The 57,671-nt window shown below is 44.3% G+C and carries 53 protein-coding genes and 1 tRNA gene (1 of these 54 only partly in view); 27 read left to right on the top strand and 27 right to left on the bottom strand.

Going from position 1 to position 57,671, the window contains the following annotated elements; all coding sequences use genetic code 11:
* A protein-coding gene (locus R8O70_RS14420) for an SDR family oxidoreductase (protein WP_005380732.1) crosses the window boundary here: on the top strand, positions 1–610 show its 3' portion. Its footprint begins 134 nt before the window's first position; the window shows 610 of its 744 coding nt (coding positions 135–744); its start codon lies off the left edge, out of view; its stop codon occupies positions 608–610.
* A 143-nt stretch (positions 611–753) separates the two neighbouring features.
* Here the strand turns inward: R8O70_RS14420 and adhE are convergent, their stop codons facing one another.
* Complete coding sequence (gene adhE, locus R8O70_RS14415; protein WP_005380731.1) at positions 754–3,456, bottom strand: bifunctional acetaldehyde-CoA/alcohol dehydrogenase; 2,703 nt, start codon at positions 3,454–3,456, stop codon at positions 754–756.
* 650 nt (positions 3,457–4,106) lie between these two features.
* Here adhE and R8O70_RS14410 point away from each other — a divergent pair.
* Together R8O70_RS14410 and R8O70_RS14405 are read left to right on the top strand one after the other, a co-directional pair.
* Positions 4,107–4,745 carry a YchE family NAAT transporter gene (locus R8O70_RS14410; RefSeq protein ID WP_005380729.1) on the top strand — a complete coding sequence of 213 codons (639 nt, stop codon included), beginning with the start codon at positions 4,107–4,109 and terminating at the stop codon, positions 4,743–4,745.
* A 35-nt stretch (positions 4,746–4,780) separates the two neighbouring features.
* Positions 4,781–5,644 (top strand): ion transporter, encoded by an 864-nt coding sequence (locus tag R8O70_RS14405; protein WP_005380728.1) that lies wholly within the window; start codon positions 4,781–4,783, stop codon positions 5,642–5,644.
* A gap of 57 nt (positions 5,645–5,701) precedes the next feature.
* Here the strand turns inward: R8O70_RS14405 and asd are convergent, their stop codons facing one another.
* Positions 5,702–6,817, bottom strand: coding sequence for an aspartate-semialdehyde dehydrogenase (gene asd, locus R8O70_RS14400; protein WP_005380727.1), 1,116 nt, complete (start codon positions 6,815–6,817; stop codon positions 5,702–5,704).
* 431 nt (positions 6,818–7,248) lie between these two features.
* Here asd and nhaC point away from each other — a divergent pair, with 431 nt between their 5' ends.
* Complete coding sequence (gene nhaC, locus R8O70_RS14395) at positions 7,249–8,682, top strand: Na+/H+ antiporter NhaC (RefSeq protein WP_005380726.1); 1,434 nt, start codon at positions 7,249–7,251, stop codon at positions 8,680–8,682.
* Positions 8,683–8,772: 90 nt separating this feature from the next.
* On the opposite strand, the gene R8O70_RS14390 is transcribed toward nhaC, so the two are convergent.
* The 3 genes from R8O70_RS14390 to yejK form a co-directional block, all read right to left on the bottom strand.
* Positions 8,773–9,936: a chemotaxis protein gene (locus tag R8O70_RS14390; RefSeq protein WP_104975507.1), complete on the bottom strand. Its 1,164-nt coding sequence runs from the start codon at positions 9,934–9,936 to the stop codon at positions 8,773–8,775.
* A gap of 104 nt (positions 9,937–10,040) precedes the next feature.
* The gene (locus R8O70_RS14385; protein ID WP_081008332.1) at positions 10,041–11,369 is read right to left on the bottom strand and encodes an Hpt domain-containing protein; all 1,329 of its coding nucleotides are present in this window, start codon (positions 11,367–11,369) and stop codon (positions 10,041–10,043) included.
* A gap of 82 nt (positions 11,370–11,451) precedes the next feature.
* Positions 11,452–12,450, bottom strand: coding sequence for a nucleoid-associated protein YejK (yejK, locus tag R8O70_RS14380; protein ID WP_005380723.1), 999 nt, complete (start codon positions 12,448–12,450; stop codon positions 11,452–11,454).
* Positions 12,451–12,535: 85 nt separating this feature from the next.
* Between yejK and R8O70_RS14375 the strand changes: the two genes are divergently transcribed.
* From R8O70_RS14375 to R8O70_RS14365, 3 genes are all read left to right on the top strand, one after another.
* Complete coding sequence (locus tag R8O70_RS14375; RefSeq protein ID WP_005380722.1) at positions 12,536–12,763, top strand: YejL family protein; 228 nt, start codon at positions 12,536–12,538, stop codon at positions 12,761–12,763.
* 22 nt (positions 12,764–12,785) lie between these two features.
* A complete protein-coding gene (locus R8O70_RS14370; RefSeq protein WP_005380721.1) occupies positions 12,786–14,594 on the top strand; it encodes a DUF3413 domain-containing protein in 1,809 nt (602 codons plus the stop codon).
* 155 nt (positions 14,595–14,749) lie between these two features.
* Positions 14,750–14,840 (top strand) — tRNA-Ser (locus R8O70_RS14365).
* A 193-nt stretch (positions 14,841–15,033) separates the two neighbouring features.
* Here the strand turns inward: R8O70_RS14365 and R8O70_RS14360 are convergent.
* Positions 15,034–15,957 carry a histone deacetylase gene (locus R8O70_RS14360; RefSeq protein ID WP_005384909.1) on the bottom strand — a complete coding sequence of 308 codons (924 nt, stop codon included), beginning with the start codon at positions 15,955–15,957 and terminating at the stop codon, positions 15,034–15,036.
* A 271-nt stretch (positions 15,958–16,228) separates the two neighbouring features.
* Between R8O70_RS14360 and R8O70_RS14355 the strand changes: the two genes are divergently transcribed.
* Positions 16,229–16,918: an SDR family oxidoreductase gene (locus R8O70_RS14355; RefSeq protein ID WP_017635826.1), complete on the top strand. Its 690-nt coding sequence runs from the start codon at positions 16,229–16,231 to the stop codon at positions 16,916–16,918.
* Between the two features lie 183 nt (positions 16,919–17,101).
* Entirely contained in the window at positions 17,102–17,308 is a 207-nt protein-coding gene (locus R8O70_RS14350) for a hypothetical protein (protein ID WP_005380717.1), read from the top strand.
* Between the two features lie 44 nt (positions 17,309–17,352).
* On the opposite strand, the gene R8O70_RS14345 is transcribed toward R8O70_RS14350, so the two are convergent.
* Together R8O70_RS14345 and R8O70_RS14340 are read right to left on the bottom strand one after the other, a co-directional pair.
* On the bottom strand, positions 17,353–19,320 hold the full coding sequence (locus R8O70_RS14345) for a DNA topoisomerase III (RefSeq protein WP_017821143.1): 1,968 nt from the start codon (positions 19,318–19,320) through the stop codon (positions 17,353–17,355).
* Between the two features lie 103 nt (positions 19,321–19,423).
* On the bottom strand, positions 19,424–19,972 hold the full coding sequence (locus R8O70_RS14340) for an NAD(P)H nitroreductase (protein WP_005380711.1): 549 nt from the start codon (positions 19,970–19,972) through the stop codon (positions 19,424–19,426).
* Positions 19,973–20,145: 173 nt separating this feature from the next.
* Here R8O70_RS14340 and R8O70_RS14335 point away from each other — a divergent pair, with 173 nt between their 5' ends.
* Positions 20,146–21,462, top strand: coding sequence for an MFS transporter (locus R8O70_RS14335; RefSeq protein ID WP_064376890.1), 1,317 nt, complete (start codon positions 20,146–20,148; stop codon positions 21,460–21,462).
* Positions 21,463–21,522: 60 nt separating this feature from the next.
* Here R8O70_RS14335 and R8O70_RS14330 read toward each other — a convergent pair whose 3' ends face one another.
* Positions 21,523–23,535: an NADPH-dependent 2,4-dienoyl-CoA reductase gene (locus R8O70_RS14330; RefSeq protein WP_258623364.1), complete on the bottom strand. Its 2,013-nt coding sequence runs from the start codon at positions 23,533–23,535 to the stop codon at positions 21,523–21,525.
* Between the two features lie 224 nt (positions 23,536–23,759).
* Between R8O70_RS14330 and sppA the strand changes: the two genes are divergently transcribed.
* Both sppA and ansA read left to right on the top strand, forming a co-directional pair.
* A complete protein-coding gene (gene sppA, locus R8O70_RS14325) occupies positions 23,760–25,610 on the top strand; it encodes a signal peptide peptidase SppA (RefSeq protein WP_005380705.1) in 1,851 nt (616 codons plus the stop codon).
* Between the two features lie 165 nt (positions 25,611–25,775).
* A complete protein-coding gene (gene ansA, locus R8O70_RS14320; protein ID WP_258623366.1) occupies positions 25,776–26,789 on the top strand; it encodes an asparaginase in 1,014 nt (337 codons plus the stop codon).
* Between the two features lie 95 nt (positions 26,790–26,884).
* On the opposite strand, the gene R8O70_RS14315 is transcribed toward ansA, so the two are convergent.
* Positions 26,885–27,169 carry a YeaC family protein gene (locus R8O70_RS14315; protein WP_258623367.1) on the bottom strand — a complete coding sequence of 95 codons (285 nt, stop codon included), beginning with the start codon at positions 27,167–27,169 and terminating at the stop codon, positions 26,885–26,887.
* Positions 27,170–27,270: 101 nt separating this feature from the next.
* On the opposite strand from R8O70_RS14315, the gene R8O70_RS14310 reads away from it, so the two are divergent.
* Complete coding sequence (locus R8O70_RS14310) at positions 27,271–28,092, top strand: DUF2989 domain-containing protein (RefSeq protein WP_213907166.1); 822 nt, start codon at positions 27,271–27,273, stop codon at positions 28,090–28,092.
* Between the two features lie 118 nt (positions 28,093–28,210).
* Here the strand turns inward: R8O70_RS14310 and msrB are convergent, their stop codons facing one another.
* Entirely contained in the window at positions 28,211–28,618 is a 408-nt protein-coding gene (gene msrB / locus R8O70_RS14305; protein ID WP_005380698.1) for a peptide-methionine (R)-S-oxide reductase MsrB, read from the bottom strand.
* A 337-nt stretch (positions 28,619–28,955) separates the two neighbouring features.
* Between msrB and gap the strand changes: the two genes are divergently transcribed.
* From gap to R8O70_RS14255, 10 genes are all read left to right on the top strand, one after another.
* Entirely contained in the window at positions 28,956–29,951 is a 996-nt protein-coding gene (gene gap, locus R8O70_RS14300; protein ID WP_005380697.1) for a type I glyceraldehyde-3-phosphate dehydrogenase, read from the top strand.
* 156 nt (positions 29,952–30,107) lie between these two features.
* Positions 30,108–30,992, top strand: a complete 885-nt coding sequence (locus R8O70_RS14295; RefSeq protein WP_258623368.1) for a D-hexose-6-phosphate mutarotase — start codon at positions 30,108–30,110, stop codon at positions 30,990–30,992.
* A gap of 198 nt (positions 30,993–31,190) precedes the next feature.
* Positions 31,191–33,227 carry a methyl-accepting chemotaxis protein gene (locus R8O70_RS14290; protein ID WP_206949292.1) on the top strand — a complete coding sequence of 679 codons (2,037 nt, stop codon included), beginning with the start codon at positions 31,191–31,193 and terminating at the stop codon, positions 33,225–33,227.
* Between the two features lie 96 nt (positions 33,228–33,323).
* Positions 33,324–34,151 (top strand): 23S rRNA (guanine(745)-N(1))-methyltransferase, encoded by an 828-nt coding sequence (gene rlmA, locus R8O70_RS14285; RefSeq protein ID WP_318184222.1) that lies wholly within the window; start codon positions 33,324–33,326, stop codon positions 34,149–34,151.
* A 98-nt stretch (positions 34,152–34,249) separates the two neighbouring features.
* Entirely contained in the window at positions 34,250–35,197 is a 948-nt protein-coding gene (locus R8O70_RS14280) for a ChaN family lipoprotein (RefSeq protein ID WP_047104404.1), read from the top strand.
* A gap of 251 nt (positions 35,198–35,448) precedes the next feature.
* Positions 35,449–35,808 (top strand): hypothetical protein, encoded by a 360-nt coding sequence (locus R8O70_RS14275; RefSeq protein ID WP_005380688.1) that lies wholly within the window; start codon positions 35,449–35,451, stop codon positions 35,806–35,808.
* 398 nt (positions 35,809–36,206) lie between these two features.
* Entirely contained in the window at positions 36,207–37,784 is a 1,578-nt protein-coding gene (locus tag R8O70_RS14270; protein WP_258623377.1) for an alkaline phosphatase, read from the top strand.
* A gap of 136 nt (positions 37,785–37,920) precedes the next feature.
* Positions 37,921–38,220, top strand: coding sequence for a ribbon-helix-helix domain-containing protein (locus R8O70_RS14265; protein WP_005384938.1), 300 nt, complete (start codon positions 37,921–37,923; stop codon positions 38,218–38,220).
* 140 nt (positions 38,221–38,360) lie between these two features.
* On the top strand, positions 38,361–38,756 hold the full coding sequence (locus R8O70_RS14260; RefSeq protein ID WP_005380685.1) for a VOC family protein: 396 nt from the start codon (positions 38,361–38,363) through the stop codon (positions 38,754–38,756).
* Between the two features lie 17 nt (positions 38,757–38,773).
* On the top strand, positions 38,774–39,058 hold the full coding sequence (locus tag R8O70_RS14255) for a putative quinol monooxygenase (protein ID WP_005384942.1): 285 nt from the start codon (positions 38,774–38,776) through the stop codon (positions 39,056–39,058).
* Positions 39,059–39,127: 69 nt separating this feature from the next.
* Here R8O70_RS14255 and R8O70_RS14250 read toward each other — a convergent pair whose 3' ends face one another.
* Both R8O70_RS14250 and R8O70_RS14245 read right to left on the bottom strand, forming a co-directional pair.
* Entirely contained in the window at positions 39,128–40,807 is a 1,680-nt protein-coding gene (locus R8O70_RS14250) for a mechanosensitive ion channel family protein (protein WP_005380681.1), read from the bottom strand.
* A gap of 191 nt (positions 40,808–40,998) precedes the next feature.
* The gene (locus tag R8O70_RS14245; protein ID WP_005384948.1) at positions 40,999–41,439 is read right to left on the bottom strand and encodes a YcgN family cysteine cluster protein; all 441 of its coding nucleotides are present in this window, start codon (positions 41,437–41,439) and stop codon (positions 40,999–41,001) included.
* Between the two features lie 188 nt (positions 41,440–41,627).
* Between R8O70_RS14245 and R8O70_RS14240 the strand changes: the two genes are divergently transcribed.
* From R8O70_RS14240 to aqpZ, 3 genes are all read left to right on the top strand, one after another.
* Positions 41,628–41,876 carry a GlsB/YeaQ/YmgE family stress response membrane protein gene (locus R8O70_RS14240; RefSeq protein ID WP_005380625.1) on the top strand — a complete coding sequence of 83 codons (249 nt, stop codon included), beginning with the start codon at positions 41,628–41,630 and terminating at the stop codon, positions 41,874–41,876.
* 138 nt (positions 41,877–42,014) lie between these two features.
* On the top strand, positions 42,015–42,263 hold the full coding sequence (locus R8O70_RS14235) for a YkgJ family cysteine cluster protein (RefSeq protein ID WP_017820793.1): 249 nt from the start codon (positions 42,015–42,017) through the stop codon (positions 42,261–42,263).
* A 229-nt stretch (positions 42,264–42,492) separates the two neighbouring features.
* Complete coding sequence (gene aqpZ / locus R8O70_RS14230; RefSeq protein WP_005384951.1) at positions 42,493–43,191, top strand: aquaporin Z; 699 nt, start codon at positions 42,493–42,495, stop codon at positions 43,189–43,191.
* Positions 43,192–43,242: 51 nt separating this feature from the next.
* Here aqpZ and recR read toward each other — a convergent pair whose 3' ends face one another.
* The 7 genes from recR to R8O70_RS14195 all read right to left on the bottom strand — a co-directional run bounded on the left by recR (position 43,243) and on the right by R8O70_RS14195 (position 48,988).
* Positions 43,243–43,842 (bottom strand): recombination mediator RecR, encoded by a 600-nt coding sequence (gene recR, locus R8O70_RS14225; RefSeq protein ID WP_005380619.1) that lies wholly within the window; start codon positions 43,840–43,842, stop codon positions 43,243–43,245.
* A gap of 30 nt (positions 43,843–43,872) precedes the next feature.
* Positions 43,873–44,202 (bottom strand): YbaB/EbfC family nucleoid-associated protein, encoded by a 330-nt coding sequence (locus R8O70_RS14220; RefSeq protein WP_005380618.1) that lies wholly within the window; start codon positions 44,200–44,202, stop codon positions 43,873–43,875.
* An 82-nt stretch (positions 44,203–44,284) separates the two neighbouring features.
* Positions 44,285–46,390 (bottom strand): DNA polymerase III subunit gamma/tau, encoded by a 2,106-nt coding sequence (gene dnaX, locus R8O70_RS14215; RefSeq protein ID WP_318184221.1) that lies wholly within the window; start codon positions 46,388–46,390, stop codon positions 44,285–44,287.
* A gap of 8 nt (positions 46,391–46,398) precedes the next feature.
* Positions 46,399–46,944 (bottom strand): adenine phosphoribosyltransferase, encoded by a 546-nt coding sequence (gene apt, locus R8O70_RS14210; RefSeq protein ID WP_005380615.1) that lies wholly within the window; start codon positions 46,942–46,944, stop codon positions 46,399–46,401.
* A gap of 162 nt (positions 46,945–47,106) precedes the next feature.
* Positions 47,107–47,493 carry a YbaN family protein gene (locus R8O70_RS14205; protein ID WP_195723121.1) on the bottom strand — a complete coding sequence of 129 codons (387 nt, stop codon included), beginning with the start codon at positions 47,491–47,493 and terminating at the stop codon, positions 47,107–47,109.
* A gap of 33 nt (positions 47,494–47,526) precedes the next feature.
* Entirely contained in the window at positions 47,527–47,658 is a 132-nt protein-coding gene (locus tag R8O70_RS14200) for a hypothetical protein (RefSeq protein ID WP_005380608.1), read from the bottom strand.
* Between the two features lie 223 nt (positions 47,659–47,881).
* Positions 47,882–48,988 (bottom strand): response regulator, encoded by a 1,107-nt coding sequence (locus tag R8O70_RS14195; RefSeq protein ID WP_005380606.1) that lies wholly within the window; start codon positions 48,986–48,988, stop codon positions 47,882–47,884.
* Between the two features lie 289 nt (positions 48,989–49,277).
* Here R8O70_RS14195 and R8O70_RS14190 point away from each other — a divergent pair, with 289 nt between their 5' ends.
* Entirely contained in the window at positions 49,278–50,153 is an 876-nt protein-coding gene (locus R8O70_RS14190; protein WP_005384959.1) for a LysR family transcriptional regulator, read from the top strand.
* A gap of 66 nt (positions 50,154–50,219) precedes the next feature.
* Here the strand turns inward: R8O70_RS14190 and purF are convergent, their stop codons facing one another.
* The 7 genes from purF to R8O70_RS14155 form a co-directional block, all read right to left on the bottom strand.
* Positions 50,220–51,734 (bottom strand): amidophosphoribosyltransferase, encoded by a 1,515-nt coding sequence (purF, locus tag R8O70_RS14185; protein WP_005380592.1) that lies wholly within the window; start codon positions 51,732–51,734, stop codon positions 50,220–50,222.
* A 36-nt stretch (positions 51,735–51,770) separates the two neighbouring features.
* The gene (locus tag R8O70_RS14180; protein ID WP_005380590.1) at positions 51,771–52,262 is read right to left on the bottom strand and encodes a CvpA family protein; all 492 of its coding nucleotides are present in this window, start codon (positions 52,260–52,262) and stop codon (positions 51,771–51,773) included.
* Between the two features lie 61 nt (positions 52,263–52,323).
* Positions 52,324–52,917, bottom strand: coding sequence for an SPOR domain-containing protein (locus R8O70_RS14175; protein ID WP_017820797.1), 594 nt, complete (start codon positions 52,915–52,917; stop codon positions 52,324–52,326).
* Between the two features lie 14 nt (positions 52,918–52,931).
* Positions 52,932–54,194 carry a bifunctional tetrahydrofolate synthase/dihydrofolate synthase gene (gene folC / locus R8O70_RS14170; protein WP_017820798.1) on the bottom strand — a complete coding sequence of 421 codons (1,263 nt, stop codon included), beginning with the start codon at positions 54,192–54,194 and terminating at the stop codon, positions 52,932–52,934.
* A gap of 46 nt (positions 54,195–54,240) precedes the next feature.
* Positions 54,241–55,167, bottom strand: a complete 927-nt coding sequence (gene accD, locus R8O70_RS14165) for an acetyl-CoA carboxylase, carboxyltransferase subunit beta (RefSeq protein WP_005380583.1) — start codon at positions 55,165–55,167, stop codon at positions 54,241–54,243.
* Between the two features lie 197 nt (positions 55,168–55,364).
* On the bottom strand, positions 55,365–56,159 hold the full coding sequence (gene truA, locus R8O70_RS14160; RefSeq protein ID WP_033907367.1) for a tRNA pseudouridine(38-40) synthase TruA: 795 nt from the start codon (positions 56,157–56,159) through the stop codon (positions 55,365–55,367).
* A gap of 142 nt (positions 56,160–56,301) precedes the next feature.
* The coding region (locus R8O70_RS14155; protein WP_318184220.1) for a FimV/HubP family polar landmark protein at positions 56,302–57,671 on the bottom strand (1,370 nt) is incomplete at its 5' end.

Below are 57,671 nucleotides of genomic sequence, written 5' to 3'. Positions count from 1 at the left end.
TGCTCACCTTGGAGCAACGTTGATTCTTTGTGACCAAAATTCTAGCGCTTTGAGAGCGAGCTATGAGCAAATCAGCGCTTTCACTGACAAAGTGTATGCGATGAATGTGTGTAGTGATAACACAACGTCCATTAACTTATTGTTTGACCAGATAGAATCACAGCTACGTGCGACACCAGATGTGATTGTTAATTGCTGGACCAGCTCTCCTATGCCTGGCTTAATGGCGCCAGAACCAATGAGTACTTACATTGATCACTTGTCGTCTGCGGCACGCTTCCTTTATACCTACGGCCAAGTAGGAGCAGAGCGCTTTCGAGCCAGAAACAAGAAAGGCGTCATTGTTAACGTCATTTCTCATGACAACCATGAAGACTTTACGGGAGTTGAAAGCATGGCGGCGTTGGTGTCAGGTTTTACTCACAGCTGGGCAAAAGAACTCACACCATTCAACATTCGAGTGGGCGGCGTTATTCCCTCGGTAAATCATACAAAAGAAGAGCTCAACGAGAGACACTGGGCTGAGATCCAAGACGAACTAGTCCGCAACACAGCATACATCGTCGCGAATGAATACTTCAGTGGCCGAGTAGTTGCGACCGAAGTGTAAGCATACACAGCAACTCTGTTTTCCCAAGCCAGATGTAACTCCTGCACCAAAATAAAAAAAGCCCCAGTCATTTGACTGGGGCTTTAACCTTTTCCCGATTAAGGTTCCGTGCTAGCGAAAACCTTGCTCACTCGATTTTTTAATTACGCGTCAGCTTTTTCTTTCTTTGCTTTAGGTGCTGCTTTTGCTGCTTCTTGGTCTGCTTTCTTCTTGATAACAGTTGTACCTTCGAAAGTTTCGCCTTCAACAAATGCTTTACCGTAGTAAGAAGCCATCAACACATCTTTAAGTTCGCTGATTAGAGGGTAACGTGGGTTCGCACCAGTACATTGGTCATCGAACGCTTCTACCGCTAGCTCATCCAGTTTCGCTACGAAATCTGATTCAGCAACACCTGCCGCTTGGATAGACATTGGGATGTCTAGGTTAACTTTTAGTTCATCCAACCATGCTAGTAGACGTTCAATCTTCTGAGCAGTACGGTCACCTTCTTGGCTTAGGCCTAGGTGGTCAGCAACTTCAGCGTAACGACGACGTGCTTGTGGACGGTCGTATTGAGAGAACGCAGTTTGTTTAGTTGGATTGTCGTTCGCGTTGTAACGTACCACGTTAGAGATAAGTAGTGCGTTAGCTAGGCCGTGTGGCAAGTGGAACTCAGCACCCAGTTTGTGAGCCATTGAGTGACAAACACCTAGGAATGCGTTCGCAAATGCAACACCAGCGATAGTAGCTGCGTTGTGTACTTTCTCACGAGCGATTGGGTCATTTGCACCGTTCGCATAGCTTGATGGTAGGTACTCTTTTAGCATCTTAAGTGCTTGAAGAGCTTGGCCATCTGAGTATTCGTTAGCAAGAACTGATACGTAAGCTTCTAGAGCGTGAGTTACTGCATCGTAACCACCAAATGCTGTTAGAGACTTAGGCATGTTCATTACTAGGTTCGCATCAACGATTGCCATGTTTGGCGTGATTTCGTAGTCAGCTAGTGGGTATTTCGCACCAGTCTTGTCGTCAGTAACAACCGCGAATGGCGTAACTTCTGAGCCAGTACCTGAAGTTGTAGTGATACATACAAGCTCAGCTTTTTTACCCATTTTAGGGAACTTGTAGATACGTTTACGGATGTCCATAAAGCGCATTGCTAGTTCTTCAAAGTGAGTTTCTGGGTGTTCGTACATTACCCACATGATTTTCGCTGCATCCATTGGTGAACCACCGCCTAGCGCTAGGATAACGTCAGGTTGGTAGCTAGCCATTTGAGCCGCACCTTTTTCTACTACAGACAGTGTTGGGTCAGCTTCAACATCGAAGAATGTTTGAACTTCCATGCCTTGAGCTTTCAGTAGGCTTACTACGTCATCTGCGTAACCGTTGTTGAATAGGAAACGGTCAGTTACTAGGAATGCACGTTTCTTACCTTCTAGGTCGCCAAGCGCGATTGGAAGGCTACCACGACGGAAGTAGATTGACTTAGGTAGTTTATGCCACAACATGTTTTCAGCTCGCTTCGCTACAGTTTTCTTGTTGATTAGGTGTTTAGGACCTACGTTCTCAGAGATAGAGTTACCACCCCAAGAACCACAACCTAGCGTTAGAGATGGCGCAACGTTGAAGTTGTACAAGTCACCGATACCACCGTGAGTAGTCGGGATGTTGATTAGGATACGAGCTGTCTTCATCTTGTCACCGAAGTAACGGATACGATCAGCGTTAGTATCTTGGTTAGTGTAAAGACCAGATGTGTGGCCGATACCACCAATCTCAACCATAGTTACCGCTTGAGCAACCGCGTCTTCGAAGTTGTCAGCACGGAATAGACCTAGAGTTGGAGATAGTTTCTCGTGAGCGAATGCGTCATCGTGAGATACTTTACCCAGACCTTCACCAACAAGAACTTTAGTGTCTGCTGGAACTTTAACGCCTGCCATTTCAGCGATTGCTGCTGCTGGCTGACCTACGATTTTCGCGTTTAGCGCGCCATCGATAAGAAGAACTTTACGAACTTTATCAGCTTCTGCTTTGCTTAGGACATACGCTTTGTGAGAAGCAAAACGCTCTTTCACTTCGTCGTATACTTCGTCAACTACGATTGCAGCCTGCTCAGAAGCACATACTACACCGTTGTCGAAAGTCTTAGACATAAGGATAGAAGCAACAGCACGTTTGATGTCTGCTGTTTCATCGATAACAACAGGAACGTTACCTGCACCTACACCGATTGCTGGCTTACCAGAAGAGTAAGCGGCTTTAACCATGCCTGGACCACCAGTTGCAAGGATAAGAGCGATGTCATCGTGTTTCATTAGAGCGTTTGAAAGCTCAACAGAAGGCTGGTCGATCCAACCGATGATGTCTTTTGGTGCGCCTGCTGCTACTGCTGCATCTAGAACGAGTTTAGCTGCATCGTTAGTTGAGTTTTTCGCACGTGGGTGTGGTGAGAAGATGATACCGTTACGAGTCTTCAAAGAGATTAGAGATTTGAAGATCGCTGTAGAAGTTGGGTTAGTCGTTGGTACGATACCGCAGATGATGCCTACAGGCTCAGCGATAGTCATAGTACCTAGGTTGTCATCCTCTTCTAAGATGCCACACGTTTGTTCGTCTTTGTATTTGTTGTAGATAAACTCAGAAGCAAAGTGGTTCTTGATTACTTTATCTTCAACAATACCCATACCAGATTCTTCTACCGCTTGTTGAGCTAGCGGGATACGGGCCTGGTTAGCTGCAAGCGATGCTGCACGAAAGATTTTATCTACTTGCTCTTGAGAGTAAGTAGCGAACTCTTCTTGCGCTTTCTTAACGCGAGCAACCATTGCATCTAGTTCAGCCATATTAGTTACAGGCATAGGGAATCTCCTAAAATTAACAAATATTAAAAACTTTTTACTAAGGCTATTACTTATCGTTTTTACTGTTTATCAGTCACTTAGAAAACAAACGTCTTAGTAAATTGCTTTCAGGACTGAGTATAATATTTCAGAGTGTGAAAAAAATTGACTTGGATCAGTTCTCACCACCTAAATACTACCAAAGTGGTGCCTCATCACACCAAAATGACATAAATCACTGATAAACAAATAAATTAACTTTCATTTTTTATTGAGTAAAAAAGAAGCAAATGGACAAATAAATAAAAGAAACTACAACAACCTGTAAAAAAGTTTCATTTTTGACCAACAAAATTACATGTAGGCCCAATTCTTTGTGCTACTGAGAGTATATCGAACCGAATACATCTCTCTACAAACCACCTTGGTTTTTATCAAAAATGTGCGAATGTTAACGTTTATGTAAAACAGTGCAATTTATCAGCAACTTTATACGTAACATTTCCTTTCCAGATTAGATACAGTTTATTAAAGAATTAGTTTTTCTCACTTAAATGGCAGGGAATGCGTTAGTTTTTTTCATTTCTTACAACCTAACTTTTGCCTTACATTACGCCCAAATTACCCCTTCTCCTTTTCACTAATGTGAACTTTGATGAGTACGCAACATGCAAACTTTTGAACTTGCTATCTTCTTGCAGTTTTTTCTCGGTTTGGTCGCCGCAGTAAACCCTGTTGGTATCATGCCTGTGTTTGTGTCACTAACCGGGCATATGACTCCAGACGAAAAGCGCAATACGGCAACAACAGCAAATGTGGCTGTTGCGATCATCCTGATCATTTCGCTTTTTGCTGGTCAGTTACTGTTAGACATGTTCAGTATTTCTCTGGATTCGTTTCGTGTCGCTGGCGGGTTGCTATTACTTAGCATCGCATTCTCGATGATGAGCGGTAAACTGGGGGAAGATAAGCAGAACAAACAAGAGAAAACGGAATACGTCAGTCGTGAACAGATTGGTGTGGTCCCTCTTGCCATGCCTTTAATGGCAGGTCCTGGTGCAATCAGTTCGACTATTGTTTATGGTGCACGCTACCCAAGCATGTTCGATACCGTGGGCATTAGTATTACGATTGGTTTGTTCTGCCTTTGTTCATGGCTATTATTCCGTTCTGCCCCATTGATCGTACGATTTTTAGGTCAAACTGGAATCAACGTCATTACTCGTATCATGGGTTTGATATTGGGCGCGCTTGGCATAGAGTTTATTGCGAATGGCTTACGCAACTTATTTCCAGGATTAGCCTGAGTTTCTATAAAATTGTATGATAGAGCGATTCAACAATGGATCGCTTTGTCATGACGACTGACTCTCTTAAACATACTCTATATGTCACCATTTTTGGTACTCATACCAAAGCTGGTAAAACGTTCGATATTGCTCTCATTATCGCGATCATCAGTTCGTTAATCGTACTGGTGTTAGATTCGATACCCTCCGTTCGGGCCGAGTGGGAAAAAGAGCTGAAGTTTATTGAATACACATTTACTGGCCTATTCACGATTGAATACCTTCTAAGGCTTTATTGCTCCCCCAAACCTGCCGCCTACGCAAAGAGTTTTTATGGTGTCGTCGATTTACTTGCGATTTTGCCCACTTATTTAGCACTCTTCTTCCCATCCGCTTCGTTTATGGGTGTGATCAGGGCGCTGCGAGTGATGCGAATATTCCGCATACTCAAGTTAGTCCGATACCTCCAAGAGTCCAATATCCTCTTACGTTCACTGCTTATGGCGCGCAGAAAGATTTTTATCTTCTTTAGTTCCGTCGCCATTATGGTAACGATTTTCGGCTCGTTGATTTTTATCATTGAAGGACCTGAAAACGGATTTACTAGCATTCCTAAAAGTATTTATTGGGCGATCGTGACCATCACAACGGTTGGGTATGGTGACTTGGTCCCGCAAACAGACCTAGGTAAAGGGCTTGCATCACTCACTATGTTACTGGGTTATTCCATTTTGGCGGTACCTACAGGTATTTTCACTGCCGAACTGCACCAAGAGATGCAATCGCACAAAGTATTGGTGAAATGCCCAAACTGCTCCCACGCAGGGCACGACTCTGACGCAATTTACTGTAAACATTGTGGTAGTGAACTAGCCGATCCAGACAAAAGAGTCGTTCGAACGGAAGACGACGCATGAAAAAAGAGCTCCCTACGGAGCTCTTTTATTTTGTCATCAAATAAAGGATTGATGTGATTATGCTTTCTCAGACAGAATAATTCTCAGAGTACGACGCAATGGCTCCGCAGCACCCCAAAGCAGTTGGTCACCAACAGTGAAAGCATTTAGGAAATCATCACCCATTGCCATCTTACGTAGACGACCCACTGGTACAGACATTGTGCCCGTAACTTTTGCCGGTGTTAGCTCTTGAGCAGTGATGTCACGGTCGTTAGGAATCACTTTCACCCAATCGTTATGAGTGGCGATGATTTCTTCGATTTCGTCCATTGGTACATTTTGTTTAAGCTTGATAGTAAGTGCTTGAGAGTGACAACGCATCGCGCCAATACGCACACAGGTACCGTCAATTGGGACAGGTGAACTTTGAGAACCCAAAATTTTATTCGCCTCGGCGCCCGCTTTCCACTCTTCTTTACTCTGACCATTATCGCGCTTCACATCGATCCATGGGATCAACGAACCAGCTAGTGGCACACCGAATTTATCGGTAGGGAAAGAGCCGCTGCGCATTGTATCCGCAACTTTCTTATCAATATCTAGGATAGAGCTTGATGGGTTTGCAAGTTCAGAGCTCACAGAGTCATTGATAACGCCCATTTGCGAGATCAACTCACGCATATTTTGCGCACCAGCACCAGATGCGGCTTGATAAGTCATTGCGCTTGTCCACTCAACAAGGCCTTTCTCAAATAGACCACCTAGCCCCATTAGCATTAAACTAACCGTACAGTTACCACCGACAAATGTGTTCGTGCCACCGTGGATGCCTTGTTGGATTTGCTTTAAGTTCACTGGATCAAGTGTGATGATCGAATCTTCAGCCATACGTAGCGTAGAGGCCGCGTCAATCCAGTAGCCTTTCCAACCAGCCTGACGAAGTGCAGGGAAAACTTTTTCTGTGTAGCTACCACCTTGACAGGTGATTACCGCATCAAGCTGTTTTAAGCTTTCAATATCATACGCGTCTTGCAGTAAGCCTGCGTCTTTTCCTAAGTTAGGAGCAGGAATACCAACTTGAGAAGTACTGTAGAATACTGGTTCGATTAGGTCGAAGTCTTTCTCTTCAACCATACGCTGCATAAGGACTGAACCAACCATACCGCGCCAACCAACTAAACCAACTCTCATCGTATTAACTCTCCATGTATTAAAAAACCTACCCCATAGTTAATTTTTCACAGCAAAATCTCAACCCCTATTTTGTAAATAAGCGCGTTTTTTAACCTTTTCCTCTGAAAAACCGGGTTACACGAGATTTTTTAGTGTTTGGTTTGCGGTTTTAACCATTTTTCAAGTAGGGAAAGCACTTTAGCCCCCTAATTGGTCTTACCACTCAATGAGAAAATAACACATGAGGCACAATAATTTCACATTACACAACATTTAAAACCAAAAAAGTTAAAACAAACTAACAGTTAATTTCACAAGCAAACGTTTTTACCGACGAACATCAAGATAAAACACCAAATGTTCGAAATATAATTTTTGTTAATGTATGTTATGCGCGATTACAACAAGGAGCGCCTTCCTCTATTGCTCCAAGATTGACAGAGGCACATATGAAGCAAGTTACACCACGCCTACCAAGCTTGATACAGGTATTTATCTCGCTCGGTTTATTTCTCCTGCTGGCATTTTCGTTCACAGCCAAGCTAGACCTACCGATTCAGCTAGCGCTATACATCGGTTGGTTCATTGTCATGATATTGGGCATAAAGCTTGGCCATCAGTATAAAGATCTGGAAAAAGCAGCACTAAATGGCATTTCCAATGGACTTGGAGCCGTTTTAATCCTTTTGGCCGTTGGCGCGCTTGTAGGTACTTGGATCTCTGGTGGTATTGTTCCAACCATTATTTACTACGGCCTTAAAGCAATCCACCCTTCCATCTTTTTGCTCGCGACCATGATCATCTGTTCATTGACTGCGCTAGCGACTGGCACATCTTGGGGTGCGGCTGGCACGGCAGGTATTGCAATGATGGGTATCGGTCAAGGTCTTGGTGTTCCTGCGCCAATCACTGCAGGTGCCGTACTTTCAGGCTGTTACTTTGGTGACAAAATGTCGCCTCTATCGGATTCAGTAATCCTTGCTTCATCTATGTCTAACGTTGAAGTGATGGAACATATTAAAGGCATGTTGCCGATAGCACTCATTAGCTACATTATTACAGGCATTATGTTTACTGCATTTGGCTTCCACTACGCAGGTCAAGTTGACATGAGCCAGGTAGACTCTGTCATTAAAGCGATGGAACAGCAGTTCTACATCACCCCTTACTCATTTGTTCCTGTGATCATCGTATTGTCACTTCTAGCGATGCGTATGCCTTCATTCCCAGTGATCAGTTTTGGTTCTCTGCTAGGTATTATTTGGGCAGTGATGATCCAAGATGTCGATTTCCTAACCGCGTTCAACACGGCTTGGGCTCCGTTTGCAATCTCATCTGGCGTAGATTTCATTGACTCAATCCTTAACCGTGGCGGCATGTCTTCAATGCTTGGATCGGTAGCGGTTATCGTATTCGGCCTTGGTTTTGGCGGTCTACTAGATAAAGTAGGCGTGCTAGAGACTATCGCGAAGCTGTTTGAAAAACGCGTTCAAAGTGCAGGTTCATTGGCAACAAGCACAATTGGTACGGCCTTTATGGGCAACGTATTTGGTTCAGCGATGTACGTTTCACTTATTCTGACCCCAAAAATCTGTGCGAAGAACTATGACCGTCTAGGCTACAAACGTAAGAATTTGTCTCGTAACGCAGAATTTGGCGGCACGCTAACCTCAGGTATGGTCCCTTGGAGTGACAACGGTATCTACATGGCCAGTATTTTGGGTGTTGCTACACTGTCTTATGCCCCGTTCATGTGGCTGAGTTTTGTATGTATCATCGTAACGATCTTCACTTCTTACATGGGTTGGTTTGTTGATAAGTGCGAACCAACAGCAGAAGCAGTTGAAGAAGCTGAAGGCGAATTAAAGCAGCAAACCGCTTAACTTCGTAGAGATAGGAAGAACCTCCCTTCCGAATTCAATACTAAAAAAGAGCGCTTTAAAGCGCTCTTTTTTTATTTCCAAAACAAATCGTTAGCTTTGTTTTACTGGCGTTTTTACGGCTGCACGCTTCCCAAACCAATAGCCCAAGCCAAGCGGTGCAAAGAATATAACGGCAATGAACAGAATAAAGTAGATGATGGTACTTTTGACAAGTTCAATCAGCTTAGTCATGGCGAGATTCACAACCTCTTGCGACACTCGATCCATATCTTGAGCAAACTTCTCGCGCTCATGGGTAATGATCTGTGCGATTTCTTGACGTTCTCTGGCAACCATCAGCTCTATAGCTTGGCGTTCTTCACCCAACTGAGATAAACGCGCCTCCGTCCTTTGATCGATATCGTCAACCAAAGGTTGTAACTCCAGCGCCATTTGTTCTGCCAAATAACGCATGTACTCTGGGTTGTTATCGATAAAATCCCTCATCGAATCAGCGGTAACTTGCAAACTATTGAGCGCCGCATTGACTTTTTCGATACTGGCAGAGCTATTCAAGGCCAACAACTGCGCTTTCCACGTCATAATTTTTGGTGTCTGTTCTGATACCAGACTTAGACGATCAGAGACATCCCCAAGTGCTTCTGGCATCGTGCCTAGCGTTGTAACGGCTTCCTCTTCGCTAATTTGGTTTGCATCTAACCACCCACGGTAAGCCGGAGTCCTAATCATGCTTAAATCAGCGAATGGATGCTGCTTGGCGAACTCTGCAACAAACGTTTGTGTCTTGATGTATGCTTCTTTCTTCAATAAAGATTGAGCCAGTTTATCTACCTCTTTCGCTAAATAAACGGAAACTAACTTGGCCTCACCGGACGCAAAGAGCTCATTACCAGAAGCGGTAGTAAAGAACTGTTCCATTTGTAGCGTGAAAGTCCATGTATCAATCAGTGCAGCCATTGGGGACACTTGATACGCAGAAGCTTGGATGCCCTCTTCAGCATTTATCTTCCAAAGTAAAATATAAGATTGATGAACTTTATCATGAGGATCATATTGTTCGTGTAGTGCATCTGCTGCTTGCTCAACCTGAGCAAAAAACTGCTGCGCATACTCACGAGTCAAAAGACGCATATTGAGCTCTTGTTTGGTAAGAGGGACGGTTTGACTCTCGATCTTGACTTCGAGCAGGGAGCACCCTGAAAGCATCATAACCAGCCCTATCAACATCATTGAAGACATTCGGCGAACGGACATGAAAACACCTTTAACAAATTGTATAGAACAGGAATAAAGCGAACTAAGTCATATAGTTCGAGCCTTTATTACCTCAACTCTTATGACATTAAGTCAGAGCAATATCAATCTGTTAGCGCTTCTGTTATCTTTTCACTATTGAGAACATTATTAGCAAAAAGTATGGTTTGTTTTAGGACATCATCTAAACATGCCAACTTCTCTTCCGGCACTTTTTGCCCTTGTTTAATCAACAGTTCAATATCACCCGAAATACAGTGCAATGGCATTGCACCTAAACTCCCTGAGACCCCTTTAAGACTGTGTGCGGCTCTTTGCGCTTGCTCTTTATCCTCTTCTAACAGCTGATACATTTTAGTGCCATCGCCAGAGTGATCCTGAATAAAGACCTCCAGTAACATCCGCACAGCGCCCTCGTCACCAGACAGAGAATCTAACATTTTATTGATATCTATGTACGGCTCACGTTCCACTACTTCCACTTGTGATGAATTCACCTCATTACAACTTTCTTCGTTCATTTGGACGTTTTGAAAATTTTCTGACTGAGCTGAGGGAACAGCGTTAGCTCCATTTTTATCATCGCCAACTTGCTCTGACTTTTTATCATCGGTTCTGGGTAGTGGTATCGGTTGAATCGTTTTTGGGGAGAAGGCTCCCCATGAAATGAGGAAAAGGAGCAAACCACTGATTACAGACAACCAAACAATAAAAGTCATTAGCTTCTGTTCCAACTGATCATTTATCGAAGTTAACTGGTTCGGGAAATCTGGATTAAGCAGGTGATTGGATAAATAACTGCCCTGTGCCTGAGCAGATAGTGCGCTTGAGGTTTGAGCAAGCTGGCGCTGAAGAGCGCTTCGCTCTTCGGGAGAGAGCGTCTCTGATTCAATAAAAAGTCGGTCTAAGTCACGGTAAGTATCGCTATTCGTTGCAGAGTCACTAAAGACAGACTCAAAAACAAGCGCACCTAAGCGATAGTACATTGCCTGAATTTGCTCAGAGTTTTCTGTTCGAGCACGGCTGCTTCGTAACTGTTCTGCTAACGAAACCAATTCACTGTCACTTCTCACAAAAGCTCGAGCACTTTCTAAAAATCGGTCGGTCGTATAAAGCAATTGAGTGATATCTGGTGTGATTTTCCCTTCAGAAAACTCACTTTCAAGCTGTAAGCGAACTGCATAAGCCAACTGAAGTTTCAGTGAAATTTGGTCGACGTGTTTAACACGGTAAGGCAGATCGAAGTTAAAAAAGTGCCTGACTTCTTCAACTTTACTTCCTAACTCATTTACAGTCGAAATCGTTTGAATCGTTTGTTTGGCTTGCAGCCAAATGCCAAGTGCTAAAACACACCACAAAACGAACCAGAACCAAACAAACCGCCGTATTCCTTCTTTTAGCTTCAGCAACACTTGCCCCTCGCATATCTCCATTAATTACAAGCATATACTATGGATGTTTCTTATTCACATAAAAAAAGAGAGCCGTTTGCTCTCTTTATTTAACGATATGATTTTAGTTGCGACTTAACTGATCTTTTAGATTTGGAGGCGTCCCTTTAATCGTTAAGGTATCCGTCTCTGGATCATAAAAAATACGCTCGCCAAGTAAGAGACTATCGAAGCTAATATTCAAACCACCACCAGCTCCAACAAATTTAGTCAGTTTGCGAACCGTCGCACGATCACCTGGGAAAGACTCTTCAAGTTCGTACCCTTGCTCTTTGGTGAAATCCATAAAGCTCGTGCCATCTTGGCTTTGAGGAAGCTCTCCGGAAAGCTCTGAGATTTGAACTTCATCACCGGATTTAATTTGCTCATTGCAGTAGTCGTAAACTTGTTTCTTGTACTCGTTCACTTCTTGCTTTTCTAGCTTCGAGTCAGCACAAAAATCATCCACCGCCTGCATCAACACTAAGTTTTGTTGTTTAGTATCTAAGCCAATATCCGCTTGCAGAAAATCTAGGAAGAAGTCCGCCACTTTACGGCCAACGCGTCCTTTAATGTATTGCAGATAACGATTGGATTCCTTGTCGGTCTCGTAGCTCGACAGGTCGATGCGTGCGGCAATATCCATTTTGGTGATATCTAAGTAATCTGTCGCACTGATGTCCAAACCTTCGGTCACTTTTAAACTCTGATTCATTGGTAAGATACCGATGAACAAGTAGTCCGTTGCTAAACTCTGATACTCTGCGAAAACCAAGATACCTTCATCCGCAAATGGGTACTTAATCAACTCTTCTTTCAAGCGATTTGCACTAATTTGTGAGAAGTCGTAAAAATCTCGCTCTCCTTTGCGCATTTCTTGAAGCCAAAATTGAAATTCGCTGTCTGACTGGAAAGCGCCAAAACCTTTACCAGCTTTAGAATGGAATACTCGGTGAAGCTCAGCGACTAAGTTTTCTGTAGATGCATCGTTCTCTAATGATGCTGGACGAAAGTTTACAACCAGCTCGTCCTGATCGTTTTTGCACAGTTGATGCAGAATAACGTTTGAAAGATGAAGACTCATAGTGATTTTATCTTGCTACAAGGTTTTAGTTGATGGGCATTGTAGGTTATCATAAGCCGCTTTTACTATCATTATTAGAGTCTTTATGCCGATTACATCTAAATATACTGACGAGCAAGTAGAAAAAATTCTTGCTGAAGTAGCAACAGTTCTTGAAAAACACGCTGCTTCTCCTGAGTTGACGCTAATGATTGCCGGAAATATCGCAACCAATGTCTTAAATCAACGTGTTGCTGCTTCACAACGCAAAGCGATTGCTGAAAAATTTGCTCAGGCGCTGATGTCTTCTTTAGAAACACCAAAAACACACTAATCACGGACAATAGAACACATACATGGTAGACAGCGGAAACTCATACGGCGAACGTGTATCTCGACTAGTTGGTTGGGGTCACTGGTTTGCATTCTTCAATATCGTTGCGTCGATGTTGATAGGCACACGCTACATTGTTCAGTCTCCTTGGCCCGAGACGTTACTTGGTCAGTTTTATCTGGCGGTTTCTTGGGTTGGTCACTTTGGCTTTCTAGTTTTCGCACTTTACTTGCTTGTTCTATTCCCGTTGACGTTTATCCTGCCATCGCGGAAGTTGTTCCGTTTGGTGGCAGTGATTTTCGCAACCGTTGGGCAAACCATATTATTAATTGATACCCAAGCGTATCAGTCGATCAATTTGCACTTAACTCCCGTTGTCTGGGAGTTACTATTCAGCGAAGACAAAAGTGCGCTCAGCACTGACCTACAACATTTATTTGTTGTGATGCCGCTGATCTTCCTTATTCAACTCGCACTATCCGAATGGGTATGGCGAAAACAGCGCAAACTATCTCATAAGCACGTAGGACGCCCTCTCGCGGCCGTCTTTTTCCTCAGCTTTATGACCAGCCATTTGGTTTACATTTGGGCAGATGCGTATTTTTACAACCCAATTACTAGCCAGCGTTCAAACTTCCCTTTGTCTTACCCGATGACGGCGAAGAGTTTTATGGAAAAACATGGTCTACTTGACCGTGAGGAATACCTAAAACGTTTGGCAGAAAACGAAGGCAACGTAGAGTTAGTCAACTACCCTCTTGAAAAGCTTGAGTTTAACCGCCGAGTTAATAAGCTCAATGTGTTGATGATCAGCATAAACAATTTACGAGCGGATGCGCTGAACCAAGAAGAGATGCCTAACCTCTATGAGTTTGCTGAAAACAATCAGAACTTCCGTAATCATTACAGCTCAAGTAATGATACATACGGGGCCTTTGGTTTGTTCTATGGCTTACCGACTAGTTATGCATCAAGCATCAAGGCGCAAGGTGCTTCCCCAGTATTGCTCGATGTACTGAAAGATCAGGGCTACAACTTTGGTTTATTCAGTGGCAGTGGGTTTGAAGATGATCTCTACTCAGAAATTATTTTCCGCGACTTGAACTTAGCGGAAGACCTAGATGGCACGCAAGCTCATACCGATAAACAATCTATCGCAAACTGGAATACATGGTTAGCAGAGAAAGCAAGTCAGCCATGGTTTAGTTACATCGAAGTCACCACCGTTGATAATTTTGAATCGATTCCTTCAAATAATGACGAAGAAATGCCTGCAAGTGAGCGATTCAAAAAAGCTTATGAATATGCAGTGAAGTCGGCGGATAGAACTATCGCCGGTATTATTGATGAACTGGAAACGACGGGACAACTGACAAACACCATCGTAATCATCACTTCTAATCACGGTAGTGAATTTAACGAAACCAATACGAACAGCTGGGGAGCAAACAGCAACTACAGCCGTTATCAATTACAAGTTCCGATGGTGATCCATTGGCCTGGAATGCTGGCTGGCGAGTTTAATCACAGCACAAGCCACTTGGACCTCTCGGTTACACTGTTGCAAGATATGCTCGGCGTATCTTCCAACCCATATGATTACAGTAGTGGTCGCAACCTATTCGATGAAAGCCGTCGTCGCTGGATCTTGGCGGGCGATACTCGCGAGCTTGCCTTAATTACTAGCTCACAAACCACAGTGATCGATAAGTTTGGCAACTACAAGCTGTATGACAAAAACTACAAACGACTTCGAGATGATGCACCGAAGTTGCCAGTTTTGATGCAAGGTTTAACTGAGTTACAGCGTTTTTATTCTAAAAACGATTAATACCTAGCAATCCATATACTATTCAAACTCCCCTTTTTGGGGGAGTTTTTGTTTATTTAAACAACACAAACCACAAATTTGCGCAGTAAACATCCAATCAGTTCAACTAGGGGTTTACAACATTTTCAAAGCCTTATATTATGCGCCTCAACAACGGAGAGATGGCTGAGTGGTTGAAAGCACCGGTCTTGAAAACCGGCATACGTTAATAGCGTATCTAGGGTTCAAATCCCTATCTCTCCGCCACTTTTAGAAAAATCCCGCTAAGAAATTAGCGGGATTTTTCGCATCTCCAGACTTAAAAGATTTGTACAAATCACTTATCACTTCTTGAACGCAACTAAGCACTCCGCCACACTCCGAAAGAACCCACAAAAAATTAATGCCCTTTTCGTTCGTTCCAGTGTTGAATCAATTTGATATTTACATCTAGTTGTATCTACTCATCAATAAAGACTTCTTTAGCGGCATTGATAAGCTGCAAATGGATTGGGACGAGGTCAGCATGATTCGTTCGATATCCACCTCCAACGACAGCTGCGACAGGGATACCTCGAGATTTCACTGTTTGCATTAAAAATCTATCACGTTCTAAAATCCCTTGCGTCGACACATCAAAATATCCAAGCTCATCGTCTTGATGTATATCGACACCAGCATCGTAGATAACTAAATCAGGGCGATGAAGATTAAGTGCCATATCGACCACTTCTTTAAACGCCATTAAAAAATCCTCATCACCTGTCCCTCGCACCAAAGGCACATCGAGGTCAGACTGAGGCTTCCTCGCTGGGAAGTTTTTATCACAGTGGAAAGAAAGCGTGATGATATCTGGCTCATCGTCACATAAAGTTGCTGTTCCATCCCCATGGTGAACATCACTATCAATGATCAATACTTTATCGACATGCTCGACTTCGAGCGCTTGCCTGGCCGCGATCACTAAGTCATTAAATAAACAAAAACCACTGCCAAACTCTTTGTGTGCGTGGTGATACCCACCACTCAAATGAATGGCCACACCGTACTCAAGTGCCTTTTTTGCGGTCAGAGCCGTGCCCGCTGCTGAAGTTAGCGTTCTGGTAATGAGAGACTCACTCCAAGGAAAACCTATTCGGCGCATCTTCGCAGCTGGCATGTTTCCACTAACAAGTAACTCGACGTATTCCTCGTCATGAACACGTTTTACTTCCCCAACAGTTAATGCTTCGGGCTGGAAAAACTGCGTGTGCTCTTTCCAGTTATCTTTCTCCATATGCACCAATACCGATTCATAGAGGTACTGGTATTTCATAATTGGGTAACGATGCCCCTCTGGCAACTCAAGTTGAGAATAAATCGGGTGGTAGATAAATGGCAGCATGAGAAATTCTTAATAACAATGGTAACGAAATAGTATCAACTTAAAGGGTTGAATAAAACGCAATTTAATTGATAATGATTTTCAATATCAATTAAATTTAATATACATATGAATTCTACTTTCTTTGCTATTCTCGGCGCACTGTTTGGCTCTCTTTGTGCCCTGTCCCTATTTTCATCTCTTGTTGTTGGTGCGTGGTGGTTGGTTGATTTTATTGTGCTTAACTAACACAATGACTTTCAACTGAAATCAAAAAAACATAGGTGTTTGTATGAGTCAAACCGTCTTTATTACCGGAGCAAATCGCGGCATTGGCCTTAGCTTAACTGAGCTGTACCTGAAGCAAGGCCACCAAGTACATGCTACTAGCCGTTCCTTAGAGAACAGTTCAGAACTACAAACTCTAGCCTCACAATTCAGTAATTTGGTTTTGCACGAACTGGATGTCACTCACTACGAACAAGTCGCTAAGCTTGCCGATAAACTCCCTGCCATCGACTTACTCATCAATAATGCAGGATATTACGGCCCCAAGGGATATGGCTTTGGAAACACTGACGTAGAAGAATGGCGTAAAGCCTTCGAAGTAAACACCATTGCACCGTTAAAACTGGTTGAGCACTGTTACCCTCGCTTACAACAAGGCAAGATAAAAAAGATTGCTTGTATCTCATCAAAAGTGGGGAGCATGACCGAAAATACGTCCGGTGGCGGTTATATTTATCGCTCATCGAAAGCGGCGCTTAACTCGGTTGTGAAAAGCTTAAGTAATGATTTAACACCTGAAGGATTTACCGTTTTAGCGCTTCACCCTGGTTGGGTAAAAACGGCGATGGGCGGGCCAAATGCTTTGATAGATACGCAAACCTCCGCGCAAGGCCTAGCGAACGTGATAGAGCTGAGCACACCGCAGCTTTCAGGTCGATTTATTAACTACGATGGTACTGAGTTACCTTGGTAGCAGCATTAAGACACAACCATCACTAAACCAAATACCATCAAAGCCAGGCTTCATAATCGTGACTTGGTTGGCAAACATAATGTTCATCAGTGATCCACCAGCATAATTCACGCAATCTAACTTGAATTTATCTACATCCAATCCAGACTTAGGAAAAAGTAGAACAAATAAGGAGAAAGCACGATGGCAGCAGATAGGGATTTGGTTAATTTTAGCGAAGAGCACGAACTAAATTACTGCTTGAGAAGTGCTGGTAAACGCCAAACTCAAGCGAATCGAGATACATTAGTTGACTTGGGCAACCAGGTGAAAGAGGTACTGGACAAACGCGTGTTAACTCAAGGTGAAGTAAGAGGCGCGATCCAAAACCACGGTGACCTGTTCGAGTAATCTATTTTCAAGCATGCGCGGTGTTTAATTACACCGCGCTTGTCCTATGCCTGCTTACCTTTGGTTGCACGAGATTTAGTCGCGCCACCATTCTTTGAATAACTGCGCTTTTTACGTTTAAACGCAGGACGTTCCACCTTGGGTAAATGACGTAATGAATCAGGGATAGGGCCTGCTTTTACTTGTGCCATCAAGCTATCAATGCGTTGTTCCAGTGCTTGCATGAACGGCTGATATGCTTGATTTCTCTCTGCCATACCTTGTAACTGGTGCTCCCAATGAGCCGTCATATCAGGGTATGTTGAATCTTCTGGCAAGGCATGAATGAGACCTCTTCCCGCAGGAGAACTGAGAATTGACTTACCTTGACGCGTAAGCAGTTGGCGTTTGAACAGCGTGTCCAAAATACCAGCGCGAGTCGCTTCCGTGCCTAGCCCATCAGTGTCACGAAGGATTTTTTTCAGTTCTTTATCCGCAACGTAACGGGCGATCCCGGTCATCGCTTGCAACAGCGATGCTTCGGTAAAATGCTTTGGTGGCTCGGTTTTTCGGTCTTTTATTTCCCCTTCACGACAAGTTAACACGGTGCCTTCGGGTAGCGGTGGCACGGCATCAATACCTTCATCTTCCTTGTCAGTTTTGCCCATTAGCGCTTTCCAACCCGGCGAAACTAACTGACGACCTTTCGCGACAAACGTACCACCAGCGATATCGAAAACCAATTTCGCTTCTGCGTAAACCGCCGCCGGATAGAACTGCATGAGGTACTGGCGCGCAATCAATTGATACACTTTCATCTCATTGCCGGAAAGCGCATTCACATTAGCTTGCTTCGGTGTAGGGATAATCGCATGGTGCGCATCCACTTTTTTATCGTTCCAGGCTTTGGACTTTAATGTTAAGTCTGCTCCCTGAACGGCAACTTGCAACTCTTTTGCGTTATTCGCAATAGCAGTTGTCACCGTCCCTGCTTGTGAGTAGTGTTCCATCGGTAAATAGCGACAATCTGAACGCGGGTAAGTGATCAGCTTGTGCTTTTCATACAATGCCTGACAAGTATCTAGTACTTGTTGCGCACTCATACCATAGCGCTTCGCGGCATCGATCTGTAAAGCAGATAACGAATAAGGTAATGGTGCTGATTGCTTGGTTTGCTTTTGTTCCGACTCTGTCACTTTTGCGGGTTGATTTGCAATACGGTTTGCAACATTTTCTACCAACTTACGGTTTAATACTCGACCTTCTTCGTCCTGCCAAGGCTTACATGCCTCACTTGGCTTCCAACGAGCACGAATATCAAAAGTACCATTGGCATCTTGATATGGGATCAGAGCATGTAGGGTAAAATAGTCCTTCGGGACAAAGTTTTCGATTTCTTCATCACGACGCACCACTAAGCCAAGAACTGGCGTTTGCACTCGCCCTACCGAGAGAACACCTTGATACCCTGCTTTTTGACCAAGCAAGGTATAAGCACGAGACATGTTCATACCATACAGCCAATCAGCCCGAGAGCGGGCCAATGCTGAAACTGAAAGTGGGATAAACTCGCGATTACTGCGCATAGAACTGAGAGCACGTTTAACCGCAGGTAAGTTCAAGTCGGAAATCAACAAACGCTGTGTAGATTCCTTCTTGGTTTTAGATAACTTGCAATAGTCCAGAACTTCATCAACTAACAGCTGACCCTCTCGATCTGGGTCTCCTGCATGAATGACTTCGTTAGCTTCTTTGAGCAATTTACGAATCACTGTTAATTGCTTACTTGCACTTTTCCTCGGTCTGAGCTGCCATTGCTGCGGAACAATTGGTAAATCTGCCATATTCCACTTTTTATAACGCTCATCGTAAGCGTCGGGTTCGACTTGTTCGAGTAAGTGGCCGATACACCAAGTAACGATATCCCCGTTCCCACAGCGGATGAATCCTTGATCTTTCTTTTGAGGGTTTGGCAGTGCAGCGGCAATCGCACGGCCTAAACTTGGTTTTTCAGCAATAAACAGACGAGACATAACGTTTTGGAAATAAATATAATTAGGGCCACATTATCGAATGTAGCCCTAATAAATCAAGAAAAACTGTATAAATAAACAGTCAGTTTATTTAAGTTTTTAGTTATAGGAATTCAACAAACTGAGAAAGGTCACGCTCAGGAACTTTCATCGGTGTACAACCAGGCGTGCCTAAGTACAAGAAACCAACAATCTCATCGTCACCCTCTAAACCAAATGCTTGATGAACTTCTGGATGGAACATCCACTTACCTGAGCGCCAAAACCCTTGAAAGCCTTGCGCTACGGCTGCCATTTGCATCGCTTGTACAGCGCATCCCGCAGATAAGTGTTGCTCTAGTGCTGGTACTTTCTCATGTTCTGTTACTTTAGCAATCACCGTGATCACCATTGGTGCGCGAAATGGGGCATTCTTTACCTTTTCGACCACCGCTTCATCACTATTTTCAGCTTCTGCCGCTTTTACCAATATATCTGACAGTTTTTTCAAACCATCGCCCTGTGCGATAACGAAACGCCAAGGGGTTAATCCCGCATGGTCAGGCGCACGAAGGCCAGCACGAATGATGTTCTCAAGTGCTTTACCTTCTGGAGCAGGCGCGGATAACTTCGCGATAGATCGGCGATTGAGCAAAAGATCGAGAGCGTCCATGAAAGAATCCTTATTGAATATCGTTGTTATTTTGTTTACGCCACTTTAGCACAATCTGCTCCTGCGAATAACAACCGGTTTTCTGTGGGCTTGATAACGTGCTTCACTTAACATCAATCTGGGTTTAATGTTAATTTATTCGCGAAATGAATAAGTTGAACATAGGCAGGTTGATGAACAAGGACAAACAAAACAGCATTTACGAAAAGATCGTTAATGACGAAGATGCCCGTGCCTGTAAGGCGATTCCTGAATCAGCTTGTCATCAAGTTCCCGGCAACTTTCTTAAAATAATTCTCGCTCAGTTTTTAACGAAAGTTGGCGATGCGTTAATCAATCCTAAAGTCACGTTGCCGTGGATACTACAAAGTCTCGGGGCACCGGTTTACTTAATTGGTTGGCTCGTTCCTATTCGTGAATCAGGTTCCCTTATCCCACAACTTAGCATCGCGCACTACATCCGACGCATTCCAGTAAGAAAATGGGTCTGGGTAATTGGCAGCATCTTGCAGGCTCTTTCCATATTTGCAATCGGAGTGGTCGCATTAACTCTGACAGGAGCTGCTGCGGGTTATGGTGTAATTGCATGTCTTGTGATCTTCAGCCTCTCACGCGGTTTAAATTCCGTCGCATCAAAAGATGTATTGGGCAAAACCATCCCTAAAAACCAACGAGGTCAAGTCAACGGCTGGTCTTCAAGTGCTGCTGGCCTGGTTACGCTGCTTTTCGCGAGCCTTCTGGCACTAGCCTGGTTATGGGACGTAGAGCCGACAGAGCGCTTTTACGGTCTGAGTTTAGGCTTAGCGGGCGTCATATGGCTCATCGCGGCATTCGTCTATGCGCGAATTAATGAGTATGCCGGTGAGGTAGACGGTGGTCGAAATGGCGTCCTCGAAGCATTTAAACAACTCGCGTTACTTAAGACAGACGTGACCTTTCGTCGATTCGTTATCACGCGGACACTATTTTTATGTTCTGCGCTGAGTGCACCGTACTACGTTGTGCTGGCACAGCAATCTCTGGGTGGACAGCTCTGGGTGCTAGCTCTCTTTATGTTTGCGAGTGGCTTAGCCTCCTTTGTGTCAGGTCCTTTCTGGGGAAGAATGTCCGATCGCTCCAGCCGCAGTGTGATGGTCATAGGCGCAATGATGAGCGCGCTACTTGGTGTTGTGTTATTTGTTTACGATACATGGGTCACCGCTAGCCAAAGCTTCCTATTCGTGATTCCTCTGCTTTACTTTTGTGTTTGTATTGCCCACGACGGAATACGAGTCGGACGAAAAACCTATTTAGTTGATATCGCAGAAGGTGACAAACGGACGAGCTATGTAGCCGTGAGTAACACAGTGGTTGGGATAATGCTGCTTCTAATGAGCTCTCTTGGTGTTATGTCGAACTTCTTGAGCCTTTCAGCTGTGGTGTTAGTGTTCTCTTTTATTACTTTTGCTGGCGTGGTAATGGCCAAACAACTGCCAGATATCAGTGACTAGTTCTATACAAAAAAAGCTGCGCTCAAAGCGCAGCTTTCATGGTAAACACACATTAAAAAGCTAGAGTTTTACCGCCAATTTAACACCTTGACGAATCGCACGCACAGCATCAAGTTCACCCGCATGGTCAGCTCCGCCAATGATATGAATCTTCTCTCCGAGTTCAGACCATTTATCTTCAAATGGACGAACAGACTCTTGCCCCGCACAAATGACGACTTTGTCCGCGTTCAATAATTGTTCTTTTCCATCTACATGAATGTGCAAACCTTGATCATCAATTTTATCGTAAGACACGCCACCGACTAAATGTACGCCCCGTTTTTCAAGGGTACGTTTATGGATCCAACCTGTCGTTTTACCCGGACCTTTACCTACACGACCTTTACGACGCTGAAGTACCCAGACTTCTTTATCGCTGACCGCATCAGGGTAAGGATATAAACCACCCGGCTGAGACATCTCCTTGTCGATTCCCCATTCATGCAACCAGTCATCCAACGTTTGTCCAACTGGCTCTGTGAGCATGGTCGCGACATCTACGCCAATGCCACCAGCACCAACGATAGCCACTTTCTCACCGACTGGCGTTTTGTCTCGAATGAGAGTTTGATAGTCGACGACTTTCTCTGGGTTATCAATTCCATCAATATTGACTTTACGTGGCTCAACACCCGATGCCATCACTATCTCATCGTATTCTGTGAGTAAGTCATAGTTCGCTTCCGTCGATAAGTGCAGATTCACGCCTGTTTCATCAATACGGTTAGCGAAATATCGTATCGTCTCTCGAAACTCTTCCTTACCAGGGATCTGCATCGCAAGACGGAACTGACCACCGATGCGGTCGTTCTTTTCGAACAGATCAACCTTATGGCCACGTTCAGCCAGTGTGGTCGCACAAGCCAAGCCCGCAGGTCCAGCACCAACAACTGCAATGTTTTTCTTTTTAAAGGCTGGTTCAACAACAATTTCGGTTTCATAGCACGCTAGAGGGTTCACTAAGCAACTGGCGCGCTTACCTTTAAACACGTTATCTAGACACGCCTGATTACAACCAATACACGTATTAATAAACTGCGCTTTTTCCTGTTCGGCTTTAGCAACAAAGTAAGGATCGGCCAAGAATGGGCGCGCCATCGAAACCATGTCGGCATGACCTGAAGATAAAATACGTTCTGCTTCATCTGGCGTATTTATACGGTTGCAAGTGATAATAGGAACCGAAACGTGAGGTTTAACTTTTTCCGTAACCCATGTAAACGCACCGCGTGGTACTTGAGTCGCAATTGTCGGAATTCGAGCCTCATGCCAACCGATACCCGTATTAATAATCGTGACGCCAGCCTCTTCAAGTGCTTTCGCCAATTCGATAACGTCTTCAAAAGTGCTGCCCTGCTCGACAAGATCCAGCATAGAAAGACGGAAGATGATGATGAACTTGTCACCCACCGCCTTGCGTACCGCTTTAACAATTTCTAGCGGAAAACGCATACGTTTTTTATAGCTGCCACCCCATTCGTCGTAACGCATATTAGTACGTTTACATAAGAATTGGTTTATCAAGTAACCTTCCGAGCCCATTAACTCGACGCCATCATAACCAGCAAGCTGTGCTAACTCCGCACTATTAGCAAACGCGTCGATGGTTTTCTTTATCTGGCGGTCGCTCATTTCACTCGGAGCAAACTTTGCAATCGGCGCTTTAATGCCAGATGCACTTTGCGAGAATGGATGCATTGCATAACGCCCAGCATGGAGAATTTGCAACGCAATTTTACCACCGTGCTTTTGCACCGCTTCTGTCACAACTTTATGGGCTTTAGCATGTTTTGGCTTGCTGAATTCAGCGCTCAACGGGTGTAAACGACCGCGTAAGTTAGGAGAAAAACCTCCGGTTACAATCAGTCCGACACCGCCTTTCGCGCGTTCTTCATAAAAAGCAGCGAGCTTCTGTAATCCTTCTTTGTGCTCTTCTAAGCCCGTGTGCATTGATCCCATCAGAACTCGGTTTCGTAATTGTGTGAAACCGAGGTCCAGTGGCTTTAATAGGTTTGGGTACATGGCAGACATCACTTAACATCCATTGTTATTATCATGGTCTGACCAGATTAAGCCTGCTCAACCAAAAAATCAAACAAGCGTTTACATTTTTGTAACACCGATCAATCTCGTGTGAAAATATGCCAATTGTTGAGTGGTCGTGATAAGCTAAAAAAATGTTATCTTTTGAGATCTTAGAGATAAGAACCCATACTTTGTTAGACTCGGCGTAACTATCTCGTTATGGAGACAAGATGAAAAAACTCTTCAAATTTATTGGTTTGATATTTAAAGGGATATGGAAAAGTATCACTTTCATCAGACTCGCACTGGCAAACCTAATTTTCTTGCTGATGATTGCCGTTTTCTACTTTGCCTTTACTTATACCGGAGACGGTCAACCTGTCGTCGAAAAAGAATCGGCATTGGTGATGAACCTTTCAGGCCCAATTGTCGAACAAAGACGTTATGTAAACCCAATGGACTCTTTTGCTGGTTCCCTTTTGGGTAATGAGCTACCGAAAGAAAACGTCCTTTTCGATATCGTTGATACTATTCGCTACGCGAAAGACGATCCTAAAGTGTCTGGATTAGTGCTAGCACTGCGAGACATGCCAGAAACAAATCTCACGAAACTACGTTACATCGCGAAAGCGTTGAACGAATTTAAAGCGTCAGGCAAACCCGTTTACGCCGTAGGTGATTTCTACAACCAAAGCCAATATTACTTGGCAAGTTACGCTGACAAAGTTTATCTGGCACCTGATGGTGGTGTATTGATTAAAGGTTACAGCGCTTACTCAATGTACTACAAAACGTTACTTGAAAAGCTTGACGTTTCTACTCATGTTTTTCGCGTAGGTACTTATAAATCCGCTATCGAACCTTTTATTCGTGATGACATGTCCGATGCGGCGAAAGAGTCAGCAACACGTTGGGTTACTCAATTGTGGAGTGCTTTTGTTGATGACGTAACAACAAACCGAAACATTGATGCGAAAGTGCTTAATCCAACCATGGATGAGCTGATTAACGAGATGAAGTCTGTAAATGGCGATATTGCTCAGCTCGCAGTCAAACTGGGGCTAGTGGATGAACTTGCGACACGCCAAGACATTCGCACTCTATTTGCAAAACAGTTTGGTAGTGACGGCAAAGACAGCTACAACGCGATTGGTTACTACGACTACCTTGCAACGATTCGTCCCGATTACACACTACCTCAGCACGACATCGCCGTTGTTCTAGCCAGTGGCGCGATTATGGACGGTCAACAACCTCGCGGAACTGTTGGTGGTGACACGGTCGCAAGCTTGCTGCGTCAAGCACGCAATGATGAAAAAGTGAAAGCGGTCGTATTACGAGTAGATAGTCCAGGAGGCAGTGCCTTTGCTTCTGAAGTGATTCGTAACGAAGTAGAAGCTCTGAAGCAAGCAGGTAAGCCGGTTGTTGTATCCATGTCGAGTTTGGCCGCTTCTGGTGGTTATTGGATTTCAATGAGCGCAGACAAAATCGTTGCTCAGCCAACAACCCTGACGGGCTCCATTGGTATATTTAGTGTCATCACCACGTTTGAAAAAGGCTTTAGCAAGTTAGGCATTAATACTGATGGCGTTGGCACATCGCCGTTCTCAGGTGACGGTATTACCACTGGCCTTTCTGAGGGCGCGTCTCAAGTGTTCCAATTAGGTATCGAACACGGTTACAAGCGCTTTATTTCTCTAGTTGGCGAGAATCGCGATATGTCTCTAGAGGAAGTTGACAAAGTTGCTCAAGGTCGAGTTTGGACTGGCCAAGATGCACTATCCTTTGGTCTTGTCGATCAAATGGGTGACTTTGATGATGCTGTAGAGCTAGCGGCGAAACTAGCGAACGTAACCGATTACGGCATTTACTGGGTAGAAGAGCCTCTTTCACCTACTGAACTATTTCTACAAGAGTTTATGAAACAGGTAAAAGTCTCTCTAGGTATTGATGCAACAAGCTTGCTACCAAAAAGTCTTCAACCCGTAGCTCAACAATTCGAACAAGACGCAAGTTTGCTCCAAAGCTTCAACGATCCTAAAGGTCAATACGCATTTTGTTTGAACTGCCAAGTGCAGTAGTTTTTCCATCAATATTACAAAGGGCACTTCTACTTGAAGTGCCCTTTTTATTAGGCTTTGCATCTCCTCAGATGACTTTCTGATGCTGTGCGTATAGCCTCGCATCTCAAGGTTATTTAGGTATATAATCCCCACCTCTGTTCCCCTACACGAAAGAAAAAAACGATGACTAGAAAACACATCTACATCGCTTACACCGGTGGTACCATCGGAATGCAAAAATCCGACCACGGCTATGTGCCTGTTGCTGGCTTTATGGAAAAGCAATTAGCAAGCATGCCCGAATTCCATCGTCCTGAAATGCCGGATTACACCATCCACGAATACGACCCTCTGATTGACTCATCAGATATGACACCTGCTGACTGGCAGCAGATTGCGAATGATATTCGTGACAACTATGACAAATACGATGGTTTCGTTATCCTACATGGTACTGACACCATGGCGTACACAGCGTCCGCATTGTCTTTCATGCTTGAAAGCCTTGGTAAGCCAGTGATTGTAACGGGTTCACAAATCCCTCTCGCAGAGCTGCGTTCTGACGGCCAAGCAAACCTATTAAACGCGCTACATATTGCAGCAAACTACCCGATCAACGAAGTAACTTTGTTCTTCAATAATCAATTGATGCGTGGTAACCGCAGCACAAAATCTCATGCAGACGGTTTTAATGCCTTTACTTCACCAAACCTTCCTCCACTATTGGAAGCTGGGATCAATATTCAAGTTAGCAACAGCGTAACCGTTGGTGCACAACCAGAAGGTGAGTTTAAGGTTCACAACATCACGCCACAACCAATCGGTGTGATCACCATGTACCCTGGTATTTCACACGAAGTTATCCGCAACACGCTTCGTCAGCCCGTGAATGCGATGATTCTTCTGACTTTTGGTGTCGGTAATGCTCCTCAGAACCCTGAGCTGCTTGGTCACCTGAAAGAAGCCTCTGAGCGCGGCGTTATTGTCGTAAACCTAACTCAGTGTTTGGCAGGTAAAGTGAATATGGGCGGATATGCCACAGGTTGTGCTCTCGCAGACTCTGGTGTTATCAGTGGCTTTGACATGACGCCCGAAGCGGCGCTGGCAAAACTACACTACCTTCTAAGCCAAAACCTTTCTTACGAAGAAGTAAAAGAGAGAATGCAACAAGTACTGCGTGGTGAAATGAGCCTGTAAGTTCAAGCTTTCTACGATCTAAAAAGCCCAATACAATTTGGGCTTTTTTCTTTCAAAATCAAAATAATAAAATTTTGAGAAATAAGGCGAAAGGATTAATCAATGTTCGGATTGACACGAACAATATCGCTCTCTTCTCTGCTGAATTGTTTTTTAAGCTCTTGTTTTGATTTAAAACTGATTTCACCACCGGCTGCAACCGTCATATGCTGCGCATCAGTATTATGTTTTGATTGATACAACATCACAGCTTGCATACACGAATCTCGCTGCTCTTTAGAAAGTGTTGTACCCTCAGGCCATCTTCCCGTTTCTACTGCATACACTAAGCGATCATAAACTTCTGGAGTCATCGCTTGTAATAGTTGTTCTGCGTCCATAGTGTACCTTCTTATTACATTCTATTTACAGAACATAACGGGTTAAGAAATTGAGTCAAGAATACGAAAATGAATTGGTGTAACGGATCACAAGCAAAACCATGAAAAAAACAAACTGGTTACTTCTCAGCCTCGCATGTTTTGTGCTATCGGGCTGTTTTGAAGGTAACGTGACAACCGAAGAGTTGTGCCAAAAAACACCAGAACTGCGTTGCGAGCAGCTCAATATGGATGACGGCCAATGTCGAATTCCAAGAACAAATTTGGTTTGGCATCGGTTTGAGCAATTGAAAAACCCATCGGAAGCAAACCAAATCATCGAATACGGTCTGGTCGCTGAATATAGGAAATGCTTAGAACTCGCCTCCCAGATCACCCCTATTGATCAAAGTGCTCTCAAAAGACAACGCTTTAATGCATTGGTACACAGTATTGATGAGCTAGAGCGCATTGTAAACGAGTTAAAAGGCTCAGAAGACCCGGCTACTTTGTATTTTTTATGGTCTCAAACGGGAGATACTCAAGCTCGGCGCGCATTTTTACAAATGGAAGGGTCTCCCCAATTAAATAATGCTGAGATGCAATATGCATTAGCCACTTTTTATACCAACCGAGATACCAAGAAAACCCTGGAGCTTCTTAATAACGCGTTGTCTTTATCTGATGAAGACAACATCAATCCGGTCATTCTCAAGTCAATGGCAAGTATTCATCAGGGGCTTGGAGACAAAGAGCAAGCGTATCTATGGGCAATGGTCGCGAAGAGATTCGACGTACCGCTTGCTGATGAAAAGCAGCTCCAACGTATGTTCAATTTCAGTCATCCAGAGCGATATAAGCAGTTGGATGAATTAGCCGAATCGGTGGCGAAAGCCATAGAGAAAGGTATCTATTCCCCAGCAATGATACCCACTGAGATATAAACGAAAAACTCCCGCAATGAGCGGGAGTTTTTCGTTTAAGTCGAGCGACACTCAGATCACCGTTGAGCATGAATCATCCTGAAAGGATAAAACAATCTCGAGCACAATTTTGTCGTTATTATTCTGATTTGTTGAAAATTAACGACACAGAATTAACACAAAAACGCTCTCCTGTGGTCTGTGGGCCATCTTCAAAAACGTGCCCTAGATGGCTATCACACGTTGCACAACGAATCTCTGTACGTACCATTCCGTGACTTAGATCTTCTAAATAGCGCACCGCTTGATCGTTGATAGGCGCATCAAAACTTGGCCATCCGCAGCCAGAGTCATACTTGTTATCAGAGACAAAGAGAGGGGCATTACAACAAGTACAAGCATAAACACCAGTTTCCTTATTATGCAGTAGCTTACCGCTGAAAGGAGGCTCTGTACCTTGCTCTCGGCAAACACGGAACTCTTCATCAGACAGTTGCTCACGCCACTGTTCATCTGACTTCGTCACTTTTTTCCCGCTTTGTTCCACGACTTTCGGCTCCTTATTTACTGTTCTTGGTATTGACTTTTTTAGCAAAAAACTTGCTTCTCTTAACAGTTGTAGCACATACTTTCTCACCAGGACACCATGCGTAATTAATTTGATAAGAGCACTTATCTCACCAGTTATATTACGCCAACTGGGCTACAGAAGAATCAGTTAAAAGTTTAAAAAACGTACATTTGCAAAGAATTGTTAAAAAAAGCGTCGCTTTTTTTTGACTTTAAACAAGTTAAGTCCGATTATCACTTGCAGATGTTTACTGGATTCTGTAATTTTACTACCAGTTATCTTTAATCAGAAATTAAGTTGTGGAGCAACTATAATGACTATCAAAGTAGGTATTAACGGTTTTGGCCGTATCGGTCGTTTCGTATTCCGTGCAGCGCAAGAGCGCAACGACATCGAAGTAGTAGGTATTAACGACCTTATCGATGTAGATTACATGGCATACATGCTTAAGTATGACTCAACTCACGGCCGTTTCAACGGTACTGTTGAAGTTGAAGGCGGTAACCTAATCGTTAACGGTAAAACTGTACGTGTTACTGCAGAGCGCAACCCTGAAGACCTAAAATGGGACGAAATCGGTGTTGACGTTGTAGCTGAAGCAACTGGTCTTTTCCTAACTGACGAGACTGCACGTAAGCACATCACTGCTGGCGCGAAAAAAGTTGTACTAACTGGTCCTTCTAAAGACGCTACTCCAATGTTCGTTAACGGCGTAAACTTCGACACTTACGCTGGTCAAGACATCGTTTCTAACGCTTCTTGTACTACTAACTGTCTAGCGCCTATCGCTAAAGTTCTTAACGATAAGTTCGGTATCGAATCTGGTCTTATGACTACAGTTCACGCAACTACAGCAACTCAAAAAACTGTAGATGGTCCTTCTGCTAAAGACTGGCGCGGTGGTCGTGGTGCTTCTCAAAACATCATCCCATCTTCAACTGGTGCTGCTAAAGCTGTAGGCGTTGTACTTCCAGAAGTAAACGGCAAACTAACTGGTATGGCTTTCCGCGTACCAACTGCTAACGTTTCTGTAGTTGACCTAACTGTTAACCTAGTTAACGGTGCTTCTTACGAAGACATCTGTAAAGCGATGAAAGAAGCTTCTGAAGGCGAACTAAAAGGCGTTCTAGGCTACACTGAAGATGCAGTTGTATCTCAAGACTTCATCGGCGAAGTTTGCACTTCAGTATTCGATGCTAAAGCTGGTATCGCGCTAACTGACAAATTCGTTAAAGTTGTATCTTGGTACGACAACGAAATCGGTTACTCAAACAAAGTTCTAGACCTAATCGCTCACATCTCTAAGTAATTAGAAAGTTAGCAATTAGCGAATAACTTCGTTAAAGAAAAGGCGGCTCTAGGGTCGCCTTTTTTGTATCTGGAATTTGAGAGAATGCAGGCTCGATGTTGCATTTAATGTGCGAAGCGCGTCTAAAAGCTCTCCCCCAGCGATAGGAAACTACACATGGATTTAAAAACTCTCCCAGCCCTAACGGTGCTATCTGATAACGTCACTATCGTTGAAGTTGATCAGATAAAAATCGTCCGCGTGATTCATGACAAAGCAACGGCAGGCATCTCGCTACACGGTGGTCATGTCGTGTCGTTCACGCCTAAAGGTCAAGAAGATCTGATCTGGATGAGCGAAAAAGCTGTCTTCGATGGTAAAGCTGCTCTTCGCGGTGGCATTCCGGTTTGTTGGCCTTGGTTTGGGCGTATTGCTGCTCCAGCTCACGGCTTTGCCCGCACCGCAGAATGGGAGTTGGTTGAACATCGTGAGAACCATAACGGTGTGATTGTTGAACTTGCTCTGTTCCCGACAGAAGAAATCCACGATATTTGGCCCCATATGTTTGACGCTCGTTTGGTGATTGAAGTGGGCGATGAGCTAAAAGTGACGCTCAAAGTCATGAACATTGATGACGAGGCTTGGACCTTCTCTGGCGCATTACATACTTACCTAAACGTTGGAGACATTAAGCAAGCACAAACGACAGGCATGGGTGCCGAGTACATTGATAGCTTGAAAGCTGATGCGGTACGCCAAGGTGGTAATGTTCTACAACTAACTGACACCATTGATCGCGTTTACACGCAACCAGAAGCGAAAATTTTGGTAAAAGACCCGGTATTGGATCGTACGCTAAGCGTACACAACCAAGGCCACAACTCAGCAGTATTATGGAACCCTTGGGCAGAAGGTGCGCAAAGCATGGGTGACATGGCTGACGATGGTTATCAAACCATGTTGTGTGTGGAGTCTGCTGTTCATGCACCAAGTATTGAGCAAGGTCAAACGCTCCAACCAGGTGAGACACATGAACTTGTCACTGTCATTTCAGCGCAGTAAGAATCACCATATAAAGGCCGGGGATACCCGGCTTTTTTTGTAATAAAAGCTCTGCTTAGATGGTCCTATCTTTACTAACTTATTGGTTACTGGTCACTTTTGACGGTTTCATTAATAAATATCAAAAAAATTGATCATATAAACCGATAGCATACCGATACAAAACTCATAAATAATAAAAATATCAGGAATTAGTCTATGTTAGAGAGATACCGAAATCAAAGTGTCGGATTCCAGTTGAAACTGGTAATCACTTTGTGTCTATTCATTGCTTTCAGCAGTATTGCAGCGCTTGTTTACCGCAACGCTTCCGATGTTCTATTGGAAAGCACACTGAAAGAACACCAATCTAAAGTAGAATCAATGGCAAAAACCATTGCTGGCCAATTCGATGCTTACCTGCACACCGCTAAAGTCCTCGAATCTACTTTTCGCAATGGCTACCTTGCCGGTGTCTATGTCGAAAATTACACGGTTGACTTCATGGGACATGAAGTACCAAACATCACTCAATACAGTGAAAGCTTAATTAATGACACCAAGTTGGTCGACAGTTTCACACGTGATACCGGCGCTATAGCAACGCTATTCGCACCATTGGGTGACGACTTTATTCGGGTGTCCACCTCCCTAAAAGATCCACAAGGTCAGCGAGCGGTCGGAACCACGCTAGGCATCAACCATCCTGGTTATCAGCAACTTAAAGCAGGACAACCGTATTACGCTCAAATTAAATTGTATGGCGAGCGCTACATTACCTACTATGCCCCAATCAAAGATGCGACAGGAAAGGTAGCAGGCCTATCGTTTATTGGCTTACCAGTAGACCAAGCGACACAAACCTTATTCGATGCACTCGAAGAGATAAAATGGGGCGACACTGGTTACACCATTATCGTTGATAACGACGACAACAATCTTGGTAAATACCTACTTCATCCAGCAAAAAGCGGCTCAGATTCGTCAATACTAGAAGTCGCCGACTACAATGGTCACAAGCCTTTTGGTCAGATTTTCGAACAATCTAGTGGATTAATTCGCTACCCTTTCGAGTACCAAGGTAACGTAGGCGAAAAGTATCTTGTCTACACAGAGGTTCCAGGTTGGAATTGGAAACTGCTAGGCGGTACGTTTATCAAAGAAGTTACAAAAGGTAGCGACACGCTTCTCACACTCATTGCCATCATTTCTTCGGTAGCGGCAATCATTACTTTTGTTGTACTGACGCTTTTCTTGAATCGCAGCTTACAACCTCTCACGACTCTAAACTCATACATGACTCGCTTAGCGGGCGGCGAAGTCAGCTTGAACATTCCAGCGTCTCGTAAAGCATCAAAGAATGAAATTACGAACCTGAGCTCGGGTGTCGCCAGTATGGCAAGTCAGCTCAATGAACTCGTTGGTAAGATCCGTTCAACAAGCGACTTAGTGGAGAGCAACTCCACCAGCGTTGCCAACGATGCACATAGCAATTTGACCCAAGCCGACCGACAACAACAAGAAGTCGAGCAAGTTGTGATAGCGATTGAAGAAATGGCCTCTTCCGCTCAATCTGTCGCACAACAAGTCGAAAGCATTGCGGAAAACGTACGCTCAGCAAATACTGATAGTCAATCTGGTCTCGCGATTGTTGAAGGCGTATGTATCGACGTTGCTCAACTTAACGATCAATTGGATCAATCAGCAACGGCTATCGAGCAAGTAAATCGCGATAGCGAGAGTATTCAAACCGTCACTAAAATGATTGATGAAATTGCTGAGCAAACCAATTTACTTGCCTTGAATGCCGCCATTGAAGCAGCACGAGCAGGTGAGCAAGGCCGTGGCTTCGCAGTTGTAGCAGATGAAGTGCGCACACTTGCGCACCGAACCCAAAGCTCAGTTCAGGATGTCGTGGAAATTATCGAGAAACTAAAAGGGTCGACTCATAATGCAGTTAATATGATGACAGACAGCCAACGCAGTGCAAACCAGGTCTTGGACAAAGCACAAGACGCGGGCACAGCATTAGAAGCCATCGCAGTACAAGTGCAGTCGATAGCCTCTCAAGCCGACGCCATTGCAGCGACTTCAGAAGAACAAGCTCAAGTTTCACAAGAAATTGCAGCAAATGCCCATTCTATCAGTGAACTTAACCGAGAAAGCCGCAACACGAGCGCAAAAACCTCGCAAAGTGCCATTGAACTTCAACAACAAGCACGAAACTTGAAAGAGCAAGTCGACTTCTTCCACTAATACTTAATAAGAGCCGACCCAGTCGGCTCTTTTTGTTTCACTTGAGACCATGCTTTTTGATAGAATTTGCCGCCCTACTTTCTGTTCGAGATCGTCATGAACTATCAATGCCCTCTATGCCACCAAGCTCTAGCGTTAAATGAAAAAACGTTTAAGTGCGAAAACAATCATCAGTTTGACTTAGCAAAAGAAGGCTACGTTAACTTGATGCCAGCGCATCACAAACATTCTAAAGATCCTGGTGACAACAAAGAGATGATGCAAGCTCGTCGTCGATTCCTCGAAGGAGATTACTACAACCCAATGCGCCAAGAAGTGGCGCAGCTGTGTGCAACATACACTGAGGGGAGCACCCATCAATTATTAGATATTGGTTGTGGTGAAGGTTACTACACAGATCAAGTACAAAAGACGATAGAAACACAAGCGAACCATGCCACGATTTATGGCTTAGACATTTCCAAAGTTGCCATTCGTTACGCGGCGAAGCGTTACACGCACTGCAACTTTAGTGTGGCTTCTAGTCACCGACTTCCCTTCGCAAATGAATCCTTAGATGCCATTTTGCGCATTTATGCCCCGTGTAAAGCTGAGGAGCTGCAGCGCGTTGTAAAAAACGACGGCGTTGTTGTCACGGTTACTCCTGCTAGCCGCCACTTATACCAACTGCGTGAGCGCATTTATCAAGAAGTTCGTCTTCACAATGAAGAACCAGAACATATTGAAGGGTTTGAATTAGAGCACCAGCAGCATCTTAACTATGTTATGGACTTGAAAAACGGAGCCGCAATCGATTTATTGCAAATGACGCCATTCGCATGGAAAGCAACCGATGCTCTTCGTGAAGAGTTGAAATCCGCTACACTTTTCCAATGTGAGGCTGATTTTATGTTGCGTGTATATCGCAAAAAAACACTCAATTAATAAGTCAAAAAAAACAACAAACGCAAATAGTTATCATTTATATTGATTCATTGCTCAGCCTCCATTAATATCATCCGGACATTTTTGGAGGCTTTTCAATGCGCTTTTCTACTTTGAGCTTGCTCTTTGCAGGCTTACTTACTGGTTGCTCTTCATATACGCAAACCAACTCTCACGCAACCTCAGCGGAAGTCACTAGTTTTTACGACTACCAACTATACACCCCTTCTGGCGAGCATATCGCTCTAAGCAAACTGCCAATTGAGCTGCAACAAGCAGATGTCATTCTTATTGGTGAATGGCACACACACGCCGGCGTTCATCGCTTTCAAACCGATATGCTCAAACAACTTACGTCCTACGACCGCTCACTCGCGTTATCTATGGAACAATTTACCCGCGACAAACAACCTGTTGTTGACGCTTACCTACGTGGGGAGATCGGCGAACAGTACTTAATGAAACAAGCCAACGCTTGGCCCAATTATGAAAGCGACTATCGCCCTCTCGTGGAGTTTGCTAAGCAGAAAAATCTCCCGGTCATTGCAGCAAATGCACCAAAGAGCATTGTTCGATGCATTGGTCGACAAGGGCTAGATTACATTAACAAGCTCGATGATGATCAGCGAATGTTCATTGCACAAGCCATCAACACTGGTAGTAGTCCGTACAAAGAAAAGTTCATGGCATCCATGCATCACGGTAAGCCAGAGCAGACGGAAAAACAGTTTGCAGCTCAAGTTACTTGGGATGAAACTATGGCGGAATCTATCGTTAGCTACCTAGACGACAACCCAGGCGCTCAGATTGTCCATGTTGCGGGCAAGTTTCACACCGAGCAAGGGTTGGGTACGGCAGCATCAATCTTAAGCCGCAACCCGAGCTTAAAAGTGGTTGTAATTAGCCCAACAGATAACGTGCTTTCTGATAATACAGACTATCAGTTAGAGGTTCTCGCACCACCAGTACGGTATGTACAAGATGCTCACCGCATGGCGGCATATCAACATCTAACTAAACGCAATAACGATCTTCAATGTAAGTAGCTGGTCTTCAATTTAAGTTACTACCTTGTCGTTGCGTTGCATCATCACACCGCTCCGAGTTCATAGAGTGACAACGGTCTGCTTCCTGCTGGTCTATTTTTTGCTAAAGATCACCAATAGAAACTAGAAGCGGCAAAAGCAGACCTGTTTTTATCCAAATAGCTTCAGAAATAAACTTTGCCGCCGATAAAAATATAACTGCTTTTTACCCGCACTCAGTGACCGAGTGTCGATGTTCCAAGGAGTATTCGATGAATCCAGTAGGAAGCACTTCTGTTAATAGCTATGCCAAACAATCTGTCGCCTCTAAACAAGCAAGTATTGCACAAGAAGAAACTAGCGCTTCGCCGCTGAAAGTCGAACACAATAAGGTGACGCTTTCGACCGAAGGCAAAGCGCTACTTGCCGCTCTGCAACAAATCGAGCACGACAGCAAGAAAATAGAAGCAGAAGATAAATCTGTTGGTGAAAAGGTCGAATCTTTCACGCATGGTGCTCTTGGCATGGATCACCCCGATAAAATCGAGAAAGAAGAGGATGGCTCATATTCTGCGGGTCAATACCTTTCTGCGGCACTTACCGTTGGTGGCATCATACTGGCATTAGTCTGATAACCAGTCTGATAATCGTCACGACAACAAATCCTATTTGAACCAAACACTTACTGCAGCCCATAATTTAATAAGCCAAAGAACGATATGATGCAAACGTAAGTGAATTCGACCGCTCTTGTGGCCCGATAATACATGCTCGTTTATTGCTCCCTAAACTAGGTTTCTTGTGAAGGCACTGAATGGATAACTTTAGTCCATGCTTTCAACTCCTAAGCGTAATCCAAGCCCGCGTTTGTGGGCTTTCTTCTTTCCAAACTAACGAACGTTAGAGAGCGACTCATTTTTTCTGCAAAACCAAACAAAAACGACAATTTGGTTAAACTTTTATTACCGACACAAAACCTTCATAAATCATTGCTTTAATGCCTGCGCTTTCAATAAACAAGGAAAATATAATGAAGCGCTTAGTATCTCCAATCGTTACGGCAGTGGCTGCATCTACCCTCTCTTTCAACGCACTCTCAGCTGAAATCAAAAACGTCATTTTGATGATCGGCGACGGCATGGGTCCTCAACAAGTTGGTTTACTCGAGACCTACGCAAAACACGCACCTAACTCGGTTTACAAAGGCGAAAGCACAGCGTTATACAAACTCGCTCAAGAAGGTGTGATTGGATCATCACTGACCAATCCAGAAGACGCAATTGTCGTCGACTCTGCTTGCTCAGCTACGATGCTAGCGACAGGAATCCCTACCGCTTCTGAAGTCATTGGCATTGATAGCCAAGGCAACCATGTCGAAACTATTTTGGAAAAAGCCAAAAGTAAAGGTAAAGCGACAGGGCTCGTCTCTGATACGCGTATGACCCACGCAACGCCAGCAGCATTTGCCGCTCATCAACCACATCGCTCCCTAGAAAACAATATTGCGGCGGATATGCTCGAAACAGGCGTAGACGTGATGATGTCTGGTGGACTTCGTCATTGGATTCCAAAGTCGACAAACGACAAGGGAGAGACATACGAGCAACTTGAAAAGCTCACTCAAGGTAATGTCTACCTAAAATCGAAACGCAAAGACGAACGCAACTTGCTTGCCGAAGCGCAAGACCAAGGCTATAGCTTAGCTTTCAGCCGCGATATGCTCACACAAGCTAAAGGTGACAAATTACTTGGACTTTTTGCTTACTCGGGCATGAACGATGGTATTGCCTACAGTCAAAGCAAAAACGATCCAAAACGCACGCAGCCATCGCTGAAAGAAATGACCACCAAAGCAATCGACATTCTTTCAAAAGACAAAGACGGTTTTTTCTTGATGGTTGAAGGCGGCCAAATTGACTGGGCTGGCCACAGTAACGATGCAGGTACGATGCTGCATGAAATGCTTAAATTCGATGAAGCGGTAAACTCAGTTTATGAGTGGGCAAAAGGCCGTGATGACACCCTGATCATTGTTACTGCTGACCACGAAACCGGCTCTTTTGGCTTTAGCTACTCATCAGCAAACTTGCCTAAACCACAAAAACGCGACGGCGAAGCATTCAAAAATCAGGATTACGCGCCAAACTTCAACTTTGGTCAGTTCGAGATCCTCGATGGTTTATACAACCAAAAGAAAAGTTACTACGGCATGATCAGTGAATTCCAAGCGCTTGATAAGAAAGAGCAAACTCCAGAGAAGTTTGCGGAAGTCGTGAACGCAAATAGCGATTTTTCGATTACGCCTGAGCAAGCAGAACGCGTATTAGCAAGTAAACCAAATCCATACCGACTCGCTGGACACAAATACTTAAGCGAAGAGAACGTACCGACAATCAATGACTTTGATGCTTTCTTTCCTTACAACGACCGTGGCAACTTGCTAGCGCGTGAGCATGCAACAAAGCAAAACACAGTATGGGGGACGGGTACTCATACGCATACTCCTGTCAACATATTTGCTTGGGGACCTGCAGAAACTATCCTTCCGGTATCAAAAATCATGCACCACTCGCAACTAGGCGAGTACTTGAAGCAACAAATTAAATAATCAACTTGCACTTACTTCACAACTCGTGATGTTTCAACGCTCTCGCAAGGGAGCGTTTTTTTATGCATGAAAACAGTTGACGTTTTAAATCGTACATCACAATAATTATGGGTCTTTAATTATATGAATAAAGAAAATGTGCGAAATCTTTGCTAAGCAACCCCAAGACAACTATCAGTTCATCACCCGCTCTATCCGTATTGATGGTCACGCGACCAGTGTAAAACTTGAAGCGAGCTTTTGGACAATTCTTGAGGAAATCGCTAGTGCTCAAAACATGACGGTTCCTAAATTCATAAGCACTGTTTATCAAGAAGCACTCGAATACAATGGTGAAGTGAACAACTTTGCCTCCTTACTTCGATGCGCTTGCCTCACTTACGCCCGCCAACCTCAAGAGACCACTCGTCAAGCACTTGCGCAACTTAACAGTTAATAGCAACCAACCGAGCAATAACCATCCTAGGCTATGCATCCGTATTATAAACCCTTGAGCATCTTCTAATTTGTCGTACTAGAGTACTACCCAGACTCCTTTTGAAATCGCTAACCTGTGCGGACTATCAAGGAGTACCTATGACAAAAATGATTCACACCATGATCCGAGTAAGTGATCTGGACCGCTCTCTACAATTTTACTGTGACGTACTTGAACTAGAAGTCGCTGATCAATACATCTTTGATGGCTTTTCTCTAACCTATCTAGCCAACCAAGAAACTGGCTTTGAATTGGAACTGACGCACAATCACGACCAAAGTGAGCCCTACACTCACGGCTCAGGTTACGGCCACCTTGCCGTCAGCGTGGAGGACATTGAACAAGCCCACAAACGCATTAAATCTCTCGGCATTGAAACTGGTGACATCAAAGCCTTTGACCATCAACAAAAGCATTTAGCAACGTTCTTTTTTGTAACCGACCCTGATGGTTACAAAATTGAGTTCCTGCAACGCCAAGGGCGTTACCTATAACAAAAAGAGTAAACATTATGATTCACTTGACGGCTACCTTTCATGCACAACCGGGAAAAGAACAAGAGTTGAAAGAGGTACTTACCCGAGCGCTTGAACCTACTCGCAATGAAGAAGGTTGCGTTCGTTATCAATTGTTCCAAGATAAAGACAATACATGCCACTTCGTTTTTCAGGAGCAATTTAAAAACCAACAAGCATTTGAGCTTCATGGTAAAACAGAACACTTTGCTCTTTTGATTAGCCAGATCGACAACTTGTTAGAATGCGAGCCTAAACTGGTGTTCTTTAACGAACTGTAACTATAGCGCTAACCGAAGATCAAAAAAGGCACTCTATCTAGAGTGCCTTTCACTAGTTGGGACCTGTGATTAAGCGTCTTGCTTCTCCACCATATGCAAATGCACATCTTGTTGTGGGAAAGGAATCGAAATACCTTCTCGGTCGAAGCGTAGTTTCACCTCTTTTGTCACATCCCAGTATACATCCCAGTAATCATCCGTTTTTACCCAAGGACGCACAATAAAATCTACAGAAGACGTATTTAATGTATGAACTTTGATCATTGGCTCTGGAGTGCGAAGTACCGAAGGGTGAGAGGTAATGATATCAGACAATACTGACTCCGCTTTTAAGAGGTCATCCGCATAGCCAATGCCAAACACCATATCCACGCGGCGAATGCGTTCATGCGTGACGTTCTTAATAACATCTCCCCAGATTTTGCTGTTAGGCACAATAATAATTTGGTTATCAAACGTACGGATTGTGGTGTTCACCAAACTCATATGGCTTACCTTGCCATCCACACCGCCAGCATACACAAAATCACCAACATCAAATGGGCGATAAATAAGCAGCATCATACCCGCCGCGAAGTTGGATAACGTGTCTTGCAACGCGAAACCAATAATCACACCAGCAATACCGAAACCGGTTAGGATTGGCGCTAGGTTCAAGCCAAGCTGAGATAAGCCTACCATGATACCGATCACCCACACGAATTTGCCGGACATCGAGATAAAGAAGTCCTGCATCAAGTGGGAAAGTTTTAAGTTTTTCGATGCAACTGCCTTACGGACCACTTTGCGCGTTAACTTAGCCAGTCCACGAGCGATCAATAAAATCAGCGCAAAAACAAACAACTGGAAGATATGCTGCGGTGCATTCTCGGCAAACCAATCCAGTGCCGAGTTGGACCAGTGACTCAGTATTGACCACACAACTTTGGTATTCAGTAAATCATGGGTGATATTACCCGTCACTTCAAAAATTTGGCGTTTGTATTCAGACGTTTCTAAACCGACTTTATCACCAATTGAAATCAGGTTGCGTAAGCTTTCTGTCGCAATATTTAGCCTTTGTTTAGTAATGAGCTGACTAAGTTGCAACGACGCTTTTTCCGACTCTGGGCTAGACGAAAGTTGGGAGCCAATGATCTCACTTTGCTGACTCAAGTACTCAATTGAAGCAGACAGTAAGCGCATACGTTTATCAATTTTATCTTTTAGTTCCGCTTCTGCGCGCTCGTTTTGGGCCCCTAGCTCCTTCAACCAAGCGAGATTTTGCCAGCTCGAATCGAAGCTAACATCAAGATAACGCTGTAGCTCTCGATAATCGTTAACAAGAGCAAGCTTCTCTTCATCCTTAGCCTTATTTAAATCCTCGACGACTTTCTTTATTTTTTCCGATAGATAGTTCGTCGCGTCCTCAGAGTATTGTTCTTGTTTTTTAACTAGCAAGATCAGCTTGTCGCGAGAGATAGTTTCACGTTCAATCGCTGACGCTAACTGGCTTCTTAATTCTTCATTCTTTTGGAATAGTTGCAGTTGAAGGGCGTCACGCTCGTCGCCACTCGCTTGCGAGAGGCTTTGGGATAAATCCACAATCTCTCGGTTCAAGTTGTCAATCGAGATTTCGGCAGCAGAAGGCTCTTGGATATCGTCAGTAGCAGTCGCATGAACAGCCATTGGGGAGAACATAATGACGGCAAGTGCGAATAATGTCACCCAAGATGTCAGGCGCAGTTTCTGGGGGAAATGAAACGTCATGTTTACCTCATAGGGAACAATCCTGATCAAAACAATCAGGAATAGAAGTGTAAAGCGTTGAAATCATACTCCTAAGTTTACAACACTAAATAATAAACTGAGCAGCATTTCGTTAGCGAGACGTCAAAGTTGGGAGCCCCAATAGCAAACAAGCCTTTCATTTAATCAATGAAAGGCTTGTTTTTATTCGACTAAGGACGGTTGGGATGATTTAAAATATGGTCTTCCCAATCCACCACATCAATCTCGTAAACAACTTTGTTACGGACACTTTCCCCAGCCGCATGCATTGCGGACTTAGAGCCTGTAATCAACGGATGCCATTCTGGTAAAGGCTGCTTTTCAGCCAACAGACGGTAAGCGCACGTGTGTGGCAGCCAAGTAAAATCGTCGATGTCTTCTCGGGTCAGCTTGGTGCACTCTTCACCCGAAGTGAAACGGTTTGGGTAATCCTTACATGAACACGTTTTACTGTTCAGCCAGCTACAAGCCACATTGGTATAGTAGATTTCATCGGTATCTTCATCCATCAGCTTATGCAAACAACATTTGCCACAACCATCACAGAGAGATTCCCATTCCTCTTCTGTCATCTGCTCTAACGATTTACTTTGCCAAAATGGAGTGCTCATACTTCAGGTCTCACCAAGGGAATTTAGGGGGCGATTTATACTCTTCTCAACGCAAAAGTTCAAGTTTTGAGAAGATCTTGCATCCTTCCCACATAACGGTGGAGATATTCAACTACTTTCGTTTTACTGTTCTATCCTTAAACAAGTTTCCATTACTCAATTGATCAAGAAGGCATTAAGGAGTTTTCATGGGTATTATTTCTTGGATTATTTTGGGCTTAATCGCCGGCGCACTTGCTAAATGGCTCATGCCAGGAAAAGATGGGGGCGGTTGGATTGCAACAATGTTACTTGGTATTGCAGGGGCATTTGTAGGTGGCTTCCTTGGCGGCATTCTCGGTTTCGGCGGAGCAACTGGCGTCAACATTGGTAGTATCATTACCGCAACACTAGGCGCATTTATTCTGTTGTTTGTTTATAACCGTTTCTTAAAATAAGCACGATGATTTAAAAGCAAAAAACCAAAAAGGGAGCGTAATGTTAAGCGCGCCCTTTTATTTTTTTCTTTCTTCACTCTTCCAATCCACGTCAAAATGACCATAATTGCCCCCTTAATTTTTTAAGAGGTTTACATTATGGATTGTCGATTAGGATGTGGAGCGTGCTGTATTGCGCCAAGTATCTCTTCACCAATACCTGGAATGCCCAAAGGCAAACCTGCAGGTGTTCGTTGTGTGCAACTCAACGACGACAATTTGTGCAAGCTATTTGGTAAGCCTGAACGCCCTAAAGTCTGTCACGATTTTAAACCGTGTCCGATTGTATGCGGCAACACCAATCAAGAAGCACTCGACAACATCACTGAATTAGAACAATTGACGTAATGCGACTCTAGACCACACGTTTAAAGTTAGTACCTCGGTTGTTTCTCTCCGAGGCAGTAATCAAAGCAAACTCAAGATTTAGCACTTTCCCCCTCTGCTTTTTATCTCACCCTTGAGAACTCTTGCCACATAGCGTTCCATTTGCGGTTTTCGCGCGATCTCCCTCACAATTTATTGACAATTCTCGACTATGTTCAGCGGGTCATTTAATTAAAGATCAGGAAAGAACATGAATAAGTATTTGGCTGAGGCTTTTGGCACGTTCTGGCTAGTGTTAGGCGGCTGTGGTAGCGCGGTGTTGGCTGCGGGTTTCCCTGAAGTGGGTATTGGTCTGTTGGGCGTTTCTTTGGCATTCGGTTTAACCGTTCTGACGATGGCATTTGCTATCGGTCATATTTCAGGTTGTCACTTGAACCCTGCAGTGACAGTTGGCCTTTGGGCTGGCGGTCGTTTTGAGACAAAAGACGTTGCTCCCTACATCATCTCACAGGTTATCGGCGGGCTTATCGCAGGTGGTGTGCTTTACGTTATTGCATCTGGACAAGCAGGATTCGATGTTGTGGGTTCTGGCTTTGCCGCCAATGGTTATGGTGAACACTCTCCAGGCCAATACTCGATGATCGCTGCACTTGTGACTGAAGTTGTCATGACGATGATGTTCCTGATTGTCATTATGGGTGCAACAGACAAACGTGCGCCACAAGGCTTTGCACCTATCGCAATTGGCCTGTGTTTGACTCTCATTCACCTGATCAGCATTCCTGTCACCAATACGTCAGTAAACCCTGCTCGTAGCACGGCAGTCGCAGTATATGTGGGTGACTGGGCGGTTTCTCAGCTATGGCTGTTCTGGATTGCTCCTATTGTGGGTGGCGTGCTTGGTGCGGTTATCTACAAAAACCTTCTTGGTAAAGAATCGAACGATTAATCGTTCCCAACTCTCAAAATCAAAAAAGCCGCTGAATTCAGCGGCTTTTTATTAAATTCTGTGTCGACCTAATAGCGAATGTGACAACGTCGTGCCATCAACAAGCTCTAGCTCCCCACCGACAGGCACACCATGCGCGATGCGGCTGGCATCAACTTGGTGCTCTTTACATAGCTCTGCGATGTAGTGGGCAGTGGCTTCACCTTCAACTGTTGGGTTTGTCGCCAAAATCACTTCGGTAATATCACCGCGACGTAAGCGGTAATCAAGGACATCTAATCCAATATCACTTGGACCAATACCATCTAATGGCGACAAATGCCCCATAAGAACAAAATACCGACCAGAATATTGGCCTGTTGCTTCAACGGCTGCGATGTCTGCCGGGCTTTCTACCACACAAATTTGACCATTTTCTTGGCGTTTTGGGTTGGTACAAATGTGACAGACTTCTTCTTCGGTGAAGGTTCGACACTCAGTACAATGACCTATTTCTGTCATTGCCTGACTCAGCGCATCTGCAAGCTGCAAACCGCCTTTTCTATCGCGCTGTAACAAATGAAAGGCCATACGCTGCGCTGACTTGGGGCCAACCCCAGGTAGACAACGTAAGGCCTCCATCAATTGCTCCAGCATATGACTGGTACGCATTAAAAGTCCGCTTAATTAAATATCAGCAGATTAGAATGGCATTTTCATGCCTGGTGGTAGTTGCATACCGCCAGTTACAGAAGCCATTTTCTCTTTTTGAGTTTCTTCAACACGACGGGCTGCATCGTTGAACGCCGCAGCGATCAGATCTTCAAGCATTTCTTTGTCGTCTTCCATCAAACTTTCATCGATGTCAACACGACGTACGCTGTGACTACCAGTGATAGTAACTTTAACTAGGCCAGCACCAGACTCGCCAGTTACTTCCATATTCGCGATTTCTTCTTGAAGCTTTTGCATGCGATCTTGCATTTGCTGGGCTTGCTTCATTAGGTTGCCCATACCGCCTTTACCAAACATGTTTATCTCTCTGGTTTAATGAGGTGTTGCATCAATTAATGGGGTTATACCTTTGGGTTTTCAACCCCATTCCATTCGATTATTAGATAGGGCGCACACTATCTTTATCAAGCTCTGCAGCAAAACGACGTTCAATAAATTGAACATTTGGATCGTTTTCTAAACTGTTCAGCGCTTGCTGTAATTTCTCTTGGTAGAGCCTATCTCTCAGTTCAAGTGGTGTTTCTCCACTCTCCCCTATTTCGATGCTCATGTGGCACTCTTCACCTAACACGGTATTAAGTGCTTTGAGCAATTCGGCTTGAGCTCTATCAGTATTCAAATGAGCTTGGCTGCTTCTCAATAGTAACGAAACGGTTGTTCCTTCCTTACTATAATGAGAGTTTAGCGCAAGTTGCTCTACCAGCTTAGGGATCTCCATTAAGCTGATGAGCTTCGCCCATTCATTATGTTCTAATGACTCATCGATGAGCTTTTGTGCCATTTCAGGCGTTTTCTCATGCTCAAGTGCCTGCTTGAGCTGCGTAGGTGTCAGTTTTGTATTTACTTTTGTCTCAACAGGCTTGCTTGGACGCCAGCGATACGCTTCCTCAACTTGTGGCTCCGTCGACTTCGGAGCTGAGTTTGGCGACACCTGCGCGGAATTGCCATGCAATTGCGCTACTCGGTCGATAACCGATTCTGGTTGTGCAGATGCCGCTTTAGGCTTTTTTGAGCCACCATTTTGAGGAGTGTTCTGTTGTAGGCCTTGACGCTGAGAACGTAATTGGTGACGTAAACCGCTTAGACCACCGCGCGCCGGTGTTGAAACGCTCTCTTGCACTTGTTGAGGTGGCGTTTCATGCTGCGGTGCAGGGTTTTCGCTCATCGGCGGCGCCATATCATACTGTGGCGGAACCCTCTCATATCCACTCGCGTGATATTCAGGTTGTGAATTGGATGAAGGTTGAGGCGCCACTTGTGGTGAGCTTTGTGCTGGACTCGGCTGCTGAGCTCGAGGAGCTGCTACTGTCTGAGCTGGTGCAGTCTTTGATTGACTGGCACTTTGAACTGGGGCTGAAGCTGATTCGCAGTTACTGGAAACAACATTTGCCACACTGTTACTTGATGGGCGGAACGCCATCATACGCAGCACAATCATTTCCAGACCGACTCGCCCATTTGGCGAGAGGGTCAAATCTTCACGACCTTTCAATGCAATTTGATAGTAAAGCTGAACGTCTTGCGGGCTTAGAGCTTTACTCAACAGCTCAATTTTCTCTGCATCTGGTTGTGCTAGGTCTAACGACGCGGGCAACGCTTGATACATCGCAATTCGGTGTAACTGTGTTGCGACTTGCTGCAACAAACCATCCCACTCAACACCATTTGCCGCTAATTGTTGGATTTTATCCATAGCTTGTTGAGGTTTCTTGCTGCTGATTGACTCTAGTAAGTGAATCGCTTGGTCGGTATCAATCGTCCCCAACATGTGGCTGACAATATCGGCTTGCACCGCACCGTTACCTAAAGCTATTGCTTGATCAGTCAAGCTGAGAGCATCACGCATACTGCCATCTGCAGCATGTGAGATCATACCCAACGCTTTTGGCTCTGCTGAAACTTGCTCTTGACCTAGGATGTAATCAAGTTGCTGGTGAATATCATCAACGCTGATTGGTTTCAGATGAAACTGAAGACAACGCGACAATATAGTGACAGGCAGCTTTTGTGGATCAGTTGTTGCGAGTAAGAACTTCACATACTCTGGCGGCTCTTCCAGGGTTTTCAACAACGCATTGAAAGAGTGACGCGATAGCATGTGCACCTCATCGATGAGGTACACTTTAAAACGTCCACGAGCAGGTTTGTATTGAACGTTGTCTAACAGTTCACGAGTGTCTTCAACTTTAGTACGTGATGCTGCGTCGATTTCAAGAAGATCGACAAAGCGACCTTCATCAATTTCACGACAAGTATCACACTTACCACAAGGTGTCGCGGTAATGCCGGTTTCGCAGTTCAAGCCTTTGGCAAACAGCCTACCGATACTCGTTTTACCCACACCACGAGTCCCGCTGAACAGATAAGCATGGTGTAAACGGTTTTGCGCCAGTGCGTTTTCCAACGCCGTCAGGACATGTTTTTGTCCGACAACTTGGTCAAACTGATTAGGACGCCATTTTCGCGCTAAAGCTAAATAACTCATTGAATGTATTAATGTCCTTCAAAATCGCAGATGCTGTACACGTTTAGACCTAGTGCTTCTAAACGTTTATCGCCACCGATTTCTGGTAGGTTGATAACGAACGCAGCGTGCTCAACTTCACCACCCAGTTGGCGAATCAGCTTAGTCGTCGCTTCAATAGTACCGCCCGTTGCCAATAAATCGTCGACAACCAGTACTTTGTCGCCTTCAACGATGGCATCTGTATGGATTTCTAGTGTATCAACGCCGTATTCAAGCTCATAAGATTGAGCAACAGTAGGGCGTGGTAGCTTGCCTGGTTTACGCACTGGTACAAAACCAACACCTAGCTCAAGCGCTAAAGGCGCGCCAAATAGAAAGCCACGGGCTTCCGTACCCACAACCTTGGTAAAGCCCATATCTTTGTAACGTTCAACAAGTAAGTTGATCGTCGCTTGGTATGCTTTCGCGTCTTCAAGAAGGCTCGTCACATCACGAAATAGAATGCCTGGCTTTGGGTAGTCTTGGATGCTTTTGATGCTAGATTTGATCAGTGAAATTGTTTCTGTAGTCATAATACCGATTTACTTAGATTGGCTCATCGCCCTCTCTAATCGCAGTATCACGAGGGCAACGAACAATAGGTTTTCACCACTATGTGCTTATTTTCGTAAAAGTCACAGGCGCTGAAAATACAAACGCCCACTCGAAGAGCGGGCACACTATTCTCTACAATCTTAGTGATTTTCTTCTCGGTCAGCAACCAACTCAATCACAGGCAGACGCATAAACCAGCTGAGTAAAACGATTAGCATCACTAAAAGACCAATTTTTACCCAAATGAGGGGGACAACAACGATTGAAACCATGAAACTAAGCGCAATAAAAATCGCACCACGCTTTTTTACTTTTGAAGTAACAGCCCGATGCTTATGCCAATTGTCGAGAATGGGTCCAAACGTTTTGTGGTTATGTAACCATTGATGAAATGCGGGGCTACCACGCATAAAACATGCGCTAGCAAGCAAAATAAAAGGTGTGGTGGGTAACAGTGGAAGGGCTATGCCGGCTATGCCTAGCACAATACAGAGTCCACCAACAGTATTGAAAAAGTAACGCTTAATACGAATGGTGAACTCCGGTACAAAATAGCTAGATTAAAAGCCTGCGTAACCATTCATTACACGAAGCCAGGTTAGCGTTGCAGGAAGTGTTGGGATCAAAAGAACTGCAATAAAACCTAAAAAGTAAAAAATATTATAAGGCTCTTTAAAATCTTTGTCTGCCATGATGTGTCTTCTCACTAGTTGACTTTGCTTCTCCCAAGGCACAGCGTTAAATTATCGTTGCACAAATGGGTCATTATTGTTTTAAGCGCTGACTATACATTAAACAGCCAAATCTAAACACCAGTAAAAAGTAAGGTTATTAAACTAAACGTATGTTGTTTTGGTGGTTCTAAAAAGATAATAAGCAGCGTAAGGACGCTGCTTATTGGTTTGCAAGTCATAATTATACTAGTCGGGATTTCCGGGTAATACTTAAACTAAAACTTGAAGAACCTAAACACCCGATAGATAACTGTCCTGCAACACTAAGCGGTAAATCGCGGGTGATGAAGTTTTTCATACTTCCTCCCCCTAAACGGTTACCTGCTGCGATGTGTTGATTCGTATTTCCGTCAGACCAATGGCTATCTAAACCCGCAGGTAATATAGAGACCGAGGATGAAGCGAGGTCGGCGACACCAAACACAGCATTGACTGCACCCGCACACTCCGAACACTCAATTCCTTTTTCAATGATCCCTACCATGTCCTTGAGATCAGCACTGAAACTTTTCAAGTTACGGAGATAATCGTCAAACAATGCCCTAACGAGCAATGTCGTCGCAACTCCATCATTAGCTTGGGAAGCAGAATCAACGAGATAAAACGCAAATTGACCATTCATTAACCAACGATAATCGAAAACCAAGGGCATCACATCCGTCGATTGCAATAAACGGTACGAGCAGCGCCAATCTCCCTGAGCAGCATCCTTCTCTGGCAATAGCGCTTGCAGTAAATCTCTTGCCGCACTCGGATTCTGTTGTAAATATTCCAGATGCCAATACAGCTCTTGTTCATCTGGGATTTCACCACCATCATCAACTCTAAACCACTGACTTGAAAAGTCACGTTGTTCTGAGAAGTGACTATCGGTATCTTCTAGCGTATTCTCTATCGCCTGAGATAGGTGCTCATAATTACCTATCGGTTTAGGAAGAAAATCTTTAATACCAAATCGCAACGCTTTCGCGACATCGGACATTTCATCCGTGCCTGATACCACGATAAGCGGCATATATGGGTATTCGAGACTAACTTCTTCGACGAACTCGATACCATCTAAGACCGGCATCGATAAATCACATAAGATAAGATCGGGTTGGCATTCCCTGAGTTGTTGAAGCGCTTCTAGGCCGTTTTCTGCTTCTACTACTTTAAAACCCTGACTTTCTAAATAGGCATTGGTTACTTTACGAAATATTGGATCATCGTCCACCAACATTATTAGTTTTTGATTAATCACTTCCTGTGCCGAGACCATTGCCGTTTGACTGTGAGTCTTAAACATACCTTTATCCCTCACAAAGCTCAGTCAAAAAAACAGATTTATTATTAAGTCATTATTTTTGTTGTGTTTACTTCCAGCAAAACGTGTCACAGCAAGACCTGAGGCCGCTTTGCCTTGTTATAAAACTTAGCTCGGAAACTGCATTAATACAAATATTACGGCGTATAACAGTATTTACTCAAACAGGGTTGCTGTGTTCAAATGATGCAACATGTTGACTTAAAGCAAGCTTTGATCACAAAGTTAATTATAAATTAACCGTAATCGGTAATTTAATGTGTCTGGAAATATGAAATTAGATGACTTAAACCTGTTTCGACTGGTTGTCGAAAATGGGAGCTACACCGCAACTTCGCGAAAAACCATGATCCCGGTTGCGACCATCACCCGACGCATTCAAGCGCTAGAAGACTCTGTCAATCTTCGACTATTGAACCGTCATGCTCGCAAACTCTCGCTCACTGAAGCAGGGGAACGTTTTTACCATGAGTGCTCTCCTTTACTACAAAGGCTAACAACCGCAGCAGAGGAAATCACTGACGACTGCCGAGGAGCATCCGGCAAGATTAAGATATCCGCGCCTTACAACTTAACTAAACGAATGATGATGCCGATGTTCAACAGCTTTATGAAGCAGTACCCGGACATCAACATTGAGCTAACGACAGAGAATAATGCGGACAAGCTTGACCCTACTGAATGGGATGTAATTTTTCGAGTGGGACCGCAACGCGACTCTAGCCTCATCGCGCGTAAGATTGGCGAAGTGAAGGATATTCTCGTTGCAAGCCCTGACTATCTAACCTCGAATCCTGCGCCACACCATGCAGAAGAGCTCTCTAACCATTCATTGCTAAAAGGGTACCCACTTATTAAGTGGACCTTGATTAATAGCAAAGGCGAGTCTGTGGTGAATGTTGATCGTGGTCGTTTTCAAGCAAACGCGCTCAATGTGGTGCGCAGCGCTTGTTCCGAAGGTTTAGGCATCACACTAATGCCAGATGTAATGATCAAAGAGTACATCGAGAGCGGCGATTTGGTACGCGTACTGCCAGATTGGAGTGCAAACCCGCGCGACATATATATGCTTTACAACCACAAAGACCACCTGCCAGAGAAAGTTCGCCTCTTTATTGACTTTGTGATCGCTTATAACATTCACTAACTAGATAGCGAAAACAAAAAACCAGAGCCGAAGCTCTGGTTTTTTTACGACTTAAGAAAGCGCATCCTATGCGCCTTCGTTATGAAGCTCTAGGTTTGCTAAATCCTGTTGGATTTCAAGTTGTGTTTTCGCATCATCATTACGAAGACCATCTAAGAAATCTAGGTATTGTTGGTCGATATCACCCGTTACGTATTCGCCGTTAAACACGGAAGTATCGAACTGAGTAATGTCTTGGTTTCCAAGACCTACAGCCTCTACCAAATCTTCTAGACGTTGATAAATAAGCGCATCGGCACCAATCTGCTTACAAATTGTATCGTTGTCACGGCCATGGGCAATAAGCTCTGTAGCACTTGGCATATCAATGCCGTATACGTTCGGGAAACGAACTTCAGGAGCCGCTGAGACCATGTACACTTTCTTGGCACCAGAATCACGAGCCATCTCAATAATCTGCTCTGACGTTGTACCTCGAACAATAGAGTCATCCACCAGCAACACATTCTTACCTTTGAATTCCGAACGAATAGCATTCAACTTGCGACGTACTGATTTCTTACGTTGTTGCTGGCCAGGCATGATAAACGTACGTCCAACATAACGGTTTTTCACGAAACCCTGGCGATAAGGGATATCGATCGCTTGTGCGATTTGCAGTGCAATGTCGCAAGACGTTTCAGGGATAGGAATGACAACATCGATATCAAGGTTTGCGTAATCTTCACGAATACGTTCGCCCAGCTTTTTACCCATTTCAACGCGAGCGCTGTATACCGAAATTTTATCGATGAACGAATCTGGACGAGCAAAGTACACGAACTCGAAAATACAAGGGTTCAGCTTAGGATTATCTGCACACTGCTTCGTGTAAAGCTCACCGTCAAACGTTGCGTAAATCGCTTCACCAGGTGCAACATCACGGACGAAATCAAAACCGACCGCATCCAATGCCACCGATTCAGAAGCAACCATGTACTCTGCTCTGCCGTTAACTTCACGCTTACCTAAACACAGCGGGCGAATACCGTGTGGGTCACGAAATGCAATCATACCATGACCAATGATCATAGCTGTCACAGCATAAGCACCGCGAATTGTGCGATGAACATTGGTGACTGCGCGGAATACGTCTTCGGTCGTGACATTTCCTTTTACTGAGTCAATTTCGTGCGCCAGTACATTTAGTAATACTTCAGAGTCTGAAGTGGTATTGATATGACGGCGATCTTTTTCAAACAGCTTCTGACGAACTTCGTTGGCGTTAGTCAAGTTACCGTTGTGGGCAAGTGTAATACCGAAAGGAGAGTTTACGTAGAAAGGTTGAGCTTCTGAAGCGCTTGAACTGCCTGCTGTAGGGTAACGAACATGACCAATTCCGACCTCGCCTTGCAGGCGTTGCATGTGTCTTGCTTCAAATACATCCTTGACTAAACCGTTCGCCTTACGCAGACGAAAACGATTGCTTTCTATGGTACAAATACCAGCGGCATCTTGGCCACGATGCTGTAACACCGTTAACGCGTCATAAATAGACTGGTTTACAGGCGTTGTGCCCACGATTCCAACAATACCACACATGTCCTAATCCTCGATTTGCGACAGTAGCTGGCACTACTAGATAGTGCCAGACAGAAAACTTGATGTTGCTTGTAAATGCTCGAAGAATGGGGCGATGATACGGCTGAACTCAGGGATCAACTGTGAATCTTTCCACCAATCCGAGCTTGGGAATGCAGTAAACGCATCCATAAAAAACAGCACCGCAGAAACAATTAAGACTCCGCGTAGACCACCAAATACAATCCCGAGAATTCGGTCCGTACCTGATAGCCCTGTTTTTTGTACCAGTTGACCAATGACGTAATTCACCACTGCACCAACTACCAAGGTTGCGACAAATAACGCCGCGATCGCCGCTCCGTTACGAAACATATCATCTTCGATGTTGGTGAAGTACACCGCCAATTTGGCGTAGTAATTACTGGAGATAAAAAACGCTCCGAACCAAATCACCAAAGACAAAGCTTCTTTAGCAAAACCGCGAACTAAACTGATCAGAGCTGAAAATCCGATCACACCTAAAATGATAAAATCTATCCAATTCATCTTTTCTTCATCTTAAGTTGGCGCGCATTTTAACAGAAAAAATGCTGACGCAAACGTTTTCTTATGGATTTAATGGCTTAAATTTAAGCAATTGACCTTTTGAACCTGTAATTTTTTGTAATTCTTGAACTTGTCGTTCAAGTTTACTTTTTGACACATCAGGGCCAACAATCACTCTCGTAAACTCGTTTTCTTTCTTTGTGTGAGCTTGATAACCACGCTTTTGCAAATCCGCGACAAGCGCGACAGCATTTTCGTGATTCTTAAGTGCCATCAACTGAATGATCCAAGCTGAATCTTCATATTGATTTTTCTCTTGAACAGGACGAGTGACGACCTCAACTTGCTCTGGTTGTTTGATGACCTCAGGTTTAGATGTTGGCGCTGGCTCGGGCTCAGAAACGGCTACTTGAGCATCCTCACGTTCTTGCACTACAGCTTCAACCGGAGAATCCGGTAACGTAATGTCGTCTTCCACTGGCTCTAATATTTCGAAGTTTTCCACATCACTATCAAGTTCTGGTTTGATAGGAATACTGGCAAATTCTTCTTTGTAGTGCAGTTTCTTACCATCTAGCACATCGGGAAGAACAATGACTCCGACTGCGACTAGAATGATGGTGCCGACTAAACGACTTTGGAATTTACTTGCCATCAAAATACCTTTACTTATTTATTATTTGATTGCCAATGTTCCAATACCTCTCCGACGGTATGGAATGAGCCAACCACCAGAATAACGTCTCCTGTCTTTGCGTGGCTTCTCGCACTCTCGAAGGCGTCAACAGGGTTTTCAAAATGAACTTGCCCATCAGGTAAGTATTGGCACAATTCATCAGCGGTCGCCGCTCTCGGTCCAGTAAGCGACGCTGGATACCATTGTGTTGCAACTGGAGTTAGAGCTTCAATGGTTGCTTTAATGTCCTTGTCATGCAGCATTGCAACCACAATATGGATATTCTTACCCAAATATTGTTGCTTCACTCTCTCTACCAAATACTCAGCAGAGTGCGGGTTATGAGCGACATCAAGGACTATTTCAGGTTCGTGATGCAGTACTTGCATACGCCCCGCCAAACGCGCATTATTCAAGCCATTGACAATATTTATGTCAGTGATTTGCAATTCCGAAGCCCCTAGTGCCATCAGTGCAGTGGCTGCATTTTGTAATGGTAGCGATGGGATTGGTAAATCCTCTAACTCAAATGCCCCACTGCTCCACTTCCAACCATTATCAGTTAGTTGGTAATCGTACTGAATACCTACTTGGAAGAACTCAGAACCAATATCGTCAGCATGAGCCGCCACGGTCGCTGGTGGCGTTGGTTGACCACAAATTGCTGGCTTCCCTGAACGGTAAATGCCCGCTTTTTCAAAACCAATAACATTGATGTCATCACCAAGCCAATCCACATGATCGATCGCTAAGCTCGTAATAACAGAAACATCATGGTCAACAACGTTAGTGGCGTCTAGACGGCCGCCAAGTCCTACTTCAAGTAAGACAACGTCAACTTTCTCTACTTGGAAAATACGTAGCGCAGCAAGCGTACCGAATTCAAAGAGGCTAAGGCTAACATCACCACGCTGCTTTTCTACATAATCGAATGCTTCACAGTGCTTTGCATCTACAACGTCAACGCCATTAATGCGTACACGCTCGTTGTAACGAATCAGGTGCGGAGAACTGTAAACACCGACTGAATAGCCAGCATCAAGTAAAATGGCTTCCATTAACGCACACGTTGAGCCTTTGCCATTGGTTCCGGCAACGGTGATTACGGTTGGAGCTGGTTTGGTAAGATTGGCTTTGTTTGCTACCGCTTGGACACGGTCTAAGCCTAGATCAATTGCTGAGGAATGAATATTTGCTAAATAATCAAGCCACATCTCTAATGAAGATGTGGCTTGAGGAATTGGGTTTTGGGTCATCTAACTTTAACCATTAAATTCTTTGGTTTTTATGTTAGTTGATACTTTACCCTTTTTCGTCCGCTTCTGGTACAGAATATGGCTCTTCATTTGGAGATTCGTTAACCGAAACCACCAAAGGAGACTTGTGGTTAGTCATCTTAGCGATAAGACCACCCACACGCTGACGCATTTCACGACGGTCAACGATCATATCAATAGCACCGTGATCAAGTAGGAACTCACTACGCTGGAAACCTTCAGGAAGATCTTCACGCACTGTTTGCTCGATTACACGACGACCAGCAAAGCCAATCAGGGCCTTAGGTTCACCGATGTTGATATCACCCAACATAGCCAAACTTGCTGATACACCACCCATTGTAGGGTCAGTTAGAACCGAAATAAACGGCAGACCTTTTTCTGATAAACGCTCAAGCGCAGCACTGGTTTTTGCCATTTGCATAAGAGACATTAATGCCTCTTGCATACGAGCACCACCACTTGCTGAGAAACAAACAAGCGCACAGTTATTTTCAATGGCTGCATCTACGGCTTTCACAAAGCGAGCACCAACGACTGAACCCATTGAACCACCCATAAAGGAGAATTCAAACGCACACGCCACAAGCGGCAGACCAAGCAATTCACCCTGCATAACAACTAGCGCATCTTTCTCGCCGCTGTTTTTTTGTGCAGCAGAGATACGCTCTTTGTATCGCTTAGAATCTTTAAATTTCAGTTTATCCTGTGGCTCAAGTTCAGAACCTAATTCAACTCGATTACCTTCATCTAAAAATGTTTCCAAACGACGACGCGCTTTCATACGCATGTGATGGTTACACTTTGGACAAACTTCTAAGTTACGCTCTAGTTCAGCATGGTATAAAACCTGTTCACAAGAGGTACATTTAGTCCACACACCTTCTGGGATAGAAGCTTTGCGTGAACTTACTAGATTGCTTTTCTCTAAAATCTTTTCAAGCCAACTCATGGAAGACCTTTTCTCTCAACTCTTCCGCTTCATTGCGAAAGATATAAATTCGACATAATACCGACGGATTAAACCATATCTTGCAGCTACTGTAGATAAAAAACTGGTTGTACCTATTTTTGATATCGTAAATAGCGTATGTTTTCCGTTCACATTCAATGTAAACACTACCGATATTTTGAAATAAGTTTGTAAAATTAGTTCAAATTATCTGGTAAAAACAGTGGACCGATCGGCACTTCAGGTAACCCAAACTCTTCTGGGTAGTCTACATCTACCAGGTACAGACCTTCCGCTTTCGCTGTCGCACCCGCTAGTTTGCGATCTTTGGCGTCTAATAACCACTTGATCCATTCAGGACTCTCTTCGCCACGTCCAACTTTTATCAAGCTACCCGTGATATTACGAACCATATGATGCACGAACGCATTGGCTTTAATATCAATAACCACATAGTTTCCATGGCGCGTAACGTTCAGATGCATCAAGTTTCGAAATGGACTGCGAGACTGACAATGCGCCGCGCGAAACGACGTAAAATCATTTTCGCCGAGTAGGAACTGCCCTGCTTCATGCATTTTTTTCTCGTCGAGCTCACCATGATAGTGACTAACCCCCGAGTTTAAGATGCCTGGACGTAAAGCATGATTGAAAATAATGTAACGATAACGGCGCGCTGTCGCTGAGAATCTTGCATGGAAATCATCTGAAACTTCTTGAGCCCAACGAACCGCTATATCGCTCGGCATGTTCGCGTTTGCGCCCATGGTCCAAGCTACCATTTTTCGAGTAACGTTGGTATCAAAGTGCACAACTTGTCCCGTGCCATGCACGCCTGCGTCTGTCCGACCAGCACACTGAACTTCAACTGGGTGATTAGCGACGACGGACAATGCTTTCTCTAGCTCTTCTTGGACACTTTTCACTTCTCTTTGGCGCTGCCAACCAAAGTAGTTTGTACCGTTGTACTCGATACCTAATGCGATTCTCATCTTAACCTTCGAACTCTAAAATGGGGCGGGAAGTATATACTCAAGTCACCTCAAGTTGCCAGTTTCACCAAGGGTGACATAAAGGTAGCATCCTACTAACGGGACACAAAAAGGGTAGCAAACGCTACCCTTTTGTTTCGGTTTATCGGCCATTAATGGCGTCAATCAGGCTTTTTGCTTCGCGGCGAATATCATCCTCACCGTAAACAATCGCCTCTTCTAGTAGTTTAATCGCCCCTTGAGAATCGTTCATCTCGAGATAGATTTTAGCCAAATCCAGTTTCCCAGCCGCTTCAGCATTGCTATCTACGTCAATATCGCCGATCTCACCGATAACATCTGGAAACTCGTTCAATCCGACATCGAGCTTAAGGTCTTCTTCTTCGAACTCACCACCTTCTCTGTCGACCTGAGCCATCAATTCATCAATCGTCATAAATTGATTTTTCTTCGGGTCGAAGTCATCCAAGTCGCTTTGCTCTGCCCAGTTTTCTTGCGCGATCTCTGGCTGACTTAGTGCATCACTCGAATTCCAAACATCACGCTGGTCCTCAGGCACTTCTTCAGTAGAACTTACGTTATCAGCAGCGGGTTTAAAGCCATCCCAATCATCTCCAACATCAAGCATGGTTTCAAAATCCATACCTGCACTTGCGATGGTGTCACTGTCTAGTTTACCTTCAAATACTTCTGAGTTTGCGTCTTCCGCAAGAAGGTTAGCCATTGATGATTCATCATCCAAATTACTGAGCGGCTCACCCTCTGTCGCTGTTGGCTGCACTTCTGGGTCAGTATCAAAGCCGTTTTGCTGCGCAAATACTTCAAACAAAGCATCATGATCGTTATCGGCTTGAATAGCTGGTCTCGATGTCTCTGCTTCAACCTTAGGGCTCTCTGACGCACCCTCGTTCATTGACGCGAGAACATCTTCCTCATTGAACTCTGGAAGATCTTGGTCGTCAAAACTTAACTCTTCATCCTCACCGGAGATTGGTTCTATATCTGCAGTCTCAGAGCTCGGTAATTCTGGCTCTTCTTCCATCGACGCCAAGGCATCTTCTTCGCTGAACTCTGGCAAATCGAGCTCATCAAAATTGAACTCTTCTTCGAACTCAGTTGGCAAGTCGGCTTCAACTTGTTCTAGTTCAATGGACTCGGACGTTTCTAACTCCGGCTCATCCACCATAGACGCCAATGCGTCTTCTTCACTAAACTCAGGAAGATCCAGCTCATCAAAATTGAATTCATCTTCTGATTCAGCTGGCAAGTCGGCTTCAACCTGTTCTGGCTCAACGGACTCGGACGTTTCTAACTCCGGCTCATCCGCCATAGACGCCAATGCGTCTTCTTCACTAAACTCAGGAAGATCTAGCTCATCAAAATTGAATTCATCTTCTGATTCAGTTGGCAAGTCGGCTTCAACTTGTTCTGGCTTAACGGACTCGGACGTTTCTAACTCCGGCTCATCCGCCATAGACGCCAATGCGTCTTCTTCACTAAACTCAGGAAGAT

The sequence above is a fragment of the Vibrio sp. 779(2023) genome (assembly GCF_033344285.1).
GTDB lineage: Bacteria > Pseudomonadota > Gammaproteobacteria > Enterobacterales > Vibrionaceae > Vibrio > Vibrio alginolyticus.
Note: the sequence above shows the minus strand (reverse complement) of the source record. Positions and strands in the feature narration are given on the sequence as shown.

Coding starts and splice junctions, on each gene's coding strand:
- R8O70_RS14360 (WP_005384909.1), bottom strand. CDS start 15,957: ATGCTGCCATTTATCTACCACCCGATTTATTCTCAACTTGAGTTGCCA.
- dnaX (WP_318184221.1), bottom strand. CDS start 46,390: ATGAGTTATTTAGCTTTAGCGCGAAAATGGCGTCCTAATCAGTTTGAC.
- R8O70_RS14275 (WP_005380688.1), top strand. CDS start 35,449: ATGAATCCAGTAGGAAGCACTTCTGTTAATAGCTATGCCAAACAATCT.
- R8O70_RS14340 (WP_005380711.1), bottom strand. CDS start 19,972: ATGGACGCTCTCGATCTTTTGCTCAATCGCCGATCTATCGCGAAGTTA.
- R8O70_RS14250 (WP_005380681.1), bottom strand. CDS start 40,807: ATGACGTTTCATTTCCCCCAGAAACTGCGCCTGACATCTTGGGTGACA.
- recR (WP_005380619.1), bottom strand. CDS start 43,842: ATGCGTACCAGTCATATGCTGGAGCAATTGATGGAGGCCTTACGTTGT.
- R8O70_RS14220 (WP_005380618.1), bottom strand. CDS start 44,202: ATGTTTGGTAAAGGCGGTATGGGCAACCTAATGAAGCAAGCCCAGCAA.
- rlmA (WP_318184222.1), top strand. CDS start 33,324: ATGAACTATCAATGCCCTCTATGCCACCAAGCTCTAGCGTTAAATGAA.
- R8O70_RS14190 (WP_005384959.1), top strand. CDS start 49,278: ATGAAATTAGATGACTTAAACCTGTTTCGACTGGTTGTCGAAAATGGG.
- truA (WP_033907367.1), bottom strand. CDS start 56,159: ATGAGAATCGCATTAGGTATCGAGTACAACGGTACAAACTACTTTGGT.
- R8O70_RS14260 (WP_005380685.1), top strand. CDS start 38,361: ATGACAAAAATGATTCACACCATGATCCGAGTAAGTGATCTGGACCGC.
- R8O70_RS14350 (WP_005380717.1), top strand. CDS start 17,102: ATGGCAGCAGATAGGGATTTGGTTAATTTTAGCGAAGAGCACGAACTA.
- R8O70_RS14335 (WP_064376890.1), top strand. CDS start 20,146: ATGAACAAGGACAAACAAAACAGCATTTACGAAAAGATCGTTAATGAC.
- R8O70_RS14310 (WP_213907166.1), top strand. CDS start 27,271: ATGAAAAAAACAAACTGGTTACTTCTCAGCCTCGCATGTTTTGTGCTA.
- purF (WP_005380592.1), bottom strand. CDS start 51,734: ATGTGTGGTATTGTTGGAATCGTGGGCACAACGCCTGTAAACCAGTCT.
- ansA (WP_258623366.1), top strand. CDS start 25,776: ATGACTAGAAAACACATCTACATCGCTTACACCGGTGGTACCATCGGA.
- asd (WP_005380727.1), bottom strand. CDS start 6,817: ATGAGAGTTGGTTTAGTTGGTTGGCGCGGTATGGTTGGTTCAGTCCTT.
- R8O70_RS14195 (WP_005380606.1), bottom strand. CDS start 48,988: ATGTTTAAGACTCACAGTCAAACGGCAATGGTCTCGGCACAGGAAGTG.
- R8O70_RS14270 (WP_258623377.1), top strand. CDS start 36,207: ATGAAGCGCTTAGTATCTCCAATCGTTACGGCAGTGGCTGCATCTACC.
- R8O70_RS14315 (WP_258623367.1), bottom strand. CDS start 27,169: ATGGACGCAGAACAACTATTACAAGCGATGACTCCAGAAGTTTATGAT.
- accD (WP_005380583.1), bottom strand. CDS start 55,167: ATGAGTTGGCTTGAAAAGATTTTAGAGAAAAGCAATCTAGTAAGTTCA.
- R8O70_RS14280 (WP_047104404.1), top strand. CDS start 34,250: ATGCGCTTTTCTACTTTGAGCTTGCTCTTTGCAGGCTTACTTACTGGT.
- R8O70_RS14235 (WP_017820793.1), top strand. CDS start 42,015: ATGGATTGTCGATTAGGATGTGGAGCGTGCTGTATTGCGCCAAGTATC.
- R8O70_RS14295 (WP_258623368.1), top strand. CDS start 30,108: ATGGATTTAAAAACTCTCCCAGCCCTAACGGTGCTATCTGATAACGTC.
- aqpZ (WP_005384951.1), top strand. CDS start 42,493: ATGAATAAGTATTTGGCTGAGGCTTTTGGCACGTTCTGGCTAGTGTTA.
- R8O70_RS14410 (WP_005380729.1), top strand. CDS start 4,107: ATGCAAACTTTTGAACTTGCTATCTTCTTGCAGTTTTTTCTCGGTTTG.
- R8O70_RS14390 (WP_104975507.1), bottom strand. CDS start 9,936: ATGTCCGTTCGCCGAATGTCTTCAATGATGTTGATAGGGCTGGTTATG.
- R8O70_RS14180 (WP_005380590.1), bottom strand. CDS start 52,262: ATGAATTGGATAGATTTTATCATTTTAGGTGTGATCGGATTTTCAGCT.
- yejK (WP_005380723.1), bottom strand. CDS start 12,450: ATGAGTCTTCATCTTTCAAACGTTATTCTGCATCAACTGTGCAAAAAC.
- R8O70_RS14245 (WP_005384948.1), bottom strand. CDS start 41,439: ATGAGCACTCCATTTTGGCAAAGTAAATCGTTAGAGCAGATGACAGAA.
- R8O70_RS14240 (WP_005380625.1), top strand. CDS start 41,628: ATGGGTATTATTTCTTGGATTATTTTGGGCTTAATCGCCGGCGCACTT.
- R8O70_RS14405 (WP_005380728.1), top strand. CDS start 4,781: ATGGATCGCTTTGTCATGACGACTGACTCTCTTAAACATACTCTATAT.
- gap (WP_005380697.1), top strand. CDS start 28,956: ATGACTATCAAAGTAGGTATTAACGGTTTTGGCCGTATCGGTCGTTTC.
- folC (WP_017820798.1), bottom strand. CDS start 54,194: ATGACCCAAAACCCAATTCCTCAAGCCACATCTTCATTAGAGATGTGG.
- R8O70_RS14370 (WP_005380721.1), top strand. CDS start 12,786: ATGGTAGACAGCGGAAACTCATACGGCGAACGTGTATCTCGACTAGTT.
- R8O70_RS14355 (WP_017635826.1), top strand. CDS start 16,229: ATGAGTCAAACCGTCTTTATTACCGGAGCAAATCGCGGCATTGGCCTT.
- adhE (WP_005380731.1), bottom strand. CDS start 3,456: ATGCCTGTAACTAATATGGCTGAACTAGATGCAATGGTTGCTCGCGTT.
- apt (WP_005380615.1), bottom strand. CDS start 46,944: ATGACTACAGAAACAATTTCACTGATCAAATCTAGCATCAAAAGCATC.
- R8O70_RS14385 (WP_081008332.1), bottom strand. CDS start 11,369: ATGGAGATATGCGAGGGGCAAGTGTTGCTGAAGCTAAAAGAAGGAATA.
- sppA (WP_005380705.1), top strand. CDS start 23,760: ATGAAAAAACTCTTCAAATTTATTGGTTTGATATTTAAAGGGATATGG.
- R8O70_RS14265 (WP_005384938.1), top strand. CDS start 37,921: ATGTGCGAAATCTTTGCTAAGCAACCCCAAGACAACTATCAGTTCATC.
- R8O70_RS14330 (WP_258623364.1), bottom strand. CDS start 23,535: ATGTCTGCCATGTACCCAAACCTATTAAAGCCACTGGACCTCGGTTTC.
- nhaC (WP_005380726.1), top strand. CDS start 7,249: ATGAAGCAAGTTACACCACGCCTACCAAGCTTGATACAGGTATTTATC.
- R8O70_RS14255 (WP_005384942.1), top strand. CDS start 38,774: ATGATTCACTTGACGGCTACCTTTCATGCACAACCGGGAAAAGAACAA.
- R8O70_RS14200 (WP_005380608.1), bottom strand. CDS start 47,658: ATGGCAGACAAAGATTTTAAAGAGCCTTATAATATTTTTTACTTTTTA.
- R8O70_RS14345 (WP_017821143.1), bottom strand. CDS start 19,320: ATGTCTCGTCTGTTTATTGCTGAAAAACCAAGTTTAGGCCGTGCGATT.
- R8O70_RS14175 (WP_017820797.1), bottom strand. CDS start 52,917: ATGGCAAGTAAATTCCAAAGTCGTTTAGTCGGCACCATCATTCTAGTC.
- R8O70_RS14375 (WP_005380722.1), top strand. CDS start 12,536: ATGCCGATTACATCTAAATATACTGACGAGCAAGTAGAAAAAATTCTT.
- R8O70_RS14290 (WP_206949292.1), top strand. CDS start 31,191: ATGTTAGAGAGATACCGAAATCAAAGTGTCGGATTCCAGTTGAAACTG.